56 protein-coding genes and 1 CRISPR repeat array (2 of these 57 only partly in view) are annotated in these 57,671 nt (G+C 48.6%); of the genes, 38 read left to right on the plus strand and 18 right to left on the minus strand.

The window, feature by feature from the left end; all coding sequences use genetic code 11:
* A protein-coding gene (locus tag GK091_RS13690) for a hypothetical protein (RefSeq protein ID WP_164038905.1) crosses the window boundary here: on the minus strand, positions 1-143 show its 5' portion. 67 nt of this gene lie to the left of the window's left edge; the window shows 143 of its 210 coding nt (coding positions 1-143); it begins with the start codon at positions 141-143; the stop codon falls past the left edge of the window.
* A gap of 294 nt (positions 144-437) precedes the next feature.
* Here GK091_RS13690 and GK091_RS13695 point away from each other — a divergent pair, with 294 nt between their 5' ends.
* From GK091_RS13695 to GK091_RS13740, 10 genes are all read left to right on the plus strand, one after another.
* Positions 438-722 carry a hypothetical protein gene (locus GK091_RS13695; RefSeq protein ID WP_164038911.1) on the plus strand — a complete coding sequence of 95 codons (285 nt, stop codon included), beginning with the start codon at positions 438-440 and terminating at the stop codon, positions 720-722.
* 64 nt (positions 723-786) lie between these two features.
* The gene (locus GK091_RS13700) at positions 787-1,419 is read left to right on the plus strand and encodes a hypothetical protein (RefSeq protein WP_164038914.1); all 633 of its coding nucleotides are present in this window, start codon (positions 787-789) and stop codon (positions 1,417-1,419) included.
* Between the two features lie 158 nt (positions 1,420-1,577).
* Positions 1,578-2,000: a hypothetical protein gene (locus tag GK091_RS13705; protein ID WP_164038917.1), complete on the plus strand. Its 423-nt coding sequence runs from the start codon at positions 1,578-1,580 to the stop codon at positions 1,998-2,000.
* The gene (locus GK091_RS13710) at positions 1,988-2,440 is read left to right on the plus strand and encodes a hypothetical protein (RefSeq protein WP_164038920.1); all 453 of its coding nucleotides are present in this window, start codon (positions 1,988-1,990) and stop codon (positions 2,438-2,440) included. Before GK091_RS13705 ends, GK091_RS13710 begins: the two co-directional genes overlap by 13 nt.
* Position 2,441: 1 nt before the next feature.
* A complete protein-coding gene (locus GK091_RS13715) occupies positions 2,442-3,452 on the plus strand; it encodes a hypothetical protein (protein ID WP_164038923.1) in 1,011 nt (336 codons plus the stop codon).
* Entirely contained in the window at positions 3,445-6,306 is a 2,862-nt protein-coding gene (locus tag GK091_RS13720; RefSeq protein WP_164038926.1) for a hypothetical protein, read from the plus strand. The genes GK091_RS13715 and GK091_RS13720 overlap by 8 nt, the downstream gene beginning before the upstream one ends.
* A gap of 46 nt (positions 6,307-6,352) precedes the next feature.
* Positions 6,353-7,048: a hypothetical protein gene (locus GK091_RS13725; RefSeq protein WP_164038928.1), complete on the plus strand. Its 696-nt coding sequence runs from the start codon at positions 6,353-6,355 to the stop codon at positions 7,046-7,048.
* 19 nt (positions 7,049-7,067) lie between these two features.
* On the plus strand, positions 7,068-7,529 hold the full coding sequence (locus tag GK091_RS13730; RefSeq protein WP_164038931.1) for a hypothetical protein: 462 nt from the start codon (positions 7,068-7,070) through the stop codon (positions 7,527-7,529).
* Between the two features lie 23 nt (positions 7,530-7,552).
* Positions 7,553-7,918: a hypothetical protein gene (locus tag GK091_RS13735; protein ID WP_164038937.1), complete on the plus strand. Its 366-nt coding sequence runs from the start codon at positions 7,553-7,555 to the stop codon at positions 7,916-7,918.
* Between the two features lie 235 nt (positions 7,919-8,153).
* A complete protein-coding gene (locus GK091_RS13740; RefSeq protein WP_164038940.1) occupies positions 8,154-10,190 on the plus strand; it encodes a hypothetical protein in 2,037 nt (678 codons plus the stop codon).
* A gap of 249 nt (positions 10,191-10,439) precedes the next feature.
* Here the strand turns inward: GK091_RS13740 and GK091_RS13745 are convergent, their stop codons facing one another.
* Positions 10,440-10,985, minus strand: a complete 546-nt coding sequence (locus GK091_RS13745) for a hypothetical protein (RefSeq protein ID WP_164038944.1) — start codon at positions 10,983-10,985, stop codon at positions 10,440-10,442.
* Between the two features lie 924 nt (positions 10,986-11,909).
* Here GK091_RS13745 and GK091_RS13750 point away from each other — a divergent pair.
* Together GK091_RS13750 and GK091_RS13755 are read left to right on the plus strand one after the other, a co-directional pair.
* On the plus strand, positions 11,910-14,963 hold the full coding sequence (locus tag GK091_RS13750; protein WP_164038946.1) for a coiled-coil domain-containing protein: 3,054 nt from the start codon (positions 11,910-11,912) through the stop codon (positions 14,961-14,963).
* A gap of 300 nt (positions 14,964-15,263) precedes the next feature.
* On the plus strand, positions 15,264-15,971 hold the full coding sequence (locus GK091_RS13755) for a hypothetical protein (RefSeq protein WP_164038953.1): 708 nt from the start codon (positions 15,264-15,266) through the stop codon (positions 15,969-15,971).
* Between the two features lie 114 nt (positions 15,972-16,085).
* Here GK091_RS13755 and GK091_RS13760 read toward each other — a convergent pair whose 3' ends face one another.
* Complete coding sequence (locus GK091_RS13760) at positions 16,086-16,421, minus strand: hypothetical protein (protein ID WP_164038958.1); 336 nt, start codon at positions 16,419-16,421, stop codon at positions 16,086-16,088.
* A gap of 89 nt (positions 16,422-16,510) precedes the next feature.
* On the opposite strand from GK091_RS13760, the gene GK091_RS13765 reads away from it, so the two are divergent.
* The 8 genes from GK091_RS13765 to GK091_RS13800 all read left to right on the plus strand — a co-directional run bounded on the left by GK091_RS13765 (position 16,511) and on the right by GK091_RS13800 (position 22,941).
* Positions 16,511-17,794 carry an ATP-dependent Clp protease proteolytic subunit gene (locus tag GK091_RS13765; protein WP_164038963.1) on the plus strand — a complete coding sequence of 428 codons (1,284 nt, stop codon included), beginning with the start codon at positions 16,511-16,513 and terminating at the stop codon, positions 17,792-17,794.
* Positions 17,795-17,854: 60 nt separating this feature from the next.
* Positions 17,855-18,916, plus strand: a complete 1,062-nt coding sequence (locus GK091_RS13770; RefSeq protein WP_164038967.1) for a hypothetical protein — start codon at positions 17,855-17,857, stop codon at positions 18,914-18,916.
* A 57-nt stretch (positions 18,917-18,973) separates the two neighbouring features.
* Positions 18,974-19,561 carry a hypothetical protein gene (locus GK091_RS13775; RefSeq protein WP_164038972.1) on the plus strand — a complete coding sequence of 196 codons (588 nt, stop codon included), beginning with the start codon at positions 18,974-18,976 and terminating at the stop codon, positions 19,559-19,561.
* A 202-nt stretch (positions 19,562-19,763) separates the two neighbouring features.
* On the plus strand, positions 19,764-20,246 hold the full coding sequence (locus tag GK091_RS13780; RefSeq protein WP_164038978.1) for a hypothetical protein: 483 nt from the start codon (positions 19,764-19,766) through the stop codon (positions 20,244-20,246).
* Positions 20,247-20,251: 5 nt separating this feature from the next.
* A complete protein-coding gene (locus tag GK091_RS13785; RefSeq protein ID WP_164038980.1) occupies positions 20,252-21,499 on the plus strand; it encodes a hypothetical protein in 1,248 nt (415 codons plus the stop codon).
* Positions 21,462-21,995, plus strand: coding sequence for a DUF6712 family protein (locus GK091_RS13790; protein ID WP_164038983.1), 534 nt, complete (start codon positions 21,462-21,464; stop codon positions 21,993-21,995). The genes GK091_RS13785 and GK091_RS13790 overlap by 38 nt, the downstream gene beginning before the upstream one ends.
* Positions 21,996-22,022: 27 nt before the next feature.
* Positions 22,023-22,499, plus strand: coding sequence for a hypothetical protein (locus GK091_RS13795; RefSeq protein WP_164038986.1), 477 nt, complete (start codon positions 22,023-22,025; stop codon positions 22,497-22,499).
* Positions 22,500-22,659: 160 nt separating this feature from the next.
* Positions 22,660-22,941: a hypothetical protein gene (locus GK091_RS13800; protein ID WP_164038987.1), complete on the plus strand. Its 282-nt coding sequence runs from the start codon at positions 22,660-22,662 to the stop codon at positions 22,939-22,941.
* A 36-nt stretch (positions 22,942-22,977) separates the two neighbouring features.
* On the opposite strand, the gene GK091_RS13805 is transcribed toward GK091_RS13800, so the two are convergent.
* Positions 22,978-24,162, minus strand: a complete 1,185-nt coding sequence (locus tag GK091_RS13805) for a tyrosine-type recombinase/integrase (RefSeq protein WP_164038989.1) — start codon at positions 24,160-24,162, stop codon at positions 22,978-22,980.
* A 541-nt stretch (positions 24,163-24,703) separates the two neighbouring features.
* On the opposite strand from GK091_RS13805, the gene GK091_RS13810 reads away from it, so the two are divergent.
* Positions 24,704-25,072, plus strand: coding sequence for a tyrosine-type recombinase/integrase (locus tag GK091_RS13810; RefSeq protein WP_164038991.1), 369 nt, complete (start codon positions 24,704-24,706; stop codon positions 25,070-25,072).
* A 323-nt stretch (positions 25,073-25,395) separates the two neighbouring features.
* On the opposite strand, the gene GK091_RS13815 is transcribed toward GK091_RS13810, so the two are convergent.
* Positions 25,396-26,268: a hypothetical protein gene (locus GK091_RS13815; protein WP_164038993.1), complete on the minus strand. Its 873-nt coding sequence runs from the start codon at positions 26,266-26,268 to the stop codon at positions 25,396-25,398.
* Positions 26,265-26,657 (minus strand): VOC family protein, encoded by a 393-nt coding sequence (locus GK091_RS13820; protein WP_164038997.1) that lies wholly within the window; start codon positions 26,655-26,657, stop codon positions 26,265-26,267. Before GK091_RS13820 ends, GK091_RS13815 begins: the two co-directional genes overlap by 4 nt.
* A gap of 84 nt (positions 26,658-26,741) precedes the next feature.
* Between GK091_RS13820 and GK091_RS13825 the strand changes: the two genes are divergently transcribed.
* Positions 26,742-27,272 carry a hypothetical protein gene (locus GK091_RS13825; protein WP_164039000.1) on the plus strand — a complete coding sequence of 177 codons (531 nt, stop codon included), beginning with the start codon at positions 26,742-26,744 and terminating at the stop codon, positions 27,270-27,272.
* A gap of 170 nt (positions 27,273-27,442) precedes the next feature.
* On the opposite strand, the gene GK091_RS13830 is transcribed toward GK091_RS13825, so the two are convergent.
* Positions 27,443-27,880: a hypothetical protein gene (locus GK091_RS13830; RefSeq protein ID WP_164039002.1), complete on the minus strand. Its 438-nt coding sequence runs from the start codon at positions 27,878-27,880 to the stop codon at positions 27,443-27,445.
* A 501-nt stretch (positions 27,881-28,381) separates the two neighbouring features.
* Between GK091_RS13830 and GK091_RS13835 the strand changes: the two genes are divergently transcribed.
* From GK091_RS13835 to GK091_RS13845, 3 genes are all read left to right on the plus strand, one after another.
* A complete protein-coding gene (locus GK091_RS13835) occupies positions 28,382-29,932 on the plus strand; it encodes an autotransporter outer membrane beta-barrel domain-containing protein (protein WP_164039004.1) in 1,551 nt (516 codons plus the stop codon).
* A 275-nt stretch (positions 29,933-30,207) separates the two neighbouring features.
* On the plus strand, positions 30,208-31,722 hold the full coding sequence (locus GK091_RS13840; RefSeq protein WP_164039007.1) for a TMF family protein: 1,515 nt from the start codon (positions 30,208-30,210) through the stop codon (positions 31,720-31,722).
* Positions 31,723-31,757: 35 nt separating this feature from the next.
* Positions 31,758-32,300 carry a T9SS type A sorting domain-containing protein gene (locus tag GK091_RS13845; protein WP_164039009.1) on the plus strand — a complete coding sequence of 181 codons (543 nt, stop codon included), beginning with the start codon at positions 31,758-31,760 and terminating at the stop codon, positions 32,298-32,300.
* Between the two features lie 137 nt (positions 32,301-32,437).
* On the opposite strand, the gene GK091_RS13850 is transcribed toward GK091_RS13845, so the two are convergent.
* Complete coding sequence (locus tag GK091_RS13850) at positions 32,438-32,578, minus strand: hypothetical protein (protein ID WP_164039012.1); 141 nt, start codon at positions 32,576-32,578, stop codon at positions 32,438-32,440.
* Positions 32,579-32,655: 77 nt separating this feature from the next.
* On the opposite strand from GK091_RS13850, the gene GK091_RS13855 reads away from it, so the two are divergent.
* Together GK091_RS13855 and GK091_RS13860 are read left to right on the plus strand one after the other, a co-directional pair.
* The gene (locus tag GK091_RS13855; protein ID WP_164039016.1) at positions 32,656-35,415 is read left to right on the plus strand and encodes an alpha-L-rhamnosidase; all 2,760 of its coding nucleotides are present in this window, start codon (positions 32,656-32,658) and stop codon (positions 35,413-35,415) included.
* A 163-nt stretch (positions 35,416-35,578) separates the two neighbouring features.
* Entirely contained in the window at positions 35,579-35,875 is a 297-nt protein-coding gene (locus GK091_RS13860) for a hypothetical protein (RefSeq protein WP_164039019.1), read from the plus strand.
* 13 nt (positions 35,876-35,888) lie between these two features.
* Here the strand turns inward: GK091_RS13860 and GK091_RS13865 are convergent, their stop codons facing one another.
* Positions 35,889-36,350: a hypothetical protein gene (locus GK091_RS13865; RefSeq protein ID WP_164039021.1), complete on the minus strand. Its 462-nt coding sequence runs from the start codon at positions 36,348-36,350 to the stop codon at positions 35,889-35,891.
* Positions 36,351-36,992: 642 nt separating this feature from the next.
* On the opposite strand from GK091_RS13865, the gene GK091_RS13870 reads away from it, so the two are divergent.
* Positions 36,993-37,778 carry a sialate O-acetylesterase gene (locus GK091_RS13870; protein WP_164039029.1) on the plus strand — a complete coding sequence of 262 codons (786 nt, stop codon included), beginning with the start codon at positions 36,993-36,995 and terminating at the stop codon, positions 37,776-37,778.
* A gap of 53 nt (positions 37,779-37,831) precedes the next feature.
* A CRISPR array of direct repeats spans positions 37,832-39,525; the repeat unit is 30 nt; unit sequence ATTTCAATTCCACTACGGTACGATTAGAAG.
* A 217-nt stretch (positions 39,526-39,742) separates the two neighbouring features.
* On the opposite strand, the gene cas2 is transcribed toward GK091_RS13870, so the two are convergent.
* The 9 genes from cas2 to GK091_RS13915 all read right to left on the minus strand — a co-directional run bounded on the left by cas2 (position 39,743) and on the right by GK091_RS13915 (position 49,484).
* On the minus strand, positions 39,743-40,006 hold the full coding sequence (gene cas2 / locus GK091_RS13875; RefSeq protein WP_164039032.1) for a CRISPR-associated endonuclease Cas2: 264 nt from the start codon (positions 40,004-40,006) through the stop codon (positions 39,743-39,745).
* 94 nt (positions 40,007-40,100) lie between these two features.
* A complete protein-coding gene (gene cas1b, locus GK091_RS13880) occupies positions 40,101-41,123 on the minus strand; it encodes a type I-B CRISPR-associated endonuclease Cas1b (RefSeq protein WP_164039036.1) in 1,023 nt (340 codons plus the stop codon).
* A gap of 19 nt (positions 41,124-41,142) precedes the next feature.
* Positions 41,143-41,649 carry a CRISPR-associated protein Cas4 gene (cas4, locus tag GK091_RS13885; RefSeq protein WP_164039040.1) on the minus strand — a complete coding sequence of 169 codons (507 nt, stop codon included), beginning with the start codon at positions 41,647-41,649 and terminating at the stop codon, positions 41,143-41,145.
* Positions 41,650-41,667: 18 nt separating this feature from the next.
* Complete coding sequence (gene cas3, locus GK091_RS13890) at positions 41,668-43,890, minus strand: CRISPR-associated helicase Cas3' (protein ID WP_164039043.1); 2,223 nt, start codon at positions 43,888-43,890, stop codon at positions 41,668-41,670.
* A gap of 60 nt (positions 43,891-43,950) precedes the next feature.
* Entirely contained in the window at positions 43,951-44,655 is a 705-nt protein-coding gene (locus GK091_RS13895) for a hypothetical protein (RefSeq protein WP_164039046.1), read from the minus strand.
* Positions 44,648-45,745, minus strand: coding sequence for a DevR family CRISPR-associated autoregulator (locus tag GK091_RS13900; RefSeq protein WP_164039050.1), 1,098 nt, complete (start codon positions 45,743-45,745; stop codon positions 44,648-44,650). Before GK091_RS13900 ends, GK091_RS13895 begins: the two co-directional genes overlap by 8 nt.
* Before the next feature lies 1 nt (position 45,746).
* Complete coding sequence (locus GK091_RS13905) at positions 45,747-47,750, minus strand: hypothetical protein (RefSeq protein ID WP_164039052.1); 2,004 nt, start codon at positions 47,748-47,750, stop codon at positions 45,747-45,749.
* Positions 47,751-47,960: 210 nt separating this feature from the next.
* Positions 47,961-48,839: a CRISPR-associated endoribonuclease Cas6 gene (gene cas6 / locus GK091_RS13910; RefSeq protein ID WP_164039054.1), complete on the minus strand. Its 879-nt coding sequence runs from the start codon at positions 48,837-48,839 to the stop codon at positions 47,961-47,963.
* A gap of 390 nt (positions 48,840-49,229) precedes the next feature.
* Positions 49,230-49,484: a hypothetical protein gene (locus GK091_RS13915; protein ID WP_164039058.1), complete on the minus strand. Its 255-nt coding sequence runs from the start codon at positions 49,482-49,484 to the stop codon at positions 49,230-49,232.
* Between the two features lie 16 nt (positions 49,485-49,500).
* On the opposite strand from GK091_RS13915, the gene GK091_RS13920 reads away from it, so the two are divergent.
* The 10 genes from GK091_RS13920 to GK091_RS13960 all read left to right on the plus strand — a co-directional run.
* A complete protein-coding gene (locus tag GK091_RS13920; protein WP_164039062.1) occupies positions 49,501-50,010 on the plus strand; it encodes a helix-turn-helix transcriptional regulator in 510 nt (169 codons plus the stop codon).
* Positions 50,011-50,132: 122 nt separating this feature from the next.
* Positions 50,133-50,384 carry a hypothetical protein gene (locus tag GK091_RS13925; RefSeq protein ID WP_164039065.1) on the plus strand — a complete coding sequence of 84 codons (252 nt, stop codon included), beginning with the start codon at positions 50,133-50,135 and terminating at the stop codon, positions 50,382-50,384.
* Positions 50,385-50,426: 42 nt separating this feature from the next.
* Positions 50,427-51,107, plus strand: a complete 681-nt coding sequence (locus GK091_RS13930) for an HAD family hydrolase (RefSeq protein WP_164039068.1) — start codon at positions 50,427-50,429, stop codon at positions 51,105-51,107.
* A gap of 58 nt (positions 51,108-51,165) precedes the next feature.
* Complete coding sequence (locus GK091_RS13935; protein WP_170312654.1) at positions 51,166-52,227, plus strand: agmatine deiminase family protein; 1,062 nt, start codon at positions 51,166-51,168, stop codon at positions 52,225-52,227.
* Between the two features lie 10 nt (positions 52,228-52,237).
* Entirely contained in the window at positions 52,238-53,017 is a 780-nt protein-coding gene (locus GK091_RS13940) for an APH(3') family aminoglycoside O-phosphotransferase (protein WP_164039070.1), read from the plus strand.
* A gap of 8 nt (positions 53,018-53,025) precedes the next feature.
* Positions 53,026-53,364: a n-acetylglutamate synthase gene (locus GK091_RS13945; protein WP_164039075.1), complete on the plus strand. Its 339-nt coding sequence runs from the start codon at positions 53,026-53,028 to the stop codon at positions 53,362-53,364.
* Positions 53,365-53,368: 4 nt separating this feature from the next.
* Positions 53,369-54,073 (plus strand): hypothetical protein, encoded by a 705-nt coding sequence (locus tag GK091_RS13950; RefSeq protein ID WP_164039078.1) that lies wholly within the window; start codon positions 53,369-53,371, stop codon positions 54,071-54,073.
* A 136-nt stretch (positions 54,074-54,209) separates the two neighbouring features.
* Complete coding sequence (locus GK091_RS13955) at positions 54,210-56,573, plus strand: peptidylprolyl isomerase (protein WP_164039081.1); 2,364 nt, start codon at positions 54,210-54,212, stop codon at positions 56,571-56,573.
* Between the two features lie 10 nt (positions 56,574-56,583).
* Positions 56,584-56,706, plus strand: coding sequence for a hypothetical protein (locus GK091_RS29830; RefSeq protein ID WP_262889186.1), 123 nt, complete (start codon positions 56,584-56,586; stop codon positions 56,704-56,706).
* A 49-nt stretch (positions 56,707-56,755) separates the two neighbouring features.
* Positions 56,756-57,671: the 5' portion of a peptidylprolyl isomerase gene (locus GK091_RS13960; protein WP_164039084.1), read on the plus strand. 467 nt of this gene lie beyond the right edge of the window; the window shows 916 of its 1,383 coding nt (coding positions 1-916); the start codon lies at positions 56,756-56,758; the stop codon falls past the right edge of the window.

Genomic DNA, 57,671 nt, shown 5'->3' on the forward strand with positions numbered 1-57,671 from the left:
GCTGGTTCTGCTTCGAAAGGGTTAGAAACTTGAGCCATTTTGCCATCATCGCTCATATTAACTACCTCCCCTTGCAGCTGTACACTTCCTCTTACTCCAAATGTTGGATGCTTAACTTTAGCGCCCTCTGTAATTAATCCCATGTTTACTCGATTTTAAATTAGACCTAACAGGTTTAGTAAAGAAAGAAGCCACCAATTCTTACTACAACTTCGCTAATTTAGGGAAAATTAATATCCGGAAATTTGTCTAACTTTATCAGACAACTATCTTTCATTGGCATACATGACTTCTGATTCAACCGCACCCTTAACGATTCAGCTAGGAGCCGCTTGAATTAGTATCGTCTTCTCAACCGTTAAGCTGGTGAGTAATAACAAAAACAAACCTTAAATATTTTATCTGATCTTTAAAGAGAACAACCCTACACGTAGCTAATGGAAAGCGGAATTGACTACATGGTCTATACTGGAGATGATTTCGACATCCTATCGAAATCAATCCCGGAAAATAGTTTCGAGAAAATTTATACATATAGTCTTGAAGAGGTTCTAAATGATATGGGAAGACAATCTTCAGACATTTCAGATAACAACATGTGGGAGACTATAGCTAAAGCTCCTAATGAGACCGATAGCAGTTTGAGCAAAGCATTTAAAATAGAGGTATCATTTGATCCATTAAGAGGCGAAATGGAAGTTCGCTACCATTTGCCACTTTAGTGAATATTCAGTTTGTCCAAACAACTTAATGAAGCGGTTTAGAGCAGATAAATTAGGTTTCAGTATGCCTGAATCATGGGCTGAGGTGTCACTGGGTCAGTTTCTTACCCTATCCGATCCACAGGCGCCTAAAGATTCACTGTTCATAATTAGCACACTATCAGGCTTGTCCATTGATGAACTACGGGGTGCCGTTGCTTATGATCTGGATGAAGTGGTACTCTCTCACCTGGCCTTTATCTGGACTGCTCCAGCTATTTCTTCAACGCCACCGGAGTTTTTAACCATCAATGATCAACGTGTTGGTTTTCCGGATGACCTTGGAACTGAAGTAACGCTCGGTCAGATGGTCGATGTTCGTCACGTGATCCGTGGCCGGCAGTCGAAGAAGGAACCAGTCGAACCGGTAGTTATGGCATCGACAGTATTGCCCGTTTTTCTTTGGGGCAAGATGCGCACCGACAAATACGTCAACCGGCAAAAAGCCACCGAGCAGCTATGGGAATCGATTCAAACTATTAGTTGTCTGGATGGCCTGGCAGCGTCCGCTTTTTTTTTGCGCAATTCATTGAAACTGTCACCTTCTGGAAGAGTCAGCGTGCAGGCTTGGACGAACCCGACGAGTTTGAAAGGATGGCTGCTGCGCTTACGCCAAAGCTGGAAGTCTTCGACGATCAGTACACCTCAACTCGATTAGCAAGCCTATTCAACATTCCTTTCACTAAGGTTCGAGACCTCAACTACGATCAGGCCATGTACATGCTGGCGGCTGAGAGCGTAAAATCCGCGTACCTCAAACGGGTACAATCCCTCCGCAGCAAGTCCAAAAAATAGAGCGGCTGTAACTTGCCCTGTATGCTGGATAAGTTACAGGACATGGCCGCGGGCTTCAATATGGTCTTTGGTTACGGCCAATTGGAAGACCTTATCAATCTTGCCCAAAACTTCACTGGCGATCCACAGCCGTACCTTCTTTGGCACGAGGGCTACTTCTTAGCTGACTGGAACCTCGACGGTCAGGGAGCACTCGAATATCGGCATCGTCTTGTTCTGGATGTATGCACCCCATCAAAATTTGCGGATGATCCCACGGCACGACGATCACACCTGCTTGGTCTGGAGATCGAAGCGCAGCGGGTATTCAAGGCTCTTACCAAACTCGGTGAAGCCAGTGGCACCCGCGTTGAACTGGGTTTGAACCTGACCCCTCGTAACCTCGATGCCATCAAAATAACACTCACCCTTTTAACGCCGGCCGTATCCTTATGTCGCTTATAACGATCGGAGAAGCCCTTGACGAAAAGGGTGATGAGTTTATTGAGGCCGTTGTTGTTGGTCAGCAGCGACGAGGTATGCGGGCCAGTGGTCGTTCAGCGGCTTCACTTCGAAAAGAAGTCAGTCAGTCCGGTCATATTCATACGCTCCGGATACTGGGTAAAGCTTACTTCTACCAGCAGCAAAACGGACGTCGGCCGAGCAACAAGAAGCCGTCGCGTGCCATGGTCGAATCGCTCAGGGAGTGGATCAAGATCCGCGGCCTTGGCATCCCCCCCTACGCCCTGGCCATGAAGATTCAGCGGGATGGGATCAAGGTGCCAAACAGGTTCAATTCGGGTGGCGTGCTGGATCCACTGAAGCCCGATCGGGTGCGGAGTATCCTCAAACCGTTTATTCGGCCAATACTTATCGAATCGGCTAAATCCACATTCTTCAAATAAGATGTTTCCACTCAGCAACCATTTTAATTTAACTGTCCTTCGCCCGAATGGTAGCGGCGTTGAAGGGGCACAGGTGCGTTTGCTCGATGCTGAAGGAAATGACATAACGGCCAGCGTTTGGGGTACAGCTGAGCTATACACCGATAGCTACGGCGTGTTTGAAGCACCTATCATCAATGGGTCAATACCCGCCGATTCAACACCATTTACCTTTCAGGTTATCGCGAAAGGCTTTGCACCCTGGTCATTTGATACAGTTGGTTTTGCTATTTACATCGGCACGTTTACGGCCAGCCTGGAGCTAATTGCCAGCCTGTCAAACTATGTCATTACCGAGCCACCAGCTGGACCGCTGTCTTCAATGGTGCCAATTGTTTGCTCGGTACGCTCACCCAATGATTTCGACTGGGAATTCATTGTTGCCACCGTCACGCATCCGAATGGTTCCAGTTCGAAGATGCGGGCACCCGTCGACAAGGCCACCAAGCAGGCAACCTTCGATGTTCGCAACCGGGTACAGCTTGGCCTTAAGCCGATCCTGGTCCCACTCGATCAGCTAAGCGTACCGGACACCGAGTTCTCAACGGTCATTGACGTAACGTTTAGCTCAGTGACTGAAGAAGGCGAAACGGCCATCACCGGAACATTCAAACGACTTGTTGCGGCCAGCTTGCCACCGGAAGGTAAATACACACTAGCAGACTACACGAGTCCGGTTGGTCGGCTATGGATGGTACCAGCATCACCCCCCATCGTTTTTCGTGGCTACTACCGGGATATTATGGTGTGGCTGCCAGTGGCTTCACAGCCTGGCTATCAATTGAACGTGACCTATTACAACGCAGCCAATCAGCTAATCAATTCGTTCACGAGCGCTCTGACCGACAGCAACTACATCCAGCGAATTCGGATTGACACTAATCCGGCTGCCAACGTGGCCAAGGTCATATTTACAATTACCTCGGGTCAAGATTCGATCATGCAACCTTTAACCGTACTGTACCGTGATTAACAAACTAAAAAACTTAATCGACCGGGCAACGCAGGTTAAAAACGAAGTTGTTGATGCCGCGAATACGGCGCTTCGAATCGGACTGCTCCTTATTGACCTGATTAAATACGGTGTATCTGAGTTTGATCCTGATGCTGTTTACGAAGCTGATCAATGGGTCATTCATGATGGCGTACTAGCCAAGTGTTTGATCAATACCAATGTTGGCGAATCTCCCATCTCAACCCCGAACAAGTGGTCTAAGAAACTTGTCACTGACCGGGCGCAGGCAACCCTTTCCAATCACTTACCTATTGCCGCATCAGTCGTGGTAAAGCTGATTAATGAGATTCAGCAAAACGGCGGCATTCCAAACGCGTCAACAACACAACGGGGTGCCGCCAGACAGGCCACAGATCTGGAAGCAAAACTGGGTGTAAACAATGACTCATACATTACCCCCAAGCAGAACAACGCTCGGTTCGCTGCCTTCTACGCGGACTACGGAACAATAGCAATTGATAAGTTTGGTGAAGCTTCGACCAATCAGGCTAAAATTAATCTGTTGAAATGGCTACTTGAGGCGGCAAAGGAAGATGTGGCTATCCAAACGTTGATGTGTGCCTTCCTGTCCAAATGCGGAAGTACGCCAGATCCAGATCCGGACCCGGAGATCACCGTTACCTATATAGCAGACAATATCATCTATTGGTCGCTAATTGAGCCCACCGCTCCCGACTACCACGGTTCTTTGGACGGGGTAAACTGTGATCAGATCTCGGGCTGGATAGCTGATCGAAACAACCCCGATACGCCCGCTTACGTTCGAATATTTATCAATGGTATTCTGGCAGCTACCGTTCGAGCGACTATCGGCGGCCGTGATGATGTAAGTACAGATTTGCAGGTCACTAATACGACCGGCCATATCTATGGTTTTATTTACTCAGTGCCCAATCAGTTCAAAAATGGGGGACCGATTTCGGTTGAGATTAAGCCTGTTTCAGGGACCAATGCCATGCGGCTTTCGCCTAAGACGTCCCAGTACGCCTGTTTGGATCAGAGCAACCTGATTGATATTTCGCAGGGTAAAAGCGTAACCGCTCCCGATTCGGGTTTTGGAAACGTCTGGGTAGCTGACCACCTTACAGATGGCGACCCCGACTCAGCCTACACGACGCCTTGTGTAGCGGTTAACGATCCAGTCTCTATCATCATCGATCACGGTGGTACGGCCATACCACAGCAGGTTAAGATCGTTCCCAATAACTTTTCAGATGGGGCTGACTGGTTACCCTTCGATTACCAGATACTTGGTTCACTCGATGGCTCATTCTATTTCGTGCTGGCTACGGTCACTAATCAGCAGCGCACCACGGATGAAATTGTTATTCCTCTGGAGCGTGATCTAGCGGGGAATTACCGCTCATTGCGGTACGGCAAATTAGTCACGTCGAAAAACTCCAACGTTGGTGGAGCCTGTAATTACGTGCGGTTCAATGAAATTAAGTTCATGGCTCCGAGCCTGACCGACCAAGGGGGCAATCCGCCTGCGCGTCAACCGAAACGGATCGACATACTTGGCGATCTGGGAATGAACGAAGGCAAATCAACTGCGCAAAAGGTCTGGATGATTTATTCCAGCGGTGATCCGGAAGATATTACGGCCGTTGCCAATAAAAACACCGGCAATGACTTCTCGCTCACCTGGGCCAGCGATGGCACCTTAACAGCTGCAGTCAATGCAACGGCCGGTGATACCAGAGGGGCAACGCTATCGGCGTCGTATCTTGGTTTGACTGGCACGAAGGTTATCCAGATTTACGATGCCTCCATCGTGGTTTACGTCAAGTCCTATCGCATCGATAAGCGCGAAGGGCCGCTGCACATACCTGAAGGTGGCGTGGGGACATATCGAGTTGTTGGCACGCGTTCAGATAACACAGAATTTCAATATGTTGATTCTGGTTCGTATACGATCAACAAACCGTATCCTGACAACATGTCGGCCGTAACCGGTGCTGAAGCAGTTGGAACGGTTAGCTTACCCAATGGTCGGATAACGGGCGATTTGAACGTTGTACTTCGTTTCACTTTCCCCAATGGTACGTTTGTTGAGCGGGTGCTACCTCTTGTCAATATGCCCGACACAGCTATTTTCGACCATTACGCAATCGTAGGAGCTACTGAAAATGTGGAAGGTGGTACAGATCAGGATTACTCAGTTGATGCAGTATTCAACGACAATTCCCGGCAACCCTATACCGATACAATGGGCTCCTTCAGTCTGAAGCAGCCCTATCCGCCAGGCGTTACGCTGACTGCGCTACCTAATACCAGGGCGCGAATTCACACGCCAGCCGATAGCATTACGGCCGACGTGCCTGGTACGCTTTATTTCACTTTCGCTAACGGAGCTGTCATCGAATTTCCTATTGTCTTTAAAAATGTGGCCAGCCAAACCGTGCCGTTGACGATCGCAAAAGTGACGGTATTCCACCCGACAGGCTGGCACTCGGTGCTACCCTCATCGGGCACAGTATCGGAGAATCTGGTCATTCTGGTTCGGATCGAGGGCACAAATGCGGCTAACGCGGATGTTCGGTCCAGGTATTCGCAATCCCGTAATGATGCCACGTTTGGGGGTCCGATGACTAAGCTTGATTACAGTCTGAATAATCAGAATGGTAACACGTTGCCCCCAGGCTACACGCACTACACCTTTTACAATGATGAGGATTTCAGTAATACAGTCAGGGCGCTTAATGTTTTCCCGGTTAAGCTACAAGCTGTTGCAGGCTCTGAAGTGCAGCCACACTACTTACCTCAGGCCAGTGCCCCCGATTACACTACCGTTCAAATTTACCCAGTCTAGAAAAGTCTGCTGTAATAGAGAAGACATTTGCGGGGCCCTACAAACGATGAAGACGAAAACAATTACGCGCTGGACACCCGAAGAAGACCAGTTTTTGAAAGACAATTGGGCTACCATGTCCAAAACGGAGGTTGGATCTGCACTTGGTCGATCAAGGGGTGCCGTGTCTGCAAGGGTCAGTTATCTGAAATTGACTAAAACGCCAGAGCAAATCCGGGCTCTGACAAAAAAGAACCGTGTCTACACCTCCTCCTGGACCCCTGATGAGGATCAGTTTCTTCGGGACAATTGGGAGAAATTATCCAAAGCGGACATTGCCAGGGCACTCAAAAAAAACCACGCATCGAATGTTTGGCTAAGAGGTAACTCATTAGGCCTGTCCATGTCCAATGAATCAAAACGATTGATTTACGAGCAGCGTAAGAGTAAATCAGATTACTTTTTTTCACTTGAAGATGAGCAGTTCTTACGGGCGAATTACACCAAAATACCCGTTCGAAAATTATCAGAAATTCTTCACATCAGTACGAATGCCATCCATTGCAAAGCACGGCTTTTAGGAATAAAGCTCACCAAGGAAGAATGGGCCGCAAAGCGAGAAGATCCTGATTACCTACCTGACACCAACATTGTGCGATTTATAACTAAGGATCCTGATCTGGCTATCGAAATCTTACAGCATCCTCAGGTAATCCGGCTCAAGCGAATGTGCATCAGTCTGAAGAAACGAATCAAAGCTTAGTTTTTATCCCAAGGATCACATGGCAACATTTGATGCAACCTATGACCGGACCTTTGGCGCTAACGTTCTCATTGCTCCAACCACTCAAGCCGGGTGCCGGCGAAAAGGTATTTACCTTACCTGGTTAACGCTTCAGGGTGGTTGGATGAGCTGGCTGTTTGAAGGCTCGATCCAGCGCGGACAGTCGGTCGATACCATTGGCATTGCCGAGCAAGGCGGGTTGAAGTTGCAGACGCAAAAATCAATGGCACCAACAATGGTGCTGCACACAGCCAACCTCACCGAAGCCGAAGCCGACCTGGTTGGTACCATCCGTGAAAGCGTAATGATCTTCCTGTTGCCCCACAGCGATAATGATTTGGTGCAGGGTATTCGGGTAACCATACCGACGGGTGATGCTCAACTGTGGGACGACCAGACATACACCAACAATTTCACCACGGCAATCACGCTGCCTTCCCGAAAGTCGCAACGCATATAAGTTTAAAACCAATCTATAGTTTCATGAAAAAGTTAATCATTGCTCTCTTCATTCTGGCTGCATCATTTAGCGCCCAGGCTCAAACAACTAACCCATCAAGACCAACCCGCGTAATATGGCAGGGCCAAAAAAACGCGATTTACATTGCCGATTCAACGACATCGGCCATTTACCCAATCTCAGAGCTTATGGGCATAGAAGCCAATCAGGATTTTATCACAATAAGCCTGCGAAAAAAAACAATAGTCTTAAAGCCGTCCCAATTTCGAAATCAAACTTGGGAGCCCTATAGTACCTCCAGTGGGACAATGGCATTGAATCTATTCTTGTCAAGAAACGACGTTTTAAACTATTACCTCACCACTGGATCATCAGCATGGCCTAACTAAAGTTCACTGAATCGATCATGATAACAGTAAACATTCCCTATGAGATAGTGACTGGCATTTTGGGGCTTGTGATTGGCTACTCGGTCAGGTGGTTGTTTGCCAAGCCCAAACGTATTGGTTTGCCTGAACCACCTTACATTCCACAAACACCGAAGGGGCTCGAAGGACAACAGGTATTATCTGCATCCGATCGACCAAGGATTAATACAAACCGGGCAGTACCAGGATAAACATAATGGAAGACGGGCTTTACTTTCTTGGACAATGGGTAGCTGAAATTGATGTAGTCATCAATAAACAGGTGAACGACTTACAGACGCCGGTGAGCCTTCAGACTACGTATGCCAATTCATTTACGTTGCCCGACACTGGATCGATCAGGGCGCTATTACAAAACGCGGAACAAGTTGACTCAGGCGGGCGTGATCCGTATCGCCTGATTCCATTCAAGGTCATTGAAGAGGGCGAAGTCATTCATTCCGGGATGGCTTCGCTTCAAACATTTCAAGGTGGATGGAAAGTGTTGTTGGCTGGTCCGGCCAGTGATCTAACGTCACAACTGGCGGACCTGAAATTAAGCGATCTTGATTTGAGTCGGTATGATCATCCGTGGACACTCGAATCAGTATCCCGGTTTGCTGGTAAGACCGACGGTATCATTTACCCGCTGATCGACAATGGTTCCATGGACGGTGGGGTGTTTGCGCAGGACACGATTTGTCCGGCTCCTTATTTAAGCACGTTGATTCGGCAAATGCTGAAACAGTGTGGCTACAAACCAAAGGGTGACTGGCTGACTGACCCCTTTATACGTCGGATCTTTTTGCCCTTCGTTAATGAACGGCCAACTAATCATGATGACGAGTGGGTACGTGATCGATATGCACGCGTAGCGGTTCCGGACAATCCGGATCCGATTGTTCTCAAGAACGGCCACCCGATCGACCTGCTTTTACCATTCTCTGTCGACGACAAACCACTCGATGGTTTTGAGGATGGCAAGCTTGATCGGTACAAAGCTGACCGGGCTGCCTATGTATGCATCGAAGCCATGCGGGTGAAAGTTATGTCCAGCGTAACCTTTGCCAGTCTCATTCGGTATGGTGCTCCCGAGATCCGATTGATCGTCGAGCGAAACGGAAACAACGTTGGTGAAGCCTATTGGTCTGAAGCCGGCTACCTTGATCACCTGGACTATCCAGATGTACTCACGCTGGACACGTCGGTTGACTGCCGGGCCGGTGATGAGTTATGTATTCGCCTGCAGGGCAACTCAAAGACTGATATCTCAAGTTATGGCGTTTATTTTAGTAGGACGCTCCCCGAGATGTGGGCGTCTTTCGAACCTGATCCGGCAATTCATCAAGGCGATACCTGGGTAATTGGGCCTAATCTGCCGGACATGACTTGTGGTGATCTGTTTCGATCACTGGCGTTGATGTGCTCAGCTACTTATGACATTGATGAGGTAGCCAAAACCGTCGAGTTAAAAACGCTGAACAGCGTTTTCGCTAATGAAATCAATGCAACTGACCTAAGTAGCTGTATTGAAGAGAGTAACGAACCCGAAGTTTCAGTGGTACTTCAACCTTATGGCCAACGAAACCTGCTGAAGTGGCGAGCACTTGAAGAAAAGATTTATGCCGGGTATGGTGATGGTGTTATCGGTTGCGATGCGAAAAACATACCACTCGAAACGACTCTTTTCGAGATGCCCTTCTCGGCGGTAGTCCCTTCGACAAATAATGTACCTGGCTTCGGCTCACCACCCTTCATTGAAACCCGATCCGTGACCGGCTCCGGCTCGAACTTACAGGTGTCATCCAAATCAACAGCACCTCGATTGCTGCTGGCCGAACCATCAAAGCCAATAAACGCAACAGTTAACGAGGTAACGCCCGATTTAATTACAGTAAAGACGGTGATTCAGTTAACGCCCTGTTGGTGGCATGCTCGTCAGCAGCCTATCAAACTTAGCGAGAATAATTTTTCACTGGCTTTTGATCGTCCGGCCGGCCTGACGAGTTTGGAGAAAACCATCATCCAGCAATATTTTGGCGGTCTTCGACGAATCCTTCTTCGACCGAGACAACTGACGGTACCGGCCTACCTCAAACCCTGGCAATTTGCGTCGCTCGACATGTATGCCCCGGTTCGACTCAGGGCTGTACGTGCTGGATCCATCGATTTAAATGATGGGTATTACTACCTCAACAAGGTATCAAATTATCAACCAGGGATTCCCTGTTCACTCATTTTGATTGCGTATTAGAAGAATAAGTTTGCTGTAAATATTTGAAAACATAATGCCTTATTGAAGCCAAGACTTAACTAACTGATTTTTAGCCTCCTCAATAGTATAAAGGAGAGTTTCGTAGTCAGTAACCTTGTTATACATCTCGATCTCCCCACGAAAGGATATGACGCGATGAGGATGTAAAGAACCTTCGTTAGACAAGATCACTAATACTCTATCGGTATCGTTAATTTTGTGTTCTAACTCTATCATAGCTTTTCTTCATTATACTTTTTCAAGGACTGTTTTATCTATGACTGCCCTAACCTCATCGGCATAAGGATTGTCAGACCGAAAAATGCATCCGCAATAGTTATTATCGTAGAGCCTAAAACCTATGTTCTCGGCTGGCATAACGCCAGTTTCTTGCCATTCGTTAAAACGAACTCCAAATATTTCGTTTCGTTTCTTCGCATATCGGTCATCTCTATCGTCCGGTCCAGGTCTCCATACGCTTTCATTACTGCAGACGTACAGTAAAACGCGATTAGGGTTATGGGTCATATACAGATAAAGAACTTCAAAAATGGTGGGCCACACTTCGGGGTCATCAGGCAAAGATTTTCCCATCGGGTATGTTCCTTTCTTTGGACCGAAACCAAGCATCTTAGTTTCATTAACAAAAGAAGCGGATGGTACGTAGCCATCCGCTTCAGTGAAGTAAACCAAATACGTTATACCGTGAGCTGTAGTAAACGTAAAATCGTTACCGCCCGGCTTTTCGATTATTGAATAGTCCTGATGACTTGATTCTGACTCCACTAGATTCATTCGCTTTAAACGAATTTAATTTTTCTTCTCTGATGGTAGCCGCATCTTCTACCATTTTTCGAACGTTGATTACCCCGGAGGCCGCATACCTATCACTCTTAGGCGTTGGGCTTGCCAAACTTGACTTCACGGCAGGTATACACAAAACCTTTGTTACCTGATGTACTGATTGTTGAGGCCGGGAAAAACTCCAGCTTCCCGCGCTCATTTTTGCTTTGTTCATAACTCAGTCCGTTAGAGATATGATAGAATAATATGGCAACCTGAAAATTGGAATAATGCAATTATTTCGATACTAGTAATGATTCTTCAAAGTACCAGCTTCGAATCAACAACATTACTGCAACAAAACAACAACCTCTCTACAACAAGTTGACAACACAATTATAACACAATCATCGTTCGTAATTGTTCTTAATGTCTTTTTATTTCTTTTTGTTTCTTTTTATTTCTCTTCATTTCTTTTTGTTTCTTTTCATTTCTTGCTAAAACATCATCTTTCGTTTCTTCTTTATTAGTTTCTGTCTTTTAATAATCATTTTCGTTACCAGCAAACACCTTCTTGTTTATCATCAACTTCTTCAATAGATCATCCTCAAGTCTATCAGTATTACTTCAAGTTGTAACAACATCTTCGAGCAAATTTCCAAAATCTCAAATAAGTACAATTGCAGCGGGGCTATTTAGATGAGTAAATGTTTTTCTTACTGTAACGAGTTACATAGAAAATAAAGACAATGGTCTTGCAGCATTTATAAAAGCCGCGACATGAAAAAACCGTAGTTACACAAACTTGAAGCTACATACATTATAGCCACATAATCCTTAAGAGTTACATAGAAGCCAGATTTCCGCGTACCTCAACTAAGTACACATTCATAGTTATTGTCGTATGTGGTTAGCTTTCCGGCAAAGCAAACCACAATGGCAGAAGAGAAGGAGGATGAAATTATTCTTGAGGTCAAGGTTGACGAAGAGGCCGTTGAGAAGAAAATTATTGATTTGCGGAAGCAGGTCGTTGGTTTAAAAGCCGACAAGGAAAAACTACGGGCCGAAAATAAAGCGGGTACCATCACGCTTGATGCGTATGCCACGGGTATGACCAAGACAAACTTGGCCATCAATGCGGCTAATAAGTCGATCCGTGAGAATGAGCGCACGATTGAACGCGCTACCATCCAGCAACAGGCCGCATCGGGCTCACTGGTCCAGCTCAGAGCGCAGCTTTCATTATTAACCGCTGACTTCGATAATCTATCTGAAGCTGAACGGAACAATGAAGAGATTGGCGGGGTACTCAAAGACCGAATAAATGATATCACTGACGTTCTGAAAGAGCAGGAAGTTCAGACGGGTCGTACCTACCGGCTGGTGGGTGATTACGCGGGCGCCATCGAAGGGGCTATCACTGGTAACAACACATGGACGGGGCGTCTCAGGGATACGGCAGCCAGTTTAAAACAGGGTAAAGAGAATCTTACTCAGTACATTCAGGGATTAAAGGGATCGACCGAGGGCATGAACGGCGCTCAAAAGGCTTCTGTCGGTTTAGGTCTGGGTTTGAAGGCGATTGGTATTGGGCTACTTCTTCAGGCCATTGCGGGTCTAATTGCCTTCCTGAGCAAGATGGATGCCGGCATGGATAAGGTCGAGCAAGCTACGGCCGCCCTATCGGCTGGTTTTGAGAATTTGATCCAGACCATCGCGCCCATCGGTGAAGCGATTGTTGATGCCTTCACTCATCCGCTTGATAGTATCGTCAATTTTGGCAAAGCGTTACTTCATCCGATCGATTCAATTAATTCTCTGATTGATGGATCAAAGAACCTGGCCGATGAGATAACAACCAACGTTGGAAAGGCGGCCGCAGCCGCGGTTGACTACACCAAGGCCATGCAGGATCTGGGTGATGAGCAGGACGGCTTAATTGCTCAACAGGCAAGGGTCAATGCTCAGGTGGCCAAGGCGCTTCTGTCGACGAAAGATCGATCTAAAACCGAACGAGAACGCATTAAACTTTTGGATGAAGCTGGTAAAGCTGAACTTGATCTGGCCAATACCACCGTATCAATACGTCAACGGGAACTAGATGCCCTGGTTAAATTTCAGAAGTCAAAAAAAGAACTTCAGGATGCAGATCGGGTAGATCTGCAAAAAGCGCAGGCGGCCGTTATCAACGCGCAAGCCGAAACGGACCAGACCGCGCAGCAGATTCAGAACCGTCGGTCGGCCCTTCGTGAACAGGAAGCAGCCGAGGTGAAAGCCGCAGCTGATCGGGCTGAAGCGGCCGCTAAAAAACGGGCCGAAAACTTACTGGCTATCGAAGAGCGTAAGTTACTCACGGCCAAACAGCAGGGTAAAGAGACACTAGCATTTGAAGAGTCGGTCATTCGGGCCCAATTAAAACTTGATCTGGTCGGTCTTGGTAAAAATTCAGAGCAGCGTAAACTTCTGGTCAAGAAAGCCGAGGTTGACATTGCGGCAGTCAAACTAAAAAGCGCGCAAGACACTGCCGATCGTGTCAATGAGATTGAACAATCCAGGATTAGCGCTCAATTATTACTAGCACAAAAGGGTAGCCAGAAAGAATTAGAGCTTCAGAAAAAAGCGTTAACCGATCAGCTCGATTTTGATAAGGCCCGGGCGGTCGATACGATCAAAAATGAGCAGCAGCTAACGGCCAGGCTTCGTCTGCTCGATGCCAAGTACAATTCGGACACCGAGCAGCTTGACGAAAACTTTAAACGGGCCCAGATTGATCGAGCGAATGAGTTGGCCGGTAAACGGCTTGAGACCGAAATCAATCTCAGTAAAGAAACCTTCCTGGTTCAACTCGATAATCAGCGTAAGCAGATTGATCAGGAGGAAAAACATGGACTGGCGTTACTCAAACTTGACGAAGACCTGGCGCGTGAACGAGGTCAGCTTGATGAGCAGCTTCAATCTGACTTACTGGTTCGGCAAAGTGCGATCCAATCAAAGGCCATTGCCGCTCGTCGACAACTGGCTCAACAGGAAGCTGAGCGGGATCGTCAGGATGCGATTGCCCTGGCTGAAGCTAAAGTCATTGCGGCCAATGACGGATCCTTCAAAGAGTTAAAAGCTCGTAAAGAATTACTTCGTAAACAGCGTGACAATGAGATAGTCGCGGCCAAAGAGAATACCGCTGAAATCGCCAGGATTAAGGCCTCATTCCGTGATCAGGAGGAAAAGCTCGACACTGATTTCAACACCAAACTGGCTGAGCAGATCCTGTCGACGGCTAGTCTGGTATCGAGCGGCCTGTCAACGCTGTATGAGTACCAGGCTAAGGCCGCGACGAACGTTCTCGATAAGCAACAGGCCGACGCCCTGCGCTCAGCCGGTACCAATGCGGATCTGCGCAGCCGCATCGATGAACAATATCAGAAAAAGCGGGAAGCCTTAGAAAAGGAAGCAGCTCGCAAACGGAAGCGAATTGCCTCGATCGAGAATGTTATTCAGACCGCGAGTGCCGGCACGGCTGCCCTGAAGTTGTTTGCTGAAAACCCAGTACTGGGAGCGATTACCGAATTGTTGATTCTGGCGAAAGCCGCAGCGAATCAGAAACTGATCGATCAGCAGGCCTTCGCCTATGGGGGTACCTATCTCAGCGACGGTAAAGGGGCAGTGATCAAGGGACCAGGTACGGCTCAATCCGATAGTATCAACTCCCGGCTCAGTAATGGCGAATCGGTTCTAACGGCCGACGCAACGGCCATGTTTTACGACGAGCTGTCAGCCATGAATGTGCTCGGTGGCGGCCGACCCTTTCCCCAAGCTGGCGATGTGCAGATACCACAAATGGGCTTTGCCTTCGGTGGTGTGCCCAAGTCTAATGATAACAGTTTGCTAGAAGTAGTTGACGCCATTGCCAAGTTGAATATACTCGTCAACGTTACTGACATTAATCGAGTTAACGATGACCTGACAATGGCCAAAGCTATAGGTGATTATTAAATACACATACACTTATTCATTTAAGATTTAGTAGCTGTTGTTCCAATGGGCAGTTAGTATAAATATTCTATTCTTGTGTAAGCGGTAATTTCTAAACTTATCGTACTTATTTCTGCTTTGTCAAGCACTTTACTCGGTTCGTTTTCCATTTATCCATTATTCATTGCTTACTAGATTAACGATATATTACTTTGGCAGTAATTGTAAGGCTAGTCAGCCACCAACTCGCTTAAGATGCTACAGCCAGACTCTTTAAATGACCTGCTCAGCAGGGAGAAGAACCTCCAATTTTGGAATAACTTGAATGCTATTTTCAACGTCATTGTGCTGGTTCTTACATTGGCGTCAGGTGCCGCAGGCTTTTACATCAATCGCCTGTTGAGTAAAGTGAGCGATCAGCGATCAGGACTTGAAAAGCAGCTATCTGAACAGAAAATAGCCTTCTTAAACAGTAAAGCTCAAGAGTCAGAGGTTAAGATTCAACAATACGTATATGAATCGCAACAAGGCCAAAAGCAACTGACTGACAAACAGATAGAGTTAGCACATGCCCAGGAGAAGCAGGCACAGGCAGAAACGGCTCGTCTCAAACTAGTAGAAGAGATTAAGGCAAAACAGGCTCCACGAATTTTAACTGAAGTTCAAAAGTCTACACTGCATGACATACTAACAAAAGCGCCAAAGGATAGATTCTTAGTGCGATATGAGGTCTCTGCAAACGAAGAAACTATTAACTATGCGAATCAAATAATTGAAGTAATGACAACGGCTGGCTGTAATGTAATAAATGAAGGTCCTGTCATTACCCTTATGTCTTACAAAAGTGGAGTAACAATTATGATAAGAAACAGAAGATATGAACCCAAGCATCTTGCTGTAATCTTATTCGCTTTTGATAAAGCTGGCATTATATATCAGTTGCAAGATTTTGAAAATGGGAAGACCAGTCAGCCTTTAAATCCTGCGAATGAAAATGTATGGATTTACGTAAACTCAAAACCTCAATAGTATTCTATTTTGACAATAAAACAGAATACTATTGAGGTTTTGAAGCTTCTACTTCCGGCAAAGAATCAAGTTATATTGCCTGACTGTCAAAGCTAACGATGGTCCAAATGGTCACTAAGCGTCTTTACTTTTTGCCTGGTTCAGTTTTTCCCGAATAGCGGAATTGACGAACCGGGCAATGGGTATTTCGTTGGACCGGCAATAGCTAACTACGGAGTCACGCAACTCCAGTGTAGTTTCCACAAAAAAACGGGGATATCGATTTCGCTTGGCGTCATCAATTCCGGATAAAAACTCCTTTCGTGCTCTGGAGAGTTCAGCCCGCTGCAAATCGGTTGTTTCTTCTCGGTACCGGCGCTTGTTGCCATACAGCGTTTTAATGACTTCGGTAATGGTTGTGCCGTGCTGAACTCGGACGTAAGCTACTTGTAGACGTTCGGTGGGGGTCATTTTCCGCGTACCTCAATTGGGTACGCTAATATAGCAAAATTTGTCCCTATATAACTTCACGGCTGCACAAATCCCCTCCCCTGCTAGCCGTGGCAAAAATTGCTCAAATCAACATTTCCGGGATCATCCTGCCTGAAGATTATATCTGGTGGGAAATGGAGGCCACTTCGCTTTACCGGGTCAAACAACAGATACAGGCCGCTGGTGAGTTTGATCAGATCCAACTCACCATTTGCTCACCCGGTGGGTATTGCCGCGAAGGCTGGTCCATAGTTGACTATCTCTATGGTTTGGGCAAACCCATTAACACGCTGGCTTACGGTCAGTGTGCCTCCTTCGGTACGGTAATTCATGCCATGGGAACCGTGCGCGAAACCACTAAATACTGCGAGTGGATGTACCACCGGCCGTGGGATTACTGCGCCGGCAACGACCTGCAAGTGGCCAAGTTCAACGCTGGACTGGCCAAGGAAACCCAGAAACTTTTTGGTTTCTACGCTGAGCGGTTTGCCAAACCCATCGAAGAGGTTAGCGCTCTTATTCAGGAAGATGACCTGTTTCTTGATCCGCAGGAGACGGTTGACAATGGCTTCTCAACCGCCATCTATTTACCAGGTGCAATGGCCACCCAGGCTAACACCAATTTACCCGGCTTCACCGCACCACTGGATCCCGCTAAAAAGCAGAAACCGGTGTACATGATGAGTCTGGGTGATTTAAAAATCAATCCCGATGCCCCCAAAGAAGAGGGGCCAACAGGTTCACAATCCAATCTAAAAACCAATACAATGGCAGAGAAAAAGAAGTCGCTAATGGCAGCGGCAGCGTCAATTGTGGCCTTTTTTGCCGGTGCCGATCCTAAGGCGCTGGATAATAAGCTTAAGGATGGCCGCACCCTGGTCACTGATTCAACAGGAGACACCCCGGTTATTGGCGATGACGCCACTATCGATGGGGAAGCCGCTCCAGATGGTGATTACGAACTTGAAAAAGATGGCGTCATCGTATCAGTGAAGGATGGTAAAGTGTCTGGTGTAAGCGATCCGGATGAGGAAGACGATACGGAGACCGAAGGCAGTGCTGACCCCGTTGACACGGCCACTGATGACGTGCCTGACGCGGCCACAGTAGCCGCAATTCTCAAAGAAAATAAAGAGCTAAAGGCCCAGGTATCTGCTCAGGACAAAAAGCTCACTGCACTGGAAAGTCGCGTCACGGCCGTGTTCGGAAAGTTGACCAGCCAGGATCCACAAACGCAGGCGAACCGGCAGCCTAAAACCCCTAACACTGCACAGTTATCTGACCGGGATCAGGTGCTCACCGAACACGTAGCGAAATACGCGTATAAACCTCGCGAAGAAGTCACCCAATAGTAAACACAGCCACGGAAATTACATCAATCCAGTCATCCTTTAGACAGCAACGAATTTACAATGTCCGTTATTCAAGCCCCTCACAATCTCACATTCAACGCCAAAGAAGCAACCGAATACATCTGGTTGCCAGCGATGGCGCTTACCAATCTTGAGGATTGGTTCAAGGTGTTAACCGGCGTCAATACCAAGACGCAGGTCGCATTTGCGCAGCGGCCGAGTAAGATTACCCAGCGCGATCAGGGTTGTGATCCGGTTTTCAATGATCCAAGAATTTTACGGTCAGAGAAATTCTGGGATCCACAGGCCGTAGAAGCCACCCTGAAACAGTGTTACACGGATCTGTTCGGAACATTTCACGAACGTACGCTGCGCCCTGGTACTGATCGACCTAATATTGAAGGGACCGATAGCGAAAAAGTAATTCTCGACGCCATGATCCCCGCATCGGCCGAAGATTTACTACGAATGGTCTGGCTGTCGGATCGGGACATCATTGGTAGTAGCCTGACAGCAGGTGCCGGTGATGTGAAGAACTACAACCAGGTTAACGGTTTGTGGAAAAAGGCCATTGTAGCCGTTGCATCGGGACGTACACCACGTTATGTCATCGCCAAAAACGCAGCGTCGACGACAGCCGGCCAGCTGATTACGCCCGATGACGCCTATGCGATTCTGACTGGTGTTTACTACGGCCAGAAGCTGGTCATGAAGCAAAGAGCCGACAAAGAAAAACGCTTCTTCGTTACGCGAAATGTTAATGAAGGGTACTTTCAGTGGCTCGTCACCAACAAGCAGCTGGAAAGCAATAGAGCCCTGCTGACCGACGGATCCGATGTCCTCAAATTTATGGGCATTCGACTGGAGATCGTGGATGTAGTGGATACATACCTGGCAGCTGACTTCACCTTCGGATCTGGCGCCAACACAACGATTACCAACCCAACCCGGGTGATGCTGGCCATTCGGGATAACCTTCAGGTTTCGCTCGATACACCGACCACTAACCCGGTCGTCTTTGATTCGTGGTACGAGCGCAAAGAAAAGCGGTGGTATGCGGATGCCATGTACATGCTCGATACGCAGATAGCGATTGAGGAATACATCTCGGTCGGCTACTAATCCTATCACCTGACCTGACTCCTACTTACCGGGGGTCAGGTTGCATCTACGTTAAACATGGCTTGCGATACAAAAGACCTCAAGAAAAATCTTGGCTTCACCGACTGCGATGCCCCACTGGCCAAGGGTATCGGTGAGACTATTTACATTGGCCGCTTCGCCTGGCTGGATACCCATACGCCGGATGCGAACCAGAAGAAGATTATCACCACGTTGTCACTGAAAACGGGTAAAAAGCTTTTGCGCTACAAAGGGCAAAACTATTCGAACCAGTTAACAGCCGGCTTCAGTGCTGGTGAGTACGGCAACACCATTCCCCAGGGGTTACGATACATCTTGTTCACCGCTGACGCTGATGAAGAGGCTGAACTGGATGCCCTGCTGAATCTGAACGATGTATTCGCGATCGTCAAGAAGAACGGCAATCCGGCCCGGTTTAAAATTGCCGGTTGGAAAACGGGTCTTCGGATGACGAACCTCTCGTCTGACTCCAATGATGACACGCTGAAAGGTGCCTATACCATTGAGATGTCGGCACCAGACGAGAAGACCACGTTCTATACCTTCAAAAATACGCTTGCCGGTCCTCCTGTTGTGGACAATACCGAAACGTATCTGGAAGGGTTGGCACTAGCGGTATCGTAAGATGACAGCAGCAGAGCTATTTGCGATAGTGGACCCGTGGTATAACGCGGGTTCACTATCGGACAACCTTAAACCAGTTGTTCAGGCCTTTTACACCGAACTAACCGGTGATCCTGGCGAACGATGCCGGACATGCCCCTCCTACTGGAACGATGTCCTTCACGATTTACGGGTTCACCTTTCAACCTTTGGCTATCGAGTTATGGATTTAAAGACAAAAAAATACATCATCCGGAAGGATGCTGCTTTCCTTCAGGTTCACGGCCTGCCTTATGTCTACATCAACAAGGGCGCTGGTCCCGAGTCCGACTCGGCCAAACACCTGACGGATGCTATTGCCATAAAATTGCTCGAGGAAAAACCTGATCGTGCCGAAGTGATCATTTTGAATCCCGATTACGAGGAACCGGTTGCCAAACTTCCGAAAGACCCGGGCACTGGTAAATCTAAAACAGCAGCAAAGCACAAGGGCACTGGCAAAAAGAAAGTTGATTCCGTACCTCCCGTAGCTCCCCCCGCACCAGCTGATCAGACCGACACCCAAACTGATCCGGCACCTCCAGCTGCTGCACCATCATCTGATTCTGGCAGTGACGATCAGAACGACGATGACGACCCTGCTGATGACGATGAAGGTGTCGATGAAGAAGACGAAAACAAAGATTCAGATTCTAACGATCAGTAAGCCGCATGGCTAAATCTAAGACCAGTCAACAAGCTAAAAAGCCCGATACGAAACCAACGGTGTCGGGCTTTTTAGCTTCTCCACAAGCCAAGAAGAGGGTCGACTCTAAACCAACGGTGTCGGGCTTTCTTCCGTATGGCCAGGGGGACATGTTCCCCCAGAACTTCAAAGATGCGATCGACGATTCGGATACGGCTACGGCCGCCGTTACGGCGCTAGCCGAGTTCATTATCGGTAACGGCCTTGAAGATGAAGCCCTGGCGGATTTAGTCGTTAACAATGATGGCGAAACGCTGGACCAAATTGCGGAAGGCATGGCCTGGAACATTGCCGAAGGGGAAGTCATTGTTTTGCACATCGGTTACAATGGAATGGGTCAACCCAATTCGCTTCGATCGATCAACTGGGAGCAGTACCGACACCTGGAACCCAATGAACAGGGTAAGCTGACCCACGGTGCAATCTTCCCGTTTCTGGAAAACACGTTTAAGCGGGATCTCAAAAAGAAACATACGTTATGTCCCTTATTCAATGACGATCCGGAAGTCGTGCTTTCACAAATAGCGGCCGTCAATGGGATTCATAACTATTATGGCCAGCTGCTTTACTTCAAAACGGGCCGACCCACCTCCGACTACTACGCCAGGCCTCGACTATTCGGTACAGTCAAGAATCTGGAAACAGAAGCTGAACTGACCGAGTATGATTTCTCAACGGTAACCAACGGCTTTAACATTTCGGGTATCTGGAAGCAGATAAAAAGCAAGAAGTCGCCAGCTGAAGACGGAGAAGATGACGACAGCACCGTCAGTAAACTCGAAGAGCACCAGGGCGGCAAGAACGGGGGCAAACTTTTGGTCTACGAAGCCGAGGATAAAGAAGAGCTCGACGCGGCCGGCTTTATATCGACGTCGGGGGCTGAACTCGCGAACCGGTACAATGCCACCAATGACCGGGTACCCATCCGTATTGCCCGCCGGGCCCGGGTACCCAACGAGCTGATCAACATTCGAAAGGCGGGCGGTATTGCCCCAACCGGTGAAGAGATGAAAGTGGCTTCACAAATAATGCAACAAGGCGTCAATAAATCGCAGCGCTGCATCGATATGGTCCTAACCTGGGTTATGGCCAACTGGCACGAACCCTTGCCGGTATCAAACCCAAAATACAACCTGGAGAACTTGAATTATTTTTCGGATAAGACGACCACCAGCAATGAACGAACAGACCCTTCCGTGGCTCAACCGGGCTAATTATAAGAGTCGCATTGGCGAATTCCCAGAATCGTTTTCCGTCGAAACCAAGTTAGCCAGCACGCTGGAGCGCGTAGTAGCCAGCTGGCTAACGGATCTTATCGGGCAGAAGACTGTGAGTGATATCTTGGCTGACATCAAAACCAATGTTATCAGCCAGAACAATCAACTTCCAGAGCAGTGGTCCCAATCGACTAAAGACTGGATGGCATTAATAATACCGTTCCTGGTTCATGCGAGCTGGAGCGAATTTATCGTCGTGTCAAACGTAACGATTACGGTTAACGGTCCGGTTACGGTGCACAGCGACGGATCAGATCCTATATCGGACCAGCAGCGGTCGTCGATCGCCCGGGTTCACAAAGGATACGCCGATATGTATGCCCTCAAGCTGGCCAAGAAAGCCACGTTGAATGAGTGCAGCACCGAACGTGCCGGCTCCGGCCGGCCCTCACTTCGGTCAGCTGGCGGTAAACGCCAAAGCAGATTCGACTAACCTGTCCTTAAACTGAAAATCTAACTAATGATGAGCAACCGTTCTATTCACGATCGACTCGAAGCACAGTTGAAGACGATGCACAATAAGAGTTTTATGTGCAACACCCACGTTGAAAGAGTGCTAACCTGGAAATATGAAGATGATCAGGTTTTCGTCGAAACCTCTCGACGACTAATTAACGGTACCGAGCACGAAATGCTTAAACGGCTTACTAGTCAGGAGTTCTTGGAAACAGAAGAAGAAGCTGATTATGTCAATCAGAATACGGATATCAACCCATCCGTTGAGCAGCTGGTCTCTATTCCTAAACTAAAATCACTGGAGGTCTGTGATAACTTCATGGATGCCTTAACCCGGGCTATGGATGAAGTCGAACATAACGCCGGCTTTAAAGAACAGGCTCAGGTGATGACAAACATTGCCGGTAAAGCGATTGATTACGCAAAGGTTCAGCTGGATGCGCTACGTCTAGCTAGGGATATCGTTCGTAATAGAGATTAAAAGCACTGATAAAATAAACGATACTTTATATACGTAAAGCCCTGACAACTAGCAAACGTTGTCAGGGCTTTATATTTTCCTACCTTACACGTTAAAAGTGTAAGGTGGTAGGGCAATTCTATTTGAGATTTTTAGTGGAGACGAGTAAATTTAAAAGGTTATGATGATTGAAAGATTAACTGAAGACCTTAATAGATTAGGGGCTACTTTTATGTCATTTGACACTAACGATTCATCGAAGATGGCTCAAGGTAAGATTGATTACTACGAGCCAGATGAACATGGATTGTTCTATAATAATTTATTGATGCCTTTCTTCAATAGCAACTTTGATCTTAAGGTGTTAAAGTATGTAGACCAACCAACAGATCCCTTAGATATAAGCAATCCCCACCAGTTTAAACCGCATTGGTTTTTTCAAGCAAGTTATATTGACGAATAAACGAAATTCTATTCCAGAAAAGAATATGACAAAACCTTAAATCCTCCGTTCATCATTAAGACGGGTATCGATCAGCAGTCCAAGGCCTCGCAGATATTTCATAGTGATTTTGGGGTCTGTATGTCGATTATGCCGCATCAGGCGTAGCAAATCCTTATCCTGCATGTATAAATGAACGTTACGGGTATGCTTCCAAGCATACATGGTATGATGTTCGCTAAAATTCAACTCGTTTAATACCTCCCGGTAGTAGCGGCTGAAATAATTTACGCCCACTGGCTTCGGTCCTGGCCTAGGATCGGCATAGTCACCAGCAACGCCCTTGCCTCCATTACCAAAAATATACCAGTCCGGATTAGTTTCAGTCAGGTCCATACTATTGATGACGTCGAGCAAGCCGGGTGAAATATCGACGGGTTCGCTTCGGCCTGACTTGGCGGCCAGAGCCGGAATCAATATGGTATTGGTTGCTAAGCGAATGTCCTTAATCTTTAGCATCCGGATTTCTTTAGGTCGAATGCAGGTGTAATAGAGGAATCGAATAAACTGGAGTAGCTGTTTCGCTCTAGGCGTGTCCGACTCATTCAGGTAGTGGGTGATCTTGGTGATATCATCATCGCTATACACTACGTGCGTAGCCACCTCTTCACGGAGTCGCTTGACCCCATTGGCCGGATTGATACCAATTAGACCTTCCTCCTTCCAGTACGAAAAGAAAGCCCGTATTGTGGTTAAATCAGTGTTGTGAGTGGTAGCTGAAATGTTTCTCTCTTTTCGAGCGTGATTAAAATAATCCCGAATATCTTCACGACTCATTTCACGAAGCGGTCGGTCGGTGAGATACCGATTTGAAGCCCATTTTTCGAATTGCTTCAAAATCGATTTATAGCCCGTTACGGTTTTGCTACGGAGCTGTTCAGTTTTTAATGTCAGGTATGCGTCAACGGCCTCCTTCAATGTATAGACACCACCCGCCATCTGCTCGGATTGTTCAGCAAATGGGTTGTATCCGTTTTTAAGTTTCTCGTTAATGCCTTCGATGATCAGGCGGGCAAAGTCTACCCTCTCCTTTTTGGTCTTAAACTTGTTGATGTCGTTATAGACCTTGATGCGCTCTAACTTACCAGTGTAGGGATTGACGTAGGAGTAGTAAACAAACCAGCGGGCAGTCAAGTCACCCTTCGCATTGAAAAGAACCGGCTCTTTGTATGGCTTCGGCATCTGTCCCTTTACGTGTCTCAGGTTTAGACTAAGTGACTTACTATCAGGACCTTCACTTGATTTACCGAGGCTCAACCACTCGGACACCTCTCTGTGTGACCTTTATATGTATCTGATTTACAGATAGTTATGGAGTTATTTTACTCTGTCTTTTTGTCCTTTGTCTCAGTTAGTAGCTCAGTTTAGAAATCCATCAGATGAGCTATTGAATGCGGGTGCAAAATTAACGAATGAGCCGGTCTTGTGCAAGTTGCGTGCCTGATTTGTGTCAGATATATGCAAACTTTAAGAATCTACTTTTTCTAGTACTGGGGGTTTGGCTTTGATTCTATTGTCATATCAGCATTGGAAAATACCTGAAAACGCCGAACGCTTTGCTGGGTCTGTGACTTCTGGGTGTTTTCCTACCTGTGTGACGGTGTAAACATGGCCGATATCTTCCGGCTGCGATGGAAAGACGTGGATCTGTCCAGTAACACGCTGGCTGACCTTTATTCGCGAGAAGAAGACCACCACCCGCAAGGCCAAACAGGTAAAGATCATGACGATTCTGTTCACTGAAAGCCTGGCCATACGTAATCGCTGGGCTAATCTGAGCCAGACCTTATCGGATTATTTATTTCCCTTTCTGGAGCCCGGCCTGAATGTTCATCGGCAAAAGGCCGTGATTCGCCAGCTCTTGAAACAAACCAACAAGTACATGGAGCGGGTGGGTAAAGCACTGGGCATTCAGGAAGAGGTCAACACGTATGCCGCCCGGCATTCCTTTGCCACGATCCCGCTGCGCTCCGAAGTGCCGGTTGCGTTCATTTCGCAGTCGCTGGGTCATACGAGTCTGAAAACAACGGAAGACTACCTTTGCAGCTTCGAGGATGAGCAGACCAAGAAGTACTTAAACAACCTGCTGTAGCTAGCGGCTGCGGAGTTGTTTTATCAAGCCGGTTGAGTTCGGCCAGCGTGGCCAGATTCCGCAGTAGGTGTAGGCTGATCTGCTCACAGATGGCCAGGCTCAGCAATAAATGACTATCGACCGATATGTTGATTAAGTCGGCAGCCTTCTGACACTCCAGTTGCTTAAGCGCCTGCTGGCTGGCGACGAGCTGCGCTTCGAGGAAGAATTGGTGTTTACGGAGAGCTTTCCAATTCATGGTGGTGAGGATATCTGTGGATGAAACGAGTAAACCTACTGATCGCAGGAGTCCTGCCACGCGGCCGTCGTTTAGCGGCCATGTTTTAGTTCTGACAACGCAGGGTATATTGTAGTGAAAACTTCCCTTTCCCGTAAAAATTATCGACCGACGACTGCCAGCCAGTGCCCGTATGGGTAAATGTTTCGGCTGAATTATAAGCCGGATTGCCCATGGTATAGGTATCGATCAGGTTGCGGCTGAGGATTTGTTCAAAGTTTAACGGAGTATGGTAGTAGGCGGACTGCGTCAGATAAAACAGGTGCAGGCGTATCGGCAGGGGAATAATTAGAAACGGATTTTCCTTCGTGGTGAAGGTAGCGGCCGACGTTGGTATACTGGCCATCCCTGGCGTATTACCCGTCCAGGTCGTGTGCCGGGTGGTGACCACGTTACCGGCACTACTGGTTTCCAGCGTATACCACATCTGGCGTTCCTGATCGTAGACGTACTTAATCAATCCGTTGCTGTCGTAGGTAAACGACCAGTTCACGTTGACCAGAAACCGATTGAAGTACGAAACCTGGCGGTATGTCTTGAGTCGGTACTTGCCCGTTGGGTCCTGCTCGTAGCTAAAGGTAGCCAGGTCCTTTTGCAGTACTTTGCCCGATTCATCAATCTCGTCGAAGGAAGTAGGCAGCCCGTTGCCGTCAAAATTATAGCGGCCCTTGTAACTAACCAGTTCATTGGTAAAGCTTAACCCCGTAATCTGGGTACCCGAACTGCCGATCGTTGTTGTTAAGCTGCCATCAAGGGTCAAAGCGGGCGTATCAATCTGCCTAGAAAACGTGAGGGTAGACAACAGACAGGGCTGGGCTGGTTCGGCTGGCCTTGGCTTCTTGCAGGCGCTAAGGAAACTACACAGAATAAAACCGACCAGGAGTAGCCCGAACGGTGATCGTTGTTGCAAATACTTCATTCTACTTCCGACTCATTAACAGGTTCCCAAAGTTCAATGATATTGCCCTCCGGATCAAGCACATGCACGAATTTACCGTAGTCGTACTCGGCAATTTCATCCACAATCGTTACGTTATCCCGCTTTAGCTCCTCTACTAGGGCTACCAGGTTCTCCACCCGATAGTTGATCATGAAGAGCTTGGTCGATGGCTTGACATAGTCTGACTCTTTGGGGAATGAGCACCAGGACGTGGAGCCTTTTTGGTCAGGATTCTCCGCCTGCCGCCACTCGAAGGTCGTACCGTACTCGCCGATCGGTAAGCCCAGGTTTTTGGCGTACCACCCGTTCATGGCCTTCGGATTCTCACATTGAAAGAATATACCGCCCAGGCCCGTTACTTTTTTCATCGGGGTCGACGGGTTAGTGAATTGGGATATTCCTTGGTGAGCCTTTACAGATCAAATGAATGGGGCGTTGGTCGCTGCTGAGCATTGACGCAACCCTCACCCGGCGCTCATCACTCAACTGTTACACCATCAGAACAGCCACTAAGTCCAGTTCAGCAGCTACTCCAACAGGCTCAGCAATTAGCCGACGACGAAGCCAAGCGGGAACAGGTACCGAACGAATTGTTTACATCATTCGACAATCGATTGAAGGTCATCGAAAAGAAGCTAAATTCGGTTGTGTTCTTTTTTCAGCAGTCAGCGAATGTATTAGCTAATATTGTTCCGGTTCAGCCTGGAGTAGATCCTACTCCGTTAGTTGAATCAACTGCTAAGGAGCAGACGACAAGAGCTAAACTCGTTCGGCTGGTTGACGCTTACGTAACGATCACAAAAACCAAACATCAGACACGTAGGAACTGGCTGTATACAAAGTTGACTGCTGAATATGATTTCGATGCTTACGCCTATGGCAAAGGGCAGAAAGACCCGAACTACCTGGATATCGCCGAAGAACATGGCCAGCTTGAAAATCTGTACACGATAGCGGACCAGGCACTGAGACCGAAGTCATAATTCCTGCTATGTTAGAACGGTAGACAAATCCCGGTTCAATTGAATCGGGATTTGTCTTGGATTAAAACTTAACACTCACACAGAACAGCGCATTATTCAGGCAATACATATAGTTTTTCACTGCGTGCTCACTGCCTTTTGCTCACGAAGTTGATCAATTCAAGTTTCGATTAACAGGTATCAGGGGAGTGATGATAGGGGTCATCATCCTGATCGTCAAAGTCATCCTCATCATTCGAAGGTTCGCCACCAATAAACGAGTTGACGGCATCTGTCTGAATCGTTTCAAAATCTTTAGGAACATCAGCTATGATCATCCAGCCGCTTACATCCTTGGCAACATCAGTCTCCCACTCAATATTATTATTGATCTCCTGAGCCCGGGTCCATCCGGAAATAGCCTCGTCATCGAAATCGCCATACCGTTCGCAATGCCAGTAAAACATCCCCTTTTGAAGGAAGTAACAGCCGGGAACTGATCCATGTCCGTCTATGCCAAGGATCATTGAGTAGTCGTTGCCGAACTGCTCTTCGTGTAAATCAGGCGGTATTAGTGTTGCAGGATACCATTTGCCAAGTTCAATATCAGTACTGGGTAAAGGTGCCATAGTAGGTTTAGTTCTAGCCTCACAATGTACTCAATTCAATAGAATGACAAAACGGGTCTAACAGATTAGAACACATCCTAGGCAGCTTAATTTCAGTCAAACTTGGCTTAACCAACGAGTGAGAAAAGGATTGTTCTCGTGATATAAGTCTTAGATGGAAATAGACGAGCCTAGACGACCTTAGGCCGGATTCCCGTCTATAGACGGCGACACCTTGTCTAAATATGGTGTGGATAGAAGAGTAAACGCCCGGTCAGTTTTGAGCCGGGCGTTTTTGTGAGTATAGTCTCAATTTTAGGCGTTCAATGAAGTTGATCCGGCTCTAATACCGAATCAATCAAGTATACCGAATAGTAAAATTACACGCAACGCGAACCGGACTCTGCCAGTAAAGAAGCGCAGGTGGTTACCTTTAATTGACTGTCAGCCTGATAGAGTATATTCCCACTCCCGAGCTTGATCGCGATTGTCTTTTAATCCTGTAAACCAACGTAGACTCCTATGAAACCAAGTATCCTTTTGTTCGTCCTGCTGCTGAGTACGCCACTATTGGCTCAAGACCTTACCAACTATGTTGCAAATACGGCCAATGCTAATTCACCTGGTACATTTAATACGCTGGTAGGTCCCCAAACAGGCAATCCAACCATGGTCGGTGCCTATAACGTTTTTATTGGCGATAGCGCGGGTAACAAAAACTCTACGGGGGTATACAATTCCTTTTTGGGAGCCAGTGCAGGCTCGCAAAACACGGGAGGTGGTGCAAATACATTTATAGGCTACAATGCCGGGCAGGCTAACCTATTCGGGTCTGAGAACACCTTTATGGGGGCTGGTGCGGGACTCTACAATCAATCCGGGGCCGAAAATACGTTTGTTGGCTATAGGGCTGGATACAATGCAACCACGACTAATGCCAATACGTTTATTGGCTATCAAGCCGGTTATAGTACTAGCTCGGCAAATAGCAATGTGGGAAACGTTTTTGTCGGTTGGAAAGCCGGCCTTAGTAATACGACTGGTATAGCCAATGTGTTTATAGGCAGCGAGGCAGGTTTCAACAGTACAACCGGCCAAGGTAACATGTTTTTAGGTCAGCAGGCTGGCGGAGCAAATACTACCGGCAACTACAACCTATTTGTGGGTAACTCTTCGGGTAGCGCTACTACTACTGGCGTAGGAAACACCGCCGTCGGTGACGGATCACTCCTGGGCAACACCACCGGTCAGCGCAACACGGCTATTGGTCAGTATACGGGGGGCAATAGCCGGGGAGACTACAATGTGTTTATTGGCTTTGTGGCGGATGTAGTCCCCGGCAATTCAGAAATCACCCACGCGGTGGCCATCGGACCGTATGCCCAAGTCAGCCAGAGTAACAGCATTATATTGGGTGCTTCTAACGCCAGTGTAGGCATAGGTAACACATCGCCCACGACTAAGCTGCACGTCACTACAGGCACAGCGAATACGTCTGGTTTACGCTTAGAGAATCTGCCCATCAGTTCTACCGCTACCGGCGGGCAAACCAAGTTCCTTACCGTCGACGGTAGTGGTAATGTGATTCTGGGCAGCCTAAACGGCTCGGCTCGGGAGGGTGCTACGGATGCGCTCTGGCAGCGGAAGGGATCATTCTTGCAGAGCACCAACGGTGAATCGATCATTATTGGTCAGGGCGTGGATAAGACGCCAGCAGACTACAATCTGTTTGTGAGCAAAGGTATTTTGACCGAGAAGGTGAAAGTAGCCGTAAAGAACACCTCGGATTGGAGCGATTACGTCTTCAAGCCAGGTTATGCGTTGCAACCCCTGGCTCAGGTTGAGCAGTATATCCAGACGCATGCGCACCTGCCGGGCGTTCCCTCGGCCAAGGAGATGGTCGAACAAGGTAATGATCTGCACAAGACCGATGCCAAGCTGCTGGAGAAGATCGAGGAACTGACCCTGTATAGTATTCAGCTGGAGAAGCAGCTACAGGCAAACGACAAGAAGCATCAGGCAGAGATTGACGAGTTAAAGCAATTGGTGAAGCAGCTAGTTGACAAGAAGTGAGAGACAATATATTTAATCTTATTTTACAAAAACGCCTGGCCATCTTGAGCCGGGCGTTTTTGTGAGTATAGTTCTCAATTTCAGGCGTTCAATGAAGTTGATCCGGCCCTTGTACCGAGTCAACCAAATACACCGGATAGTAAAATTTCTCGCCGGATGAAGCCGGCTATGCTAATAGAAAAGTGCAGTTGGTTACCTTTAATTGACTGTTCGTGTGACATAGATCATGCTCACTCGCGATTGCCTTTTAACCCTGTAAACCAACGTAGAGTCTTATGAAACCAAGTATCCTTTTAGTTCTTCTGTTGTTGACTACCCAACTGCTGGCTCAGAACAACTACGTGGCCACGACACCCAATGCAACTAGTCCCGGAGAGTACAATGTATTAATCGGTCCTAACACCGCTAATTCAACCATGACAGGGGGAGACAATGTAATGATAGGATCTTTCGTAGGTCGCCGTAATACTACTGGAGCGGGAAATGTCTTTTTAGGGAATGGTTCAGGAAGTGGCAATACGACAGGGGAGGGGAATACCTTTGTGGGGTATAGTTCTGGTGCTTTAAATGGTACAGGTAGCTCAAATACATTCCTGGGCATTTCGACTGGTGTCCAAAACCGCACGGGCCGGGAGAATGTTTTTGTGGGCGCTAATGCTGGACAGTTTAATACGGAGGGTAATATAAACGTCTTTGTGGGTAACCAAGCTGGAAAGCAAAACACGACTGGCGAGGCTAACGTCTTCATTGGCAGTCTTGCTGGCACCAACAACATAAGTGGACAAAGTAATCTGTTTCTAGGTCAACAAGCAGGGGGGCAGAATACGACGGCTAGTTATAATCTGTTTATAGGCAATAGCTCAGGAAGCGCCACCACCACTGGAATAGGTAACACCGCCATTGGCGATGGCTCGCTACTGCGAAACAACTCGGGTTTCCACAATGTAGCCATTGGCCGCTATGCTGGGGTGGAAAGTCGCAACGATGAGAACGTCTTCATTGGCTTTTCTGCTGACGTTACCCCTGAAACGCCGAACTTGAGGAATGCCACGGCTATCGGTGCTAGAGCCCGGGTCAGCCAGAGTAACAGTATTGTCTTGGGCGCTAATGCGAGTGTGGGTATCGGCACTAGCGCTCCTTCAGCGAAGCTGCATCTAGTCTCGGGTTCAGCTAACACCTCAGGCCTGCGTTTAGAGAATCTGACCAGCAACTCGCCGGCTAGTGCAACCAGTCAGGCCAAGTTTCTGACCGTTGACGGGTCGGGTAATGTGATTCTGGGCAGTATGAACGGCTCGGCTCGTGAGGGCGCTGTGGATGCACTCTGGCAGCGGAAAGGCTCGTTTTTGCAGAGCATTAACGGTGAATCGATCATCATTGGTCAGGGCGTTGATAAGACGTCAGCAGACTATAATCTATTTGTGAGCAAAGGCATTTTGACCGAGAAGGTGAAAGTAGCGGTAAAGAATACCTCAGACTGGAGCGATTACGTATTTGATAAAAACTATCGCTTAAAGTCACTCGCTGAGGTTGGCGCTTACATTCAGACCAACAAACACTTGCCCGGCGTGCCTTCGGCGGCTGAGGTAGTAGAGAAGGGTATTGATATCGCAAAGATGGATGCCAAACTGCTGGAAAAGATTGAGGAACTGACCCTATATAGTATTCAGCTGGAGAAGGAGAGTCAACAGCAGAAAATCGTTAATCAACACCTTCAGCAGAATGCCAAGAGTCAACAAGCTGAGCTTGACGAGTTGAAGCAACTCGTCAAGCAGCTACTCGACAAACGATAATCAATCTCACCAGTCCCCTATACCCTATTTACTTGATGAAAGCACCGATAGCCGTCCTCGGGTTGTTAATGATGAGTGGATCAGTCATCGCTCAACAGTATCCCCAACGCTTGATCTTAGATCGATCGACAATTACTTCTGGTGATCAGAGAGCCGTTGAGGCTATTATTGCCAGCAATCAACTCCGCCAGGGGGCTACGGCTCACTACACCGCCGGTCAATCGATTACCTTACAGCCAGGTTTTGTCGCGCAGGCTGGTTCAGTATTTACGGCTACGGTATCTGTCGTCTCATCAACGACAAGTCGAGAGGGGTCGGATCTATCGGCCCGTGCCTATCCCAATCCCTTTATCGATCAGACGACTATTGAGTACCGACTACCCCTGGGCGGGTCAGTTCGTCATCGGCTGACAGATGCCAAAGGGCAAGAGATAAGGCAACTGGAAGCAATCAGCGAGCAGTCAAGTGGAGTCCATCAACTTCAACTGGAAGGAAGTGCTCTACCCGCCGGAGTTTATTTGTATCAGTTGCAGGTGGGCCCTGAAAGCCGTACGCTACGATTGATTAAAAGACCCTAGAAACGGTTCAGATTTAGGCCATAAAGAAGCCCGGTCCTAATGAGGTGCCGGGCTTCTTTGTTTTATTGTTGTACTAAGAGAGCTATAGACTATGAACTCGGCGCAACTGGTATTCTGTGCTTGACCGGCAAGTGCCATTAAAATCTGATAAGCGGCTTCGTCGTCATCCAGAATAGCACGATGCTGCGCCAATACGTCAGCACTAAGTCCCGCAGTTCCATCATGGCGTCGACCAGCTCAGCTACCTCACGGGTAAATTGTCGCGATTTGGCCAACATTTCGGGTACAGGTTGGTAAACATGACTTCATTTTGTCTTTTCTTACCAGCTAATCCCAGGATGTAAGTATCGTGTACATGATTCGTATCAACGCAGCCGACATAAAACCGGCCAGTTCGCTCAAGTTCGTTCTACGGATCGCCAGCCTTTCTCTACTCTTTCTGACCCGTACCGGTGCCCTTCAGGCTCAGGTTTCGGTTGCTCCCACTGATCTCCAATGCGAGTACCTCACCAACCCATTGGGAATTGATGCGGCCAATCCCCGTTTGTCGTGGCGCTTATCGGATACCCGACAGGGAGCCCGGCAAACCGCCTATCAACTTTACATCGGTACAGATTCTGTGGCCGTGAGTCAGGGCAAAGCGAATCAATGGACAACCGGCAAAGTTCTTACGGATCAGGCGCTGATTACCTACGCGGGTAAACCGCTGCAACCCTTTACCAAATACTTTTGGCGGGTAGACCTCTGGGATAAAGACGGTAGAAATGCGAAACCGGCTTCCTTAAGTAGCTTCGAAACCGGGCTGATGAATGCCAGAAATTGGCAGGGCTCCTGGATTAGCGACAGTCGGGATGTCACCATCAAGCCTGCTCCTTACTTTCGTAAAGCCTTCAAATTGGCCAAAAAAATCAGAAGCGCCCGCGCTTACGTAGCGGTGGCTGGTCTGTATGAGTTATACATCAATGGACAAAAAATTGGTAGCCATCGCCTTGACCCGATGTACACCCGATTCGATCGCCGTACGCTGTATGTGACCTACGATGTAACGGCACAGATGCAGACCGGCAATAATGCGATTGGTGTATTGCTGGGCAATGGCTGGTATAACCACCAGTCAACGGCGGTCTGGTACTTTCACGAAGCACCCTGGCGGGGTCGGCCGACGTTCTGTCTGGATTTACGGATCACCTACGACGACGGAAGTATCGAGACGGTTACGTCTGGAAAAGACTGGAAAACAGCGTTAAGCCCCCTGATTTTCAACAGCATTTACACCGCTGAACACTATGACGGACGCCTAGAACAGCCAGGCTGGAACACGGCCAATTTTGACGATAAAGCCTGGAAAGAAGTTATTTACCGATCGACACCATCGGAAACGATTGTTGCGCAGACCATGCATCCAATCCGGGCTGTAGAACGCATTCCGGCGAAAGCGATCCGAAAATTTAATGACACGACTTACGTGTTCGATTTGGGACGAAACATTTCCGGCGTGAGTCAGATCAGCGTGACGGGTAGCGCGGGAACAACGTTGCGGCTGAAACATGGCGAACGGCTGTATGACAATGGCCATGTCGATCTGTCGAACATTGACGTTCACTACCGGCCCACCGATAAAAGTGATCCATTCCAGACGGATATTTTTATGCTGGCAGGTCGGGGTCCGGAAACATTTATGCCCCGCTTTAATTACAAAGGTTTTCAGTATGTGGAGGTTACCAGCGACAAGCCCATTGACCTGACGCAGGCAAGTCTGACGGGTTATTTTATGCACAGTGATGTTCCCGCAATCGGTACGTTTCAATCATCGAACCCAACCATGAACAAGCTATGGTGGGCCACCAACAATGCCTATCTGTCGAACCTGTTTGGCTATCCCACCGATTGCCCGCAGCGCGAAAAAAATGGCTGGACGGGCGACGCGCACATTGCCAGCGAAACGGGTCTGTATAATTTCGACGGTATTACGATCTACGAGAAATGGCTGGCCGATCACCGCGACGAACAACAGCCCAATGGCGTTCTGCCGTCCATTATTCCGACCGATGGCTGGGGGTACGAATGGGGCAATGGTCCGGACTGGACCAGTACGATTGCCATTATCCCCTGGAACATTTACCTGTTTTACGGCGACAAGAAACTACTGGCTGACTGCTACGATAACATCAAACGCTACGTTGACCATATCAACGAACAAAGTCCTTCGGGACTGACAAGCTGGGGGCTGGGTGACTGGGTGCCCGTGAAATCCAAATCGCCCGTCGAACTGACCTCGTCGGCGTATTACTTTGCCGATGTGTCTATTCTGGCCAAAACGGCGAAGTTGCTCGGGAAACAGACCGACTATTCGTACTATTCGGCATTAGCGGCACGGATAAAAGCAGCGTTTAACGCCAAATACCTCAATAAAGAAACCGGGCTCTACGGCAGTGGGCTGCAAACGGAGTTGAGCGTTCCCTTGTACTGGGGTTTAGTCCCCGATGAACTGAACAGTAAAGTAGCGTCGAATCTGGCGAAGCGGGTTACGGCCGACAACGATCATCTGGACGTAGGACTGCTGGGAACGAAAGCTATTCTTGGCGCACTGAGTGAGAACGGGCATGCCGATAAGGCCTATACGCTCGCTTCGCAGGAAACATTCCCTTCCTGGGGCTGGTGGATTGTCAACGGAGCGACGACACTCTACGAAAACTGGCCGATCGATGCCAAGAGCGATATTTCCATGAACCACATTATGTTTGGTGAAATTGGCGCGTGGCTCTACAAAGCCCTGGGAGGTATCAAGCCCGATCCCACTCAGCCGGGCTTCAAAAATGTGCTGCTTGAACCGATGTTTGTTAGCAACCTCGATCAGGTCGATGTTGCCCATACCGGTCCCTACGGAACGATCCGTTCAGCCTGGAAACGCACAGCTACTGAGCTTTCGTACGACATCGTTGTGCCACCAAACTCCACCGCAACGGTTTCCCTGATCGTGCCGCCCGGCAAAACGATCTACGAAAACGGATTGCCGCTCGCATCCAGTTCGAAAGCGATCCGTCCGGTGGAAAGAACGGGCAAGGTTCAGAAATTTCAGCTACAGGCCGGTACGTACCAGTTTAAATTAAAATAATTATCTGATTATCAACATATTGAATACCTAAAGACTCTGTTGAGCGGAATTAAGCGCAGCCGTTGGGGTGGCGGTGAGCCGCTCGGCTTCCTGTTTATTTCCGGCTACTCCCTAACATAACGCCCTGTTCACGGTTACGTTATCAGTTTATTCTCGAAGTGCCATGTGGTGGAAAAGAACAAAAACGTATTCTAAACAAATCCTCAAGGACGCAAACCTCGACCCCGTCCCCTACGCGAAAGATCGGCTTCGGTCCGAGTTTGCCAAAACGCTCCTGGAGCCGCTGCCCGTTGAGCAGACCAACCTGGACAATTCAGTTGAATTTACGACTGAAGCCATCCTCCTGTCCATCCCGCAGTGGCAGGAAATCAAGCAGCAATTAACCAGCCTCTCCGCGTCCGGCGATACGGAACAACAGGCAGTTATCGATCAGATCATTGCTACTATCGAGAGCAGGTAACCCCGTAGGGAGCCTAAAGGCCTAACTGCTGTAGGCGCTTGACCACAGTGGCAAGACCGAGTCTGGCTTTGCTTAATTGATTCTGAGAAGAACTGATAAGGGTCTGGTAATGCTCAACAAGACGGTCTGTGTCGGAGCCGGGGTACAGTGTATGCGTCGTCCGTTGCAGTAACCTCTCCAACCGTTGAATCATCAGTTGATGGGTATTTATAGTCGACTGGTACATTGTTTCCCGTTGCTTGGTCCACCCAATCAGTTCCTGATCTTCGGACGAGTGAGCACGTTCTGGCTCACATAAAGCATGCTGCCACTGGTGTTCCATTCGTTGCAACGAGCTTGAAAAAGCCGACCCATCAAACGCGTCCGGGGGCAAATCGGTGCGATTGCCCTCGTCAATGACGTAAACCTTGGTCAGCGTATCCCCCAGCGCGACAATACGATTCAGAACCTCAAAGACATCTTCAAGTTCCTCCAAATGGCATGAAAATGTACGCCGTTGCGCTTGTTTATTGATCGCAGTTAAGACTAAAAGCATGCGTAAGCCATTAATTGCGTATGTCAACTCTACCCGGATTAGCCATCGCTAACAAGAAATGTATCGTTAACTAGCGGTCCCGACGGTTGATTAGCGGGCAAGTTAGTCACGAAGGAGCACAGCAGCAAACGACTAGCCTGACCACCGATGCCGTAAACGCTCTTTGGGGTTCAGGTATTTACGGGAGTGGTACTGACTAATGCATACTTGACACTGCTTGCGGGCCAACCATTGCCCCATGTATTCTGAAACCTCGACAGCCATTGGCTAGATCAACGTCGCCATTGACAATTTTTTAACTGCATCTCACTCCCAACCGTGTATTCCGGTTACTGCTAAACACACGCCCGTCGAGCAGTTGATCAGCCCAGGCCCATCAGAAAGCCAGCTGTAGTTCCTGTTTCTGGCCGAAAAACCGAGACTATTGCAGTAAAACCGACAACTGTAGCTGGTTCACAAAGGCCGAAACAGCCAGCGGTGGGTCGAGCAGTCTAGCAATCGACAAGGGGCCAGATCGCTCGAATGAATACGTATCATTAGTATAATAACGAGGCTCGTTGGTTTTACGGTAAACCCTATGCCATGACACTCAGACTGGTCCTCTTCGCCTTCGTTCTCCTAAGTGCCGCGTTAAAACAGGACAAGCCTCCCCGCCTGCGCTTATTCCTGCTCATCGGTCAGTCAAACATGGCCGGTCGGGGCATCCCTCAGAAACAGGATCAGCAGCCGGTGAACCATGTCTGGATGCTCACGAAGGAACAAACATGGGTACCCGCCCACGATCCGATGCATTTCGACAAGCCAGCGGTCATTGGCGTTGGTCCGGGACTCGCTTTTGGCAGACGGCTGGCCGAAGCGTTTCCTGACGAGAACATCGGGTTGATTCCCTGCGCCGTTGGCGGCTCAGGAATCGATTTCTGGAAACCCGGTGCCTATTACGAACCAACCCAATCCTATCCCTACGACGATGCCATCCGGCGAGCCAGAAAAGCGCTGGAGCAGGGCGAATTGGCGGGTATTCTCTGGCATCAGGGTGAGAGCGACTCAAGTCCGGACAAGGTAGGTTCGTATGGCCCGAAACTGGCGGAACTCATCCAGCGGTTGCGTCAGGACCTGAATGCGCCTACGATACCGTTTGTGGCGGGAACCCTGGGCGATTTTGTCGTCAACCGAAACCGGGATGCCGGAACGATTAACAATACTTTGCTGGAACTTCCTAGTCGGGTTCCCAATACGTACTGCATTGTTTCAAGCGGCCTAACCGATAAGGGCGACTCCACGCACTTCGATACTCCTTCCGCCCAGACATTGGGCAAGCGATACGCCGACGTGTTTATCGACAAGCACCTGTTTACCCATCACAAGTGAGCTACGCAAAGCGGTCGCACAATCCAGCGTTGTAGCAGCATTCGAACTTCAATATTTTAATTCCACTACGGTACGATTAGAAGTGGACTCGGAAGAGACCAAACTCATGATTCGACAACTATTTCAATTCCACTACGGTACGATTAGAAGCGCAATCCTAGAGCCACTACTGCATGAATTTATTGATATTTCAATTCCACTACGTTACGATTAGAAGGGGCCGGCATGACCACCGATACAAAACACATGGAATATTTCAATTCCACTACGGTACGATTAGAAGTCATCACCACCTTTCACGTAGGCGTCTTTGGCAATGGATTTCAATTCCACTACGGTACGATTAGAAGTCATCACCACCTTTCACGTAGGCGTCTTTGGCAATGGATTTCAATTCCACTACGGTACGATTAGAAGTGATAAGCGCAATCGGAGCCGGGCTGCGGCAAATAAATTTCAATTCCACTACGGTACGATTAGAAGCCGGTCCATGATCTTGTCCAGATCCTCGGCCAGCTCATTTCAATTCCACTACGGTACGATTAGAAGTTTCATGCTGAGCGTCTACACTCAGGGTATAGCGTATTTCAATTCCACTACGGTACGATTAGAAGTTTCCAATCCCGATATACGTTCCGCCTGAGCCGCAAATTTCAATTCCACTACGGTACGATTAGAAGTGCGAGCCTGGACACGGTGACCTGCGATAGTGCCAGATTTCAATTCCACTACGGTACGATTAGAAGGCGACACCAACAAAAAGAAGATACAGGATTGGCTCAATATTTCAATTCCACTACGGTACGATTAGAAGGGTTTTAGGGCAGAAAAACACGATCATTCCTGCAACATTTCAATTCCACTACGGTACGATTAGAAGGAGCCGAATAGATTGATGCGGAGCGCGGCCGGTTGATACATTTCAATTCCACTACGGTACGATTAGAAGGCGTTGTAGCACCCTGACCGCAGCCGGGATCTACTTATTTCAATTCCACTACGGTACGATTAGAAGGGGCACCCCGCAGAACCGGCTACCCTGCGCTTTACGGATTTCAATTCCACTACGGTACGATTAGAAGGGGCACCCCGCAGAACCGGCTACCCTGCGCTTTACGGATTTCAATTCCACTACGGTACGATTAGAAGTCCCCCGCTTTTCTATCAAAAACGACTGGATCTGGATTTCAATTCCACTACGGTACGATTAGAAGAGTAGTAGAGGGTTTTTCGAACGCAGTGCAGCTAAATTTCAATTCCACTACGGTACGATTAGAAGCCGCACAGGAACGATGGAACAAGGGCTGCTTACCGTATTTCAATTCCACTACGGTACGATTAGAAGGATTCCCAGGGGTTCGCATCCTGAACGGATCTGTAGTATTTCAATTCCACTACGGTACGATTAGAAGTTTGCATCCGCTTGGATAGTTTGGCCTGATGGAAATATTTCAATTCCACTACGGTACGATTAGAAGCAGTTCGCGAATGCGATCCAGTAAAGGGCTGATCAAATTTCAATTCCACTACGGTACGATTAGAAGTACTGGCGACTGGTTGATTTATTCAACAGTGAAGGCAGATTTCAATTCCACTACGGTACGATTAGAAGATCATAGCCCCACTGGCCCGGCCGGACGTACTCCCCAAATTTCAATTCCACTACGGTACGATTAGAAGGCGGGCAACAGTGGCAGGAGCGATTCAACGCAGCGATATTTCAATTCCACTACGGTACGATTAGAAGCCGTCAATTTACGGCTGAAAAAAGGGCTTTGCGAAGCCCTGACGCGGTTTATTTTTCCTAAATCTACCTAAAAAGTCGTCAACCGGCAATAGTACGAAAACCCCGGCCGATCGACGACACACTGATAATCAACAACATAAGTACCATTTCTCCTAACCAATGAGCGTTTGTTACAGCTGATCAAAGAACGATTTAAGTCGATTGACGACACTTACCCCTACAAAAAATTATCCGTCGACTGCCGCTCCACTCCCACAACCTGTTTTTCCAGCCACTTCTGATCGCGGTTTTTGAAAAGTATCAGACTGTCCTCATCATCCTTCATGATTCGTCCCGCTTCGTAAAGTAACTCTTTTAACTGTACCTCCGTTAACTCACCCTCAAAAACGGAGTTCTGAATCCAGTTCAAATACCGCCGACAAAGTTTGAGCATCTTGCCGACCCGCTTCTGCCCCATATCGTACACTAAAATTACGTACATAATTAAAGAGTGAAAGAGTGAATGAGTGAAAGGGTGATATCACTCAGGGCTATAGTCGCTCTTTCGCATATTCACTCTTTCACTCTTTATACAGCTACCACCAGGCTTTGAAGGGTCGGTACTCTTCCACCCCCAGCAAATGCTTTTGTAGTTTGTAACATTCCAGCTTGATCAGGTGCCGGTAGCTGACACTACGCCCCAGTGACCGGTGCTTGATTGTTTCCTTCATTAGTTCGTCGAAGCCCTGTACGAACCGTTTCCGGGCGGCCTCTTTCATAACACATCCGCCAATTTCAGCCCGAAAATCCGATGGCTGTAGCTGCCGTTTATTGATCATCCGAAAAATGAGCCGGTCGACCAGAATGGGCTTGAAGATTTCCGCAATGTCAAGTGCCAGCGAATACCGACGTGCCCCCGGTTCGTGCAGAAAACTGATGGTCGGATTCAGTTGGGTATGATAAATCGTGCTCAGACAGGCCGTGTAGCATAGCATGTTACCGAACGAAATAAGCGCGTTCAACTCATTTTGGGGAGGACGTTTACTGCGGCCATCCATGCAGAACGTTTCACCAACAATGGTATCGAAGGTGCTGTAGTACGTTTGCCGGATATTGCCCTCAATGCCCATCAGCATGGGAACATCGTTCGTTCCCGGAACCGACATCAGCAATTGTTCGATAACGGCGATGGCGGTCGGTATGCTTTCGTCACGGCGACCGGCGTTTCGGTTAGTGTGGTATTTCAGCACCCGCAGAATATTGGCTGCGGCCCCTTCGATCAGCCGTTGCGCAACCACGATTCGTTTCTTTGCCGATAGATACGCCTTCGTCTGTTCTACCTGCATTTTACCCGCCAGCAGATACTCACGGGCCATAAACGAACCGGTATAATGCTCGTAGTAATTGAAAAAATGAACCGATACGCCATGCTGCCCCAGGAAGTTATACAGGGCCGAATTAGCATCCAGACTCCCGAATACGTACAGCTCAGATACCTGTTCGATCGGCAGATGACGCGACTGGCCTTCATTGCCCTCCTCATCGACCGGTGTGAATTTCAGCGTGTTGTCGTGTCGGCTCATCCGACCGGCGTTGAATAAGTATTTAGGCTGTTTCATAGTCTGGTGTGGAAATACGCTACTCTTCTTCGGCGTAACAAAAATCAAAATAGCTGCACGAACGGCATTTACTTTTAGCGATACGTTCCGGGCACTGGTCGGAAGACACGATACGTTCGATGTCGGCCACCCAGGCTTCTACAACGGGTACGTCGTCGTCATCCAGCCGAACGGTTTGGGTCTGGCGCAGCTTCGGATATTCGATCAGCCCCGTAGCCCCCTCGATGCCGTTTCGGCGAAGCAGATAGAGATAGAACTGGACCTGCGCCATGTGCGAATGTTCCAGCTTATCAGACTTCTTGATCTCATGCACGACCTTATCGTACGGATCGTAGAAATCAATTTTAGAACCGTCGAGAATGATTTCACGATACCGTTCGGCACGTTGCGGATACGCGTGTTCGTGCAGTTGTTTACCTTCGGCAACTGCCTCCGATGTATGCTCCATCCGAATCTGGTTAGCATGAAGCCATAGCTTACGATGACAGAGATGCAGGTAGTTTACAAGGGTCGCGTTGGCATGCATGATCAAAGGTTAACGTTTCTATAAGAAATTAAAATCAGGAGAACGCTCAATACGTTGATATCCAATACCCGGCGCATATTTTAAATTAGTTGCCACCAATGTATTTTGCTTATCTTCCAATTTACTTTGATACTCTTTTGGACATTCCCACGGATATACCTGGACCAATAATTGGCTAGCCTCAATGTATTTCCCTTCTTTTCTTCGACTCTCGAAAGTAGATCTGAGATTATCGCACAAAACGTCAATCTTCAAATTACTTTTATCGATAACCTCTTCGACCCAATCAGACCAATCGCCTGCATGGAAAGACGCGTCAAAATTGATAATGCGGTCGTGAGTAAAACCGATTTGAAAATTTCGTTCTTGCTCATCCGTATAGCCATTTACATAAACTTCATCACAAGCCTCTACCAAATGTTGCTCTGATAGTTCTTTCCCGTCTAGATTTAACATGACTCTCCAAGTCTCTTTAACAATGGCCTCATCATAGATGCGTCTGGTATTACCTATGCTTTGCTCAAAGAGATGAATCTCCGAAGGCTTCTTACGTTTACCAGCACGATTAACCCGACCAAACCGTTGGATTAATGCATCTATTGGTGCATTCTCAATAAATGCGATGTCATAATCAATATCCAGGCTAACCTCTACAGCCTGGGTAGCTATTAACAAACGAGGTCGTTTAGCTTTATCTTTATTCGTTATAGCTTTTTCGATTTCTGTACGTTCTTCCCGGTGAAATCCACCATGCAAAAGCTTAGGTTCATAGCTATCAAATGCCTTTGCCAATTCCTGACAGGACTTTACATTATTGACAATAACGAGCACTGTTTTCTTACCTTCCTGCAGAATCGCTGTAATCTGATGTAATACATTCGAAACTGCTTTTTGAGGATAACAAACAAGTTTGTGCCGGATACGCTTTAAAATCTCTGCATCGGCAGGCTCTTTAGACTTGGGCCGAACAACCATTGATTGATCTCCATCAAACAGTTCTATGACAATTCGCTCAAGTAAAAACTTGGGAATTGTTGCTGACATTAACAATATTTTAGCACAACAGAATCGCTTCAACCATTTAAGTGTTGCCAACATCATCCCTGTTAAGTGTGCATCGTACGTATGAAATTCGTCAATAATAAACAGTGCATTTTGGTAGTCGAACAAACTCATATCCCATCCTTTACCGTGTAGCGCGTGTTTGAGTACCTGATGCAACGTAGCTACTTTAACAGGGTAAAATAATTCGCGGGAAGCAGACCGTTTATTCCGGGCAATCTCTTCGCTTTGTTGAAAATTATTTGTTTCGTTGATTGCCTCTTCATAGAAAAAATCAAGGGCCTTGCTGTGAAGAGCTGTTACACGGTCTTTCCCATAAACGCCCTTAAGCCTACGTACCATAGCATTGATACTAGCAGTATAAGGCAACAGGTAAAACAGTCTGGCATTTTCTGTCTGATTCGCATACACCCAACTTAGTGCTGCTTCCGTTTTCCCCGACCCTGTCGGCGCGTGCAGAATAACGTCACCTACGTATTGCTGCATTCGCTCTTGAAATGGTCTGAAAGGCACTCGAACGACTTGCTTCTTATCATTTATAGTAGTAGGGTAAAAATCGGTTAACTCAAGTCGTTTCCACACTGGCAAATCGCTTTCTGTCTTTGCAGAGCCAATATGGTCAGCCGCCATCAGCAAGCCACGCATACGAGCTAGTTGCAACCTATCTACCGCCTGTGATTGCTGTCTGTCCTTCATCAGAAGAAATTGAATTTCGTCTGAATAGGTATCGTTAGGAGAAGGATTATTTGTCACTGGTGAAACATCATTGAAAAGCGCCCCCCATGCTTTCACAATCGCTTCGGCGTTCTTTACCAACGTAGGGTCATCGGCCAGATGACAGGTTAAGTCGGTTCCTATTTCGAAAAGAGAAAGCTTTTTGAAACCATCTGAAACGATTCCTTTATGATGCGTAGCAATGGCGAATAATTCGTCAATAGGAAGATTCAGGTACTGCTCACAAAACCAAAGTGAAATGAGTTCGTGGCGAATGCTTACGACCGTTGTACCTTTTTTAAGATTCAACTGAAAACCCTTGTGAATTTTACCGATGTCATGCCATACAGCACTACGAATAGCTTTTCTCAGCCACTCTCTACGCTCGTCTTCCGTAAAAGGTAACCGATTAACTAACTCAATGGCTGCCCGAACTACCCGTCGCGTATGTTCCTTAAGCGTCATGCATAACGTAAACGTTGGGTCGTCACTTTTGGCTTTGTAAATGTTGAAGTCCATTTTAAATCATTGCCAGTTGTGTAGATAGAAACTTTTACCTTCTCCGGTTCTGAACAGATTACCGATTGATACTTCTTGGCCAGCGCCTGCCGCCAGATTAATGAAAACACGCGGATTGATTGGCTTTCGGCCTGCCCCTACCCGCGTGTGTTCTTCATAAGCGTCGGCTAGCTGAACTAGCTGTCCGGCTACCTGCATACCGGATGAAAAAGGTAAGGCGCATCCACTAATTTTTGCCTGCGTAATAGGCTCAACTGCGACAATACGAACTGATTCAAAGCGGATTCGCAGTAAGTCCTGTGAGCGCCCCAGCGCAGGCGTTCCAATCGGATAGCGGAAATAATCAATCCAATCGGTGCGATTTAGCCAAAGAGTCAAACAAGGTTGAAGATCACCCGCCGAGTCAGTTGCCGCTATGACATGAAACTCTCGTTTGTAGGCATCCGTACCTTTGGCGTGTGGCTTTACGCTTCTACCATCAAATTCTAGCCGCTGGCGGGTTTCCAGGTCGTTAGCTTCTGTTACGTATTGATAATGAAATCCAAACTGTACTTCATCATGTGTAACAATACGTCCCAAACAGCAACCTATCAACCCTAGTAGCGACGAATAAGAAGGTACCGTCATGCAAAGCGCATTTCCAGAAAGGACAAAGGGCAAACGTGGTGTTGCTGTCCATCCGTCAAATTGAACTTCCAGCACTTCATTCATTGGGTGTCGTAGTCAAATTGGCCTTTATGAAGTCCTGAGCAACGCTTATGGGCGAGCCAACAACAACAGAAGTACCATCCGCAAGTGCTTTTACATCATCTTCGTTTTGCAAATACCCCTCACGGATACCGATATACACCGGTGTTGCCAACTTATTTCGATAGTCTTCAATGATTTGTTTTAGCGCTTTTATTTTTAAAGATGGCATCTCCCCAGAACCTTCAAACAGATTATTAAAGACGGGGTTTGCACATTCAAGTCCGGCTAAAATCAGCACTTTAGGGCTAACATCTGCACCGAATGCAGCCTGCTTGGCTCCTCCCCGTAAAAATGCCAGTCCACGTAACAAACCAGCCGCACGCTCTTTACGTGACTGCTCCGCGTTTTGTAATGTGAAGCGTTTGAATGTGCCTTTAGCCCCTAATGGTTTGTTCGTCAGCAGGTCTGCATATTGTTTGACCGTCTCGGAAGCCAACTCCTGTTTGCTACCCAGGTTGTCAAATTGCCCGAGCCGATAATATTCTAGATTGAAAAAGCCCTCTAGGTGAGCCGCATAAAATTGCGTTGAGTACGGCAGTGGCGTGTTTTCTTTAAGGTGAACGAAACCCTCATCAACGTTCAGCGTTCGCTTACCACGAATACCCTTTAAGACAGAGCATTTAAACGGTGATGTCCGTTGAACACTCTCCGCTTTAGTTTTTGTAGGCGCTTCATCTTCGTCCTCTTCATCACTCGCTCCTGACTTATCATTGCCTCCACTACGCATATAGCCGAACAGATCATCTTCCGGGAAAGCAATCGGGTCGAGCTGTGTAGATATTTTGTTCGTTGTTCCTTTTTTCGAAACGCCGATTGCCTGCAATTCGCTGGGTGTCCAGTTGTTCTCCTCATTTGATGTGTTCCGAAGCCATCGACGCCATGCCTGAGCCGATACGTAAGGCACTTTTTCACGGCGGCCATTCACCATTTCTTCGAATACTTTGGGGACTACTTTGTTGCGGTCTTCGCCTGCGCCTAAACCCGCACCATTTAAAAAGGCGGCTGTGCCATCAATGACTAATGCACCGGTAATGTTGTTGAGAGTTGCCATACTAAACTGTTATAAGAGAAAGTGAAACTTGGTGATAGAATTGATTTAAAAGATATTCAATAGCAAATCGGGCAAACGATGGGTTATATTTACCCATATAGTCGTACAGAAGTCCTTCAGATGGAATCGACGGAGCAAACGGCTGTTTTAACTCCTTTTCAAGTTTAATCATGCTTTCCCTGACAGAATCGAGCCATTGAGCAATTTGGAAGTTTTCCCTACGCATAGGAACCAGTACGTGCTGACGAAATTTCTCCTCATCCAGTTGACCTTTGTTTCGTCCACCACGATAGTAATGGGTGTATTCATCAACAAATTGGCGGAAGTTTTTCAGGTAGTCATTTTGCTCAACACTAGGCTTAGGAAGCAGATTCGTTGGCTGAATATCCAACCGAGGGGTTGACTCATTGCGGTAGTAGTTTAGGTATATCCGCAGAATATCCCGCAGCCCATAAGCGTTCAGACGATTTTCTGAATCGAACAGCAATGAATAGACTGTTTCAAACTCATACAATCGACTCCCTTCCCGAATCAATAAGGGTAATGGATTGCCTTCCTGATAACGGGTACCTAACCAACGGCTGCTGTAGCTACGTTTGTCCTCTCCTATCAAATGAAAAAACAAATTAACCATTTGACCTATAGCTAAATTGGATACATCTGTAATAGAAGGCATTAATACATTTTCATCGTCCTGTGATGCTAAGAAGTGGAGATAATAGAAATGCACCATCCGGTACATTCGACTAATGGTACTATCTATTGGGATTTTTTCAGGGTTATTGAGAACCGAAACGTGGTGCGCCCAATGCCACTCTTTTCGGCTTGCAGCCCCTACTAGCGACTCAAAAATCATACTTTTATACATGGCATAATCGCTGATTGGAGCATCCGATTTTCCCAAGAACTTATGCTGCGCTTTACTCCATTCCTCTTTCCCGAGTAGATGAGCGATGTATTTGGCGTATTCTAATTTATCCTCGTTTCCAATTAGGCGTTGATACTCTTCGTAAAATCGAACAGAAACGCCATCTGAATTTTTGTTAGGATAAAGTCCATAGAAATCAATGTTCCCCTCAAGGCAATCCAGAAAGTCTGATTGAATTTTTGGATTCTTTAGAATTCCTTCCAGCGTTGGCCGTAGCGAAGGATTTCTGTACAGCTTGAGCAGCTTAACGATCAGTTGATTTGGGATACGGTCAATTTCGCAACTCGCCCCGGTACCTGAATTAGTGAAACTCCAAAGATTGAAAGCCGTAATCTTATCACTCCGCTCTTTATCAGCCAGAATATGTAACGCTCTACTTAAGTAATGACCTTTGTTAAAATCTTTGATATTATCAACCGACGAAGTTGACGAACCTGCCGTAGCTCTACTCTTTATGAGATCTATGTGATCAGCAATCAGCCGTTTAGACAGATCTTCATTTGAGGAGTCAATCAATAAGATTCCCCCTTTGTATAGCACAGCAGATAACGGCAGAAACTGCATAACGGCCAAGCAAACAGGGTGAACAGTAAGCGCATACTTAGCTTGTGGTAATGCCTGTGCGTCAGAGCCTAACCCACCCAGCAACGGAAACCAACACCGATTGACGGTTTTATCCTTACCTTTAATCTTGCTGGCGGGGTAGCCTACTTTGCGGAGCGTCTGTTCATAGAAAACATCAAACGTGGTTTTGAATTTCAAGCCCGATAGCTCGCAGGTATACGGACCCTCATCCTCTACGTTTTCCAGAATACCAGTAATGAGTTGGTTATATATGGCTTCTCCGAACTCTTTATCGTTGAGTAGCGGCCCATTTTTAGAGAAGAGCATCGTATAGCTCTTCAATCGCTTATTCAAGCGTATGAGTGTGTGTAAGCCATCACTGTACGGATTCTTGAATAGTCTAAGCAACGTATCGGCGTCAACCGTACTAATGTTTTGCTTAGCCAGTGCTTCGATGGTTTGCAGCGCGTTATTGAGCATAGCGCTACCGGTATAAACTTCAAATAGTATCATTGCGACTGGTCAGTTCTATGATAATGCTTATCTTGTAATTTGTTATACTTCTGCGGATCAATATCATGGCATCTGTAATAAAAAAAGCTGATCATAAACTTCCAGCCGACCATCCCTTAGCTCGCAAATTTGACACGGCGGAGGAAGGCGCTAAGGCAAAGGCTGATTACCTCATGAATACAGTCCTGAAAAATTTTGACTGGGAAGCATTCATGACGAAGAAGCAGGCTCAAGCTTCGAAGAAGTAGACCTCGCTTCGACCACCCCCAGTGCGCCAAAACCTTCCGAGTTATACCGTCCAACTCCTGCCAGCACGGCTAATTCCAATAATTCGCGTGGGCCGGTTAGTTCAAACTGGAAGTTATAGTAGCCTTTGATTTTGGTTTCTTCCCGTGATCCTTCTTTTATAGTCAGCAGTCTTGATCTGGGTTGGGCGGCATTCCGTCCCCGGTCAGGTAGTAATTGATACATTACTGATGCGGTATCGATTTCGTCCATGAGCTCCGCTCCCGCTGCCGTGACTGCCTGAACGCTCCCGTACTTCGCCAGCAGGTTCGCGACGAGTAACGGGCCGAACTCCGTATCCGCCGGGTGTAGGTATTGATCCATGCCACGCTCATCTTTCTCGGCAATCACTACGGGCGAGAGCGTCCGCAGCGTAACGGTGTTTGTATCAATCTCCACCGGTGTGGCTTCGACGCGTTCGATGATAAACTCTGCCCGGCCTGGATTGGCGCGGTGCTTCGGCGTGGCAATGACGCAACGCTGATCCTGAAACAGACCCATAATAAACGTACTGGCGGCTTTGTCTACGTAGAAACTCACCATCCATTCGATGTGTGGCGTCGTCACCCATAGTCCCCCCGCTTTCGTATCAACACGTGCGTTCGGGATGATCAAATCCGAGAAGGTAAAGAGCTTGAACCGGCGCGTAGACGAGTATTCGTAGCCCTGTCCATGCAGGAACGTAGCGTATTTGGCATCAGCTTCGGCGAGTACGGCGTAGATGAACGCGCTGAGTCGATACGCGTAATTGAAGGGCACCATCGTCTGGCGGGCGGTCGGACGAAGCGTGAGTTTAAACTGCATAGCGGTCAAAAGGGGTACGAACGTGAAAGTGCGTGCTTTTTGTGATTAATTCGTGATTATTGGTGACTGAATTTAGTATCCGGCAGTCCGATCACAGGTAAATCATGTGACAAAGATGGTTTCCTACACGGCAATCTATTTGCCGAAACGGACGACTAACCACACTTTTTTATGCCGGTTGTTAAAAATCAATACGAACGCCTGAAGAAAATCAATGACCGCCTGAATAGTTGGGGTGGCAAACCAGTCTCAAAAGCTGATCTGCTCCGACTCTGTGAATGCTCCGAACGCACACTCCGCGATGATCTACAGCTGATGCGCGACGACTATGAGGCCCCCATTGAGTACAATCGTCAGCTTCGGGGTTATCACTACACACATCCGTTCGATCTAGCGGCATCCGTTGCGCTCACCAATAAAGACCTTACCGCCCTGCACACGGCGGTTGCCACGCTCAACCAGTTTCAGCACCTGAGTCTGTTCGAGGGATTGCGTGGTACGGTCGACAAAATCGACAAGGCCGTCCGGTTTCGTTCCAGTCAGTCCGACGATTACGGCCAGCACATCCTCTTCGACCGGGTCGCCGGTGCGATCGGTTCCATTCGTAAAAGGCAGCGAATGGGTCGAGGTATTTCTGCGCGCCATTCATCAGCAAAGTGTTGTGCAGTTCGACCACCAGCGGTTCGATACGGAGATAACCAAAACGCACCGGCTCTTTCCGTACGTTATCAAGGAACACCGCAATCGGTGGTACGTAGTCGGCTGGCAACTCGATTATCAGGCAGCTCGGGTGTTTGGCCTGGATCGGGTCATGGGTGATTCCATACAGCTAACGGACGAATCCTGTGACACTCCCCCATTCGATGCCAATGCTTATTTTTATCAGGCATTGGGTGTAGCCGCTTATGATGAACCCGCACAGGAGGTAATTCTGTCGTTCACACGCAAACAGGGGCTACATTTCCGGGCACAACCATTTTTCCAATTTCTGGATGACGATATTCTGGTCGATACCGAAGACGAATTTCGGGTAAAACTCATGATAATCGTCAATAACGAACTGATCTATGAACTGGCCCGGCTGGGTAATTCGGTACGGGTTATAACGCCTAAACCGCTGGTTGACAAGCTAACAACGTTTCTTCGTGAAGCCCTGCATCAGTATCAGTAATGATCTGGGTTAACGTTCGTAGCCAAAATCAGATACGCGCAGATGGACCTACGCCGGGCATTTACGCACGAATCTGGCCGTACAGGCTACTTTTTCCGCCCGGATGTTGTTACCTGTTCACTATGCCGAACGAACCGCAAACCCGCCACAGTCGTATTATTCCTGAACTGCGTTTCTCGCTTAACCTGCTTTACGTCGGGCGACTGCTGGTCGGTATGAAGGCCACCGATGAGGGGCAGGACCTGTTCGATGAACGAATCGAAACGGTGACGGACGAACTGGTAGCCACCGAATTACTGCACGAAGCATCCATTCTGGCGGGTGACGTGCTACCCGAACCGCCCCCGGTTTACCCAACGGACGACCCAGTCTAACCAACAATCTGCTTTCTTTGCAGCCACATTCATTTGTTTCCCATGCCTGACACTACGTTTGCCGTTCTCTTCGACATGGACGGCGTTTTGGTGGATAACACCGATTTCCATATCAATGCCTGGATCAAGTTTGCCCAGGATAAAGGTTTTCCGTTGACCCGCGATCAATACGTCGAGAACATTAACGGCCGCGTATCAGCCGATGCGATGGCGTATGTGTTCAAACGGCCCATCGAACCCGGCGAACTGATCGTTCTGACGGAGGAAAAAGAAGCGATTTACCGGGAGCTTTATCGTCCTTATCTCCAGCCGGCACCGGGTCTGATGGCTTTTCTGGATGCGTTGAAGGCGCAGCATGTTCGTCTGGCCGTTGGCACGTCGGCCCCGATGAGCAACGTGCATTTTACACTCGACGGTTTACTGCTTCGTTCCTATTTCGATGCCATCGTTGATGCCAGTATGGTCAGGCACGGCAAACCCGATCCCGAAATTTACCTGAAAGCCGCCGAAAAAGTAGGCGTTGAGCCGGCAAGGTGCGTCGTTTTTGAAGATGCCTTTGCGGGTATTCAGGCGGGACTTCGCGCAGGCATGGCCGTTGTCGCCGTAGCCACAACCCATACCCGTGAGGAACTGGCTGATTCGGGGGCATCACTGATTATAGATAACTTCGACGGCCTTACCGTAGACACGATACGGGATTTGGTGGATAAAGCTGGTCATTGACCCGTCCGAATTTCGTACCTTTAGGGGCTAATTTATTGTTATACCAACGTTTAAGCCGTTGACTTCTTCATCCGAAATTTCCTCGATTCCAGCCCGTGAGGGCTTTTTCTTTCCAGCCGAATGGCATCCCCACGCGGCAACCTGGCTGAGCTGGCCCCATACCGAAGCATCGTGGACCACCGAGCGGCAGGAATTAATGTTCCCGGCCTATATCAACTTCATCAACGCCATTGCCGAGAGTGAGCCGGTTTGCATAAACGCGCACAATGACATCGTTATCCAGGCAGCCACACGCCGGTTGCTGGCAGCGGGTGCCGACATGAGCCGCATTACGCTCCTGCCCCACCCGACCAACGATTCTTGGTGCCGCGACCATGGCCCGGCCTTTCTGATCAATCCGGAAACGAAAAAACGAATGATCGTGAACTGGGGTTACAACGCGTGGGGTGGCAAATACCCGCCTTTCGACCGCGACGATCTGATTCCGGTCGAGATTGCCCGGTATCGCCAGCTTGATTACGTTACACCTGGAATCGTCATGGAAGGGGGTTCGGTGGAGTTCAACGGAGCCGGAACCGTGCTGACCAGTCGGGCCTGTCTGCTCAATCAGAACCGGAACAGTCACCTCACCCAGGCTGACATCGAGCAATACCTGTGCGATTACTACGGGGTTCAGCAGGTGTTGTGGGTCGAGGAAGGCATCGTTGGCGACGACACCGATGGGCACATCGACGATACGGTTCGGTTCGTGAACGAAGACACGGTTGTTGCCGCTTATGAGCCGAATAAAAACGATGACAACTACCCATTCCTTCAGGAGATTCATCATGAACTGAAGCAGATGCGTCTGCTGAACGGCAAACAACTGACCATCGTTGAGCTACCCATGCCCGACCCGATTGTTAGTGATGGACTCCGGCTTCCAGCGTCGTACGCGAACTTCCTCATTACAAACCAATCAGTCATTGTGCCCACGTTCCGGTGCGCTAACGACCAGCCAGCGCTGGACATCATCGGCCAGTGCTTCCCGAATCGCAAGATCGTGGGGATCGACTCGACCGATATTGTGTGGGGGCTGGGTAGTTTTCACTGCCTGAGTCAGCAGGAGCCTCTCGTCTAGAACCGGACTGATGTGGATCAACACCCTCCCAACTGCGTTACAGCGACTTATCCGGTTTGCCAGCTGGCAGCCCGAAGGTCTAGGTATGTCGTCAGCCCAAACGTTCCGACTGGACGGGCCCGAACCGTTTTACCTGAAGATAAACGCCGTTGAGCCGTGGGGCGGGTTGAACGTCGAAGCAGAAGCCCTAACGTGGTTGCGCGCCTACCTGCCCGCCCCGGAGGTTGTTTTTTACGAACGGATGGACGAAACGGATTACCTGCTGATTCGGGCATTGCCGGGACAGCCCGCATCCGATGATCGCTGGAAAACGAACCCCGAACGACTAACCGAAACGCTGGCGGTCACGATGCGGGCGCTGCACGAACTTGACCCACGCACCTGTCCGTTTGACCAGCGAACAGCGACCAAACTTCGGGCGGTAACCAGCCGCGTTCAACATGGATTGGTCGATGTCGATGATTTCGACGAAACCAACAGCGGACAGACACCCGAGACCATACTAAGCCGACTCGTTGCGGAGCAACCGGCTCAGGACGATCTGGTGGTGACACATGGCGATTTTTGCCTGCCCAATCTGATACTCAACGACTGGACACTCAGCGGTTTTATTGACGTAGGGCGACTGGGTGTGGGGGATCGGTATCAGGATCTGGCCCTCTGTATCCGCGATTTGACCGACGAACTCAACACCGATCAGTACAACGACACGTTTTTTGCCGCTTACGGGCTACCAACCATTGACGATGCTAAACTTCGTTATTTCCAATTACTCGACGAGTTAAACTAGCGAATGCCATGTACGACAACAAAACATTTCGATCCATCACGAACACCGCCAACGGTGAGGTGAGTGGCGACACGGTGTTTCACTACCACCAGCAGGAACAGATCGTCTGGGCCGAGTACGGCGGTGGTGCCATTGTGAAGGGCTTTCTGATTGCCACGGTTCAGGCTGACCAGTCGCTGGATATGCGCTATCAGCACGTCAACACCCAAGGTGAGCTGATGACTGGCCGTTGCCAGTCTACGCCCGAATGGTTACCCGATGGGCGCATCCGGTTGCACGAACGCTGGCAGTGGACCAGTGGTGACCAATCGTCGGGCGAGTCTGTTGTTGACGAAGTGATCGACTAACATCATGCAGAATCGGTTACACTTACTACTACTGGCAGTCGGTATGGCGACGCTGACCGGCTGTTCGCGGCAAGCGTCGCTCATGGCCGAATTGACCCCTAGTTCGCTGAAAGCGGTCAACCTGGAAGAAACGCTGAGCCGACGCGACGAACTGATGATGGCCTATTCGATGACCAGCTACGACGCGACCAACAAAGCGGTTTCGGTGGTCAACGGCGGTTGGGGTGTCGAATCGATGCAGAAAGGCCAGCAGTTGGATCTGAAAGCGGCTGGTCCGGCCAAAGCCCTGCCGATCAGCCTGGAACTGCCCCGCAATGGACGCATTGTGGCGTCGCTGGTGCTCATTGAAATCGATGATTACGACCGGGCGAAGCACATGCTGGACAAGGTTCGGCGGGTGCATAACCTCGTTTCGGGACCTGCCGCTCTGGTCGCCACGGCAACGGAAGTCTTGACACCGTTAAAGTACGTAGCGGCTGGTCTGGTGGCTTCGGGCATCGGGCTGCAACTGGTCGATCACCTCGATGACGACGATCTGCTGGGCCAGAGCAGCGTTGAGCTTCACGAAGCGAATCTACGGAAGAAAAAACAACGACTCGTGCATGTGCCCGCCGTGTTCACGGGCCGGAACCTGCGTGATGCGTTCGACTACCGGCTCGATTACGATATTGTACTCAAAACCGTGAAAATTCGACCCGTTCGCCAATAAGACCTTCGCTGCATCGTTGCTTACCAATAACGAATGTTTTTAGCGTAAACTTGGTTTTTAGTCTACAAGGGATACCAACCCTATCGTTTGTTCGCTATAACCGTATCCCCGTAAACCCATTTTCTATTCCGACGCTATGCGCCAACTTACTGGCGGTCTCTTGCTGGCACTTGCTGTAACAGCCTGCAAAACAACCGCACCCGTGGTTCAGCAAACACCCCCGCAGCCCGTTATTCTGACGCTGGGTTCCAAAGCGTATACCACGGACGATTTTTTCCAGTCGTTCACCAAAAATCAGTTCTCGTCCGACTCCGCCCAACGGACCGACGTAAAGAATTATTTCGACCTGTACACCAACCTCAAGCTGAAGGTACTGGCCGCCGAAACAGAAGGGCGCGATACGACCGAGGCCTTCCGGGAGGAAATGAACACCTACCGCAAGCAACTGGCGCAGTCGTATTTGACGGACAAAGTGCTGGTCGAATCGCTATCCGCCGAAGCCTATCAGCGGATGCAGGAAGAGATCAACGCGGCTCATATTCTGATCCCGGTGGGTGAATACGCAGCACCTACCGATACGCTTCTGGCGTACCAGAAAGCCCTATCTATTCGGAAACAGGCGCTGGCCGGTACGGATTTTGCCTCGCTCGCCCGCGAGAACTCTCAGGATCTCCAGACAGCGCCCAATGGGGGTGACCTGGGTTTCTTCACGGCCTTTTCGCTGGTTTATCCGCTTGAAACGGCTGCGTACACAACGCCTGCGGGTCAGATTTCGATGCCGGTGCGGTCACGGGCGGGTTATCACCTGATCAAGGTGACTAATCGCCGGCCAAGTCGCGGCAAACTCCGGGTGGCTCATATTCTGGTGCGGCTGAGTCCGAGTGCGGATGAAGCCGGTCAGAAAGCGGCTCAGGATCGGATCAATGCCGCCTACGCCCGACTGCAAAAAGGCGAACTATTCGACGTGGTATGTCAGGAAGTATCCGATGATGTGACGTCCCGGACGAATGGTGGTCTGTTGCCTGCTTTTGAAACGGGCAGGCAGGTTCCCGCTTTTGAAGATGCGGCCTACGCGTTGACCAAAATCGGCGATGTCTCGAAACCCGTACGAACCAATTACGGCTGGCACATCATCAAGCTCATTGACCGGAAAGGATTAGAGTCGTATACTGACCTCGCCCCTTCACTGCGCCAACGCGTTATGACCGACACCCGCGCCGATGTTTTACGGCAGGCTACCCTTCAACGGCTGAGAAAGGAGTATCAAATTCAGGAAGATAAAGCCGTTGTCGAAGGAGCCCTGGCGAAAGCAGACAGCACTTTATTGCGCGGCCAGTGGCGCTACACGGAACCCCTCGATCCTACTTTACAGAATAAACCAATACTGACGATTGCCGGGAAACCGGTGACGATCAACCAGTTTTTCGCTTACGTACGGCAGAAACAGCAGCCACAGCGCAATCCGGCCCTAGCAGCGGCTTCGCCCGTTTCGACCGCAATCGGTTCGCCCACAACGACGATGCGCCGGTTACTGGATCGGTTTGAAGGGGATCAGCTCATCGCCACCGAAGAAGCGAACCTGGACAAAAAATCACCCGAGTTCCGTTCCCTGCTGAGCGAAATTCGGGATGGCGTTCTGCTGTCGCAGGTGATGGAACAAAACGTGTGGGAACGCTCGATGACGGACTCGACGGGGCAACGACAGTACTTTGACCAGAATCAGGCGAAGTACCGTTTCCCCGAACGGGCGGCCGCTACGATCATTGTGGCCCAGAACGACGATCTGTTGAAACAGGCGCGCGAAATGCTGGCCGGAAAAGCCCCTTATCAACTGAAGCGGTCAGCCGCTGATCTGACGTACGATCCGAATCAAACGTTTTTGACCGACAAACAGCGACAAGGTCTGTATGATGTGCAGGTGACGATGGCCCGCAATCCTGACTATGTGATCGAGGTGTCGGGGGCCCACGATGCAACCGAGCGCGACTCAGTTTCGGCCAGCCGTATCCGGAACGTTGTGAATTACCTGGTAAAGACGGGTATCTCCCTAAACCGGATTGCGGAGAAGGATTATCAGGGGTCTCCACCCCGCCGTACAACCGATGCCGCCAAAAATTCCGCCGTCCAGCGTCGTATTTCGTTGCAGTATTTTTCAAATGCGAAAGCAGACGTCGCTAAAGCACTGAACAGCAGCCAGCCATTGTCCTCCGGCGAACCGGCCGTAACGGTTACGGAAGGTCTTTTTGCGGAAGGCGATAACCCCTTTCTCGACACCATTGATCAATGGAAAGAAGGGACGACAACCTTCAACCGGGGCGGGAAAGCCGTTTCTGTCACGATCAGCCGCGTTGATCAGGCCAGGGCCAAAACATTTGCCGAAGCCCGAGGTGCGGTCATCAACGAGTATCAGGCCGTGCTGGAAAAGCAATGGATTACCCAGCTCCGGCAAACGTATCCGGTAAAAGTCAACGAAGACGAAATCCGGAAATTAACGAAGTAGTTGCTGGATTTTGGACATTGGACGCCAGCTGTTTGCCCTGGGCGTTGACTGGCAGACAGACGAAATCCTTATCCTGAGTTCAGTATCCAACAGCCAGCGGCAAACAGCCAATGCGCAGTGGACATCCTCTTAAATTTCCTTAAAAGTCAGGGCGTTTTACGTTCTGTGCGTATATTTAGATCATGAAAAAAGTAATTTGTAGCGCTTGCATCGCCTTACTGGGCTGGTTTCTGACCGCACCGGTTTTCGGCCAGGGACAAGGCGTCAGCCTGAATAAAATCATTGCGAAGGTCGACAACTATTATGTGCTTCGGTCCGACCTTGAAGAGGCCTACCAATCGTATGTAGGTCAGAATCAGACTCCTCCCCAGAAATGTCAGTTACTGGAAAGTCTGGTCGTCAACAAGATGATGCTGGCGAAAGCCGAGATTGACTCCGTGGTGGTCGATGAAAAAATCGTGGACAGCGAACTCGATCAGCGGATGCAGTACATGGTTCAGCAGTTCGGTTCGGACAAAAACATCATCGAAGCGTACGGCAAAAGTCTGGAAATGCTGAAAAGCGAATTGCGTCAGCAGGTAAAAGACCAGAAAGTTGTGCAGAAGATGCAGCAGAAGATCACGACCGACGTGAAGGTTACCCCCCGCGACGTTCGGAAGTTCTACGATGCCATTCCGAGAGACAGCCTTCCCTACATGCCGGCCGACGTTGAAGTTGGTCAAATCGTGCGATTTGCCAAGCCAACCAAAGAACAGAAAGACGTCTTGCGTCAGAAATTGCTCGATATCAAAAAACGTGTGCAGGCAGGTGAAGACTTCGGCAAACTGGCGAAAGAAACGTCCGAAGACGTTGGTTCTGCCCAGAACGGTGGTGACCTCGGTTTTGCCAAGCGGGGGGCCATGGTAGCTCCCTTCGAAGGAGCGGCCCTGAAACTGAAACCGAACGAAATGTCTGACGTAGTTGAATCCGATTTCGGTCTTCACCTCATTCAGCTGCTGGAAACTCGCGGTGCGGAATACCACGCCCGGCACATTTTGCTTCGTCCGGATTACAACCGGCTGGACATGACCGGACCAACCCGTTTTCTGGATAGCCTTC

Source organism: Spirosoma agri, assembly GCF_010747415.1.
Taxonomy (GTDB): Bacteria; Bacteroidota; Bacteroidia; order Cytophagales; family Spirosomataceae; genus Spirosoma; species Spirosoma agri.

Excerpts from the sequence above, each read along its gene's own strand:
- GK091_RS13695 (WP_164038911.1), top strand. The coding sequence starts at position 438 with ATGGAAAGCGGAATTGACTACATGGTCTATACTGGAGATGATTTCGAC.
- GK091_RS13700 (WP_164038914.1), top strand. The coding sequence starts at position 787 with ATGCCTGAATCATGGGCTGAGGTGTCACTGGGTCAGTTTCTTACCCTA.
- GK091_RS13705 (WP_164038917.1), top strand. The coding sequence starts at position 1,578 with ATGCTGGATAAGTTACAGGACATGGCCGCGGGCTTCAATATGGTCTTT.
- GK091_RS13710 (WP_164038920.1), top strand. The coding sequence starts at position 1,988 with ATGTCGCTTATAACGATCGGAGAAGCCCTTGACGAAAAGGGTGATGAG.
- GK091_RS13715 (WP_164038923.1), top strand. The coding sequence starts at position 2,442 with ATGTTTCCACTCAGCAACCATTTTAATTTAACTGTCCTTCGCCCGAAT.
- GK091_RS13725 (WP_164038928.1), top strand. The coding sequence starts at position 6,353 with ATGAAGACGAAAACAATTACGCGCTGGACACCCGAAGAAGACCAGTTT.
- GK091_RS13730 (WP_164038931.1), top strand. The coding sequence starts at position 7,068 with ATGGCAACATTTGATGCAACCTATGACCGGACCTTTGGCGCTAACGTT.
- GK091_RS13735 (WP_164038937.1), top strand. The coding sequence starts at position 7,553 with ATGAAAAAGTTAATCATTGCTCTCTTCATTCTGGCTGCATCATTTAGC.
- GK091_RS13740 (WP_164038940.1), top strand. The coding sequence starts at position 8,154 with ATGGAAGACGGGCTTTACTTTCTTGGACAATGGGTAGCTGAAATTGAT.
- GK091_RS13745 (WP_164038944.1), bottom strand. The coding sequence starts at position 10,985 with ATGAATCTAGTGGAGTCAGAATCAAGTCATCAGGACTATTCAATAATC.
- GK091_RS13750 (WP_164038946.1), top strand. The coding sequence starts at position 11,910 with ATGGCAGAAGAGAAGGAGGATGAAATTATTCTTGAGGTCAAGGTTGAC.
- GK091_RS13760 (WP_164038958.1), bottom strand. The coding sequence starts at position 16,421 with ATGACCCCCACCGAACGTCTACAAGTAGCTTACGTCCGAGTTCAGCAC.
- GK091_RS13770 (WP_164038967.1), top strand. The coding sequence starts at position 17,855 with ATGTCCGTTATTCAAGCCCCTCACAATCTCACATTCAACGCCAAAGAA.
- GK091_RS13775 (WP_164038972.1), top strand. The coding sequence starts at position 18,974 with ATGGCTTGCGATACAAAAGACCTCAAGAAAAATCTTGGCTTCACCGAC.
- GK091_RS13780 (WP_164038978.1), top strand. The coding sequence starts at position 19,764 with ATGGATTTAAAGACAAAAAAATACATCATCCGGAAGGATGCTGCTTTC.
- GK091_RS13785 (WP_164038980.1), top strand. The coding sequence starts at position 20,252 with ATGGCTAAATCTAAGACCAGTCAACAAGCTAAAAAGCCCGATACGAAA.
- GK091_RS13790 (WP_164038983.1), top strand. The coding sequence starts at position 21,462 with ATGAACGAACAGACCCTTCCGTGGCTCAACCGGGCTAATTATAAGAGT.
- GK091_RS13795 (WP_164038986.1), top strand. The coding sequence starts at position 22,023 with ATGATGAGCAACCGTTCTATTCACGATCGACTCGAAGCACAGTTGAAG.
- GK091_RS13800 (WP_164038987.1), top strand. The coding sequence starts at position 22,660 with ATGATGATTGAAAGATTAACTGAAGACCTTAATAGATTAGGGGCTACT.
- GK091_RS13805 (WP_164038989.1), bottom strand. The coding sequence starts at position 24,162 with ATGCCGAAGCCATACAAAGAGCCGGTTCTTTTCAATGCGAAGGGTGAC.
- GK091_RS13810 (WP_164038991.1), top strand. The coding sequence starts at position 24,704 with ATGACGATTCTGTTCACTGAAAGCCTGGCCATACGTAATCGCTGGGCT.
- GK091_RS13815 (WP_164038993.1), bottom strand. The coding sequence starts at position 26,268 with ATGAAGTATTTGCAACAACGATCACCGTTCGGGCTACTCCTGGTCGGT.
- GK091_RS13820 (WP_164038997.1), bottom strand. The coding sequence starts at position 26,657 with ATGAAAAAAGTAACGGGCCTGGGCGGTATATTCTTTCAATGTGAGAAT.
- GK091_RS13830 (WP_164039002.1), bottom strand. The coding sequence starts at position 27,880 with ATGGCACCTTTACCCAGTACTGATATTGAACTTGGCAAATGGTATCCT.
- GK091_RS13835 (WP_164039004.1), top strand. The coding sequence starts at position 28,382 with ATGAAACCAAGTATCCTTTTGTTCGTCCTGCTGCTGAGTACGCCACTA.
- GK091_RS13840 (WP_164039007.1), top strand. The coding sequence starts at position 30,208 with ATGAAACCAAGTATCCTTTTAGTTCTTCTGTTGTTGACTACCCAACTG.
- GK091_RS13845 (WP_164039009.1), top strand. The coding sequence starts at position 31,758 with ATGAAAGCACCGATAGCCGTCCTCGGGTTGTTAATGATGAGTGGATCA.
- GK091_RS13850 (WP_164039012.1), bottom strand. The coding sequence starts at position 32,578 with ATGTTGGCCAAATCGCGACAATTTACCCGTGAGGTAGCTGAGCTGGTC.
- GK091_RS13855 (WP_164039016.1), top strand. The coding sequence starts at position 32,656 with ATGATTCGTATCAACGCAGCCGACATAAAACCGGCCAGTTCGCTCAAG.
- GK091_RS13860 (WP_164039019.1), top strand. The coding sequence starts at position 35,579 with ATGTGGTGGAAAAGAACAAAAACGTATTCTAAACAAATCCTCAAGGAC.
- GK091_RS13870 (WP_164039029.1), top strand. The coding sequence starts at position 36,993 with ATGACACTCAGACTGGTCCTCTTCGCCTTCGTTCTCCTAAGTGCCGCG.
- cas2 (WP_164039032.1), bottom strand. The coding sequence starts at position 40,006 with ATGTACGTAATTTTAGTGTACGATATGGGGCAGAAGCGGGTCGGCAAG.
- cas1b (WP_164039036.1), bottom strand. The coding sequence starts at position 41,123 with ATGAAACAGCCTAAATACTTATTCAACGCCGGTCGGATGAGCCGACAC.
- cas4 (WP_164039040.1), bottom strand. The coding sequence starts at position 41,649 with ATGCATGCCAACGCGACCCTTGTAAACTACCTGCATCTCTGTCATCGT.
- cas3 (WP_164039043.1), bottom strand. The coding sequence starts at position 43,890 with ATGACGCTTAAGGAACATACGCGACGGGTAGTTCGGGCAGCCATTGAG.
- GK091_RS13895 (WP_164039046.1), bottom strand. The coding sequence starts at position 44,655 with ATGAATGAAGTGCTGGAAGTTCAATTTGACGGATGGACAGCAACACCA.
- GK091_RS13900 (WP_164039050.1), bottom strand. The coding sequence starts at position 45,745 with ATGGCAACTCTCAACAACATTACCGGTGCATTAGTCATTGATGGCACA.
- GK091_RS13905 (WP_164039052.1), bottom strand. The coding sequence starts at position 47,750 with ATGATACTATTTGAAGTTTATACCGGTAGCGCTATGCTCAATAACGCG.
- cas6 (WP_164039054.1), bottom strand. The coding sequence starts at position 48,839 with ATGCAGTTTAAACTCACGCTTCGTCCGACCGCCCGCCAGACGATGGTG.
- GK091_RS13915 (WP_164039058.1), bottom strand. The coding sequence starts at position 49,484 with ATGGCGCGCAGAAATACCTCGACCCATTCGCTGCCTTTTACGAATGGA.
- GK091_RS13925 (WP_164039065.1), top strand. The coding sequence starts at position 50,133 with ATGCCGAACGAACCGCAAACCCGCCACAGTCGTATTATTCCTGAACTG.
- GK091_RS13930 (WP_164039068.1), top strand. The coding sequence starts at position 50,427 with ATGCCTGACACTACGTTTGCCGTTCTCTTCGACATGGACGGCGTTTTG.
- GK091_RS13940 (WP_164039070.1), top strand. The coding sequence starts at position 52,238 with ATGTGGATCAACACCCTCCCAACTGCGTTACAGCGACTTATCCGGTTT.
- GK091_RS13945 (WP_164039075.1), top strand. The coding sequence starts at position 53,026 with ATGTACGACAACAAAACATTTCGATCCATCACGAACACCGCCAACGGT.
- GK091_RS13950 (WP_164039078.1), top strand. The coding sequence starts at position 53,369 with ATGCAGAATCGGTTACACTTACTACTACTGGCAGTCGGTATGGCGACG.
- GK091_RS13955 (WP_164039081.1), top strand. The coding sequence starts at position 54,210 with ATGCGCCAACTTACTGGCGGTCTCTTGCTGGCACTTGCTGTAACAGCC.